This window comes from uncultured Thermomonas sp. (genome assembly GCF_937872235.1).
In the GTDB taxonomy this organism is placed as follows: domain Bacteria; phylum Pseudomonadota; class Gammaproteobacteria; order Xanthomonadales; family Xanthomonadaceae; genus Thermomonas; species Thermomonas beijingensis.
Genome location: NZ_CALMPC010000041.1, coordinates 1 through 45667, shown reverse-complemented (window position 1 = coordinate 45667; position 45667 = coordinate 1). Strand labels below are relative to the sequence as shown.

46 protein-coding genes are annotated in these 45667 nt (G+C 60.7%); 26 read left to right on the top strand and 20 right to left on the bottom strand.

Annotated features, from left to right (window positions below; genetic code table 11):
* Positions 1 to 1983 (bottom strand): Rne/Rng family ribonuclease (locus tag QWB57_RS03585; RefSeq protein ID WP_288968352.1); only part of this gene is annotated, 1983 nt, incomplete at its 3' end.
* A gap of 463 nt (positions 1984 to 2446) precedes the next feature.
* On the opposite strand from QWB57_RS03585, the gene QWB57_RS03580 reads away from it, so the two are divergent.
* The gene (locus tag QWB57_RS03580) at positions 2447 to 3409 is read left to right on the top strand and encodes an RluA family pseudouridine synthase (protein ID WP_288968351.1); all 963 of its coding nucleotides are present in this window, start codon (positions 2447 to 2449) and stop codon (positions 3407 to 3409) included.
* Between the two features lie 30 nt (positions 3410 to 3439).
* On the opposite strand, the gene QWB57_RS03575 is transcribed toward QWB57_RS03580, so the two are convergent.
* Positions 3440 to 3781 carry a 4a-hydroxytetrahydrobiopterin dehydratase gene (locus QWB57_RS03575; protein WP_223627333.1) on the bottom strand — a complete coding sequence of 114 codons (342 nt, stop codon included), beginning with the start codon at positions 3779 to 3781 and terminating at the stop codon, positions 3440 to 3442.
* Positions 3782 to 3824: 43 nt separating this feature from the next.
* On the opposite strand from QWB57_RS03575, the gene QWB57_RS03570 reads away from it, so the two are divergent.
* Both QWB57_RS03570 and QWB57_RS03565 read left to right on the top strand, forming a co-directional pair.
* Positions 3825 to 4415, top strand: coding sequence for an NfuA family Fe-S biogenesis protein (locus QWB57_RS03570; protein WP_223627335.1), 591 nt, complete (start codon positions 3825 to 3827; stop codon positions 4413 to 4415).
* A gap of 15 nt (positions 4416 to 4430) precedes the next feature.
* A complete protein-coding gene (locus QWB57_RS03565) occupies positions 4431 to 6206 on the top strand; it encodes a hypothetical protein (protein WP_223627338.1) in 1776 nt (591 codons plus the stop codon).
* Positions 6207 to 6281: 75 nt separating this feature from the next.
* Here QWB57_RS03565 and QWB57_RS03560 read toward each other — a convergent pair whose 3' ends face one another.
* From QWB57_RS03560 to asnS, 3 genes are read right to left on the bottom strand one after another with little or no spacing between them, the layout of a single operon-like run.
* A complete protein-coding gene (locus QWB57_RS03560; RefSeq protein ID WP_223627340.1) occupies positions 6282 to 6590 on the bottom strand; it encodes a hypothetical protein in 309 nt (102 codons plus the stop codon).
* On the bottom strand, positions 6587 to 6892 hold the full coding sequence (locus QWB57_RS03555) for a hypothetical protein (protein WP_223627744.1): 306 nt from the start codon (positions 6890 to 6892) through the stop codon (positions 6587 to 6589). Before QWB57_RS03555 ends, QWB57_RS03560 begins: the two co-directional genes overlap by 4 nt.
* Before the next feature lie 15 nt (positions 6893 to 6907).
* Entirely contained in the window at positions 6908 to 8308 is a 1401-nt protein-coding gene (gene asnS, locus QWB57_RS03550) for an asparagine--tRNA ligase (protein ID WP_223627342.1), read from the bottom strand.
* A 62-nt stretch (positions 8309 to 8370) separates the two neighbouring features.
* On the opposite strand from asnS, the gene QWB57_RS03545 reads away from it, so the two are divergent.
* The 3 genes from QWB57_RS03545 to lysS all read left to right on the top strand — a co-directional run bounded on the left by QWB57_RS03545 (position 8371) and on the right by lysS (position 11526).
* Positions 8371 to 8712, top strand: coding sequence for an iron-sulfur cluster assembly accessory protein (locus QWB57_RS03545; protein ID WP_223627344.1), 342 nt, complete (start codon positions 8371 to 8373; stop codon positions 8710 to 8712).
* Positions 8713 to 8790: 78 nt separating this feature from the next.
* Positions 8791 to 9919, top strand: a protein-coding gene (gene prfB, locus QWB57_RS03540; RefSeq protein ID WP_223627346.1) for a peptide chain release factor 2 whose coding sequence is annotated in 2 segments (ribosomal slippage) — positions 8791 to 8865 and positions 8867 to 9919 — 1128 coding nt in all. Because the reading frame shifts where the segments join, the coding sequence is not laid out codon by codon here.
* A 95-nt stretch (positions 9920 to 10014) separates the two neighbouring features.
* Positions 10015 to 11526 (top strand): lysine--tRNA ligase, encoded by a 1512-nt coding sequence (gene lysS / locus QWB57_RS03535; protein WP_223627348.1) that lies wholly within the window; start codon positions 10015 to 10017, stop codon positions 11524 to 11526.
* 60 nt (positions 11527 to 11586) lie between these two features.
* On the opposite strand, the gene QWB57_RS03530 is transcribed toward lysS, so the two are convergent.
* Positions 11587 to 12804, bottom strand: a complete 1218-nt coding sequence (locus QWB57_RS03530) for a TraB/GumN family protein (RefSeq protein WP_288968348.1) — start codon at positions 12802 to 12804, stop codon at positions 11587 to 11589.
* Positions 12797 to 13681: a carbon-nitrogen hydrolase gene (locus QWB57_RS03525; protein ID WP_223627352.1), complete on the bottom strand. Its 885-nt coding sequence runs from the start codon at positions 13679 to 13681 to the stop codon at positions 12797 to 12799. Before QWB57_RS03525 ends, QWB57_RS03530 begins: the two co-directional genes overlap by 8 nt.
* 108 nt (positions 13682 to 13789) lie before the next feature.
* On the opposite strand from QWB57_RS03525, the gene aqpZ reads away from it, so the two are divergent.
* Positions 13790 to 14524: an aquaporin Z gene (gene aqpZ / locus QWB57_RS03520; RefSeq protein WP_223627354.1), complete on the top strand. Its 735-nt coding sequence runs from the start codon at positions 13790 to 13792 to the stop codon at positions 14522 to 14524.
* Positions 14525 to 14594: 70 nt separating this feature from the next.
* On the opposite strand, the gene QWB57_RS03515 is transcribed toward aqpZ, so the two are convergent.
* The 3 genes from QWB57_RS03515 to ykgO all read right to left on the bottom strand — a co-directional run bounded on the left by QWB57_RS03515 (position 14595) and on the right by ykgO (position 16216).
* Positions 14595 to 15626: an agmatine deiminase family protein gene (locus tag QWB57_RS03515; protein WP_288968346.1), complete on the bottom strand. Its 1032-nt coding sequence runs from the start codon at positions 15624 to 15626 to the stop codon at positions 14595 to 14597.
* A 34-nt stretch (positions 15627 to 15660) separates the two neighbouring features.
* Positions 15661 to 15990, bottom strand: coding sequence for a hypothetical protein (locus tag QWB57_RS03510; protein WP_223627359.1), 330 nt, complete (start codon positions 15988 to 15990; stop codon positions 15661 to 15663).
* 100 nt (positions 15991 to 16090) lie between these two features.
* On the bottom strand, positions 16091 to 16216 hold the full coding sequence (gene ykgO / locus QWB57_RS03505; protein WP_010342887.1) for a type B 50S ribosomal protein L36: 126 nt from the start codon (positions 16214 to 16216) through the stop codon (positions 16091 to 16093).
* Positions 16217 to 16342: 126 nt separating this feature from the next.
* On the opposite strand from ykgO, the gene cmk reads away from it, so the two are divergent.
* From cmk to galU, 7 genes are all read left to right on the top strand, one after another.
* On the top strand, positions 16343 to 17023 hold the full coding sequence (gene cmk, locus QWB57_RS03500; protein WP_223627361.1) for a (d)CMP kinase: 681 nt from the start codon (positions 16343 to 16345) through the stop codon (positions 17021 to 17023).
* A 167-nt stretch (positions 17024 to 17190) separates the two neighbouring features.
* Positions 17191 to 18891 carry a 30S ribosomal protein S1 gene (gene rpsA / locus QWB57_RS03495; RefSeq protein ID WP_223627363.1) on the top strand — a complete coding sequence of 567 codons (1701 nt, stop codon included), beginning with the start codon at positions 17191 to 17193 and terminating at the stop codon, positions 18889 to 18891.
* Positions 18892 to 18967: 76 nt separating this feature from the next.
* Positions 18968 to 19270, top strand: a complete 303-nt coding sequence (locus tag QWB57_RS03490; protein ID WP_223627365.1) for an integration host factor subunit beta — start codon at positions 18968 to 18970, stop codon at positions 19268 to 19270.
* 132 nt (positions 19271 to 19402) lie between these two features.
* Positions 19403 to 20581: a lipopolysaccharide assembly protein LapB gene (lapB, locus tag QWB57_RS03485; RefSeq protein ID WP_223627368.1), complete on the top strand. Its 1179-nt coding sequence runs from the start codon at positions 19403 to 19405 to the stop codon at positions 20579 to 20581.
* Entirely contained in the window at positions 20568 to 21563 is a 996-nt protein-coding gene (locus QWB57_RS03480; RefSeq protein WP_288968343.1) for a glycosyltransferase family 4 protein, read from the top strand. The genes lapB and QWB57_RS03480 overlap by 14 nt, the downstream gene beginning before the upstream one ends.
* Positions 21560 to 23464, top strand: a complete 1905-nt coding sequence (locus QWB57_RS03475) for a nucleoside-diphosphate sugar epimerase/dehydratase (RefSeq protein ID WP_223627372.1) — start codon at positions 21560 to 21562, stop codon at positions 23462 to 23464. Before QWB57_RS03480 ends, QWB57_RS03475 begins: the two co-directional genes overlap by 4 nt.
* A 35-nt stretch (positions 23465 to 23499) precedes the next feature.
* Positions 23500 to 24411 carry a UTP--glucose-1-phosphate uridylyltransferase GalU gene (gene galU, locus QWB57_RS03470; RefSeq protein WP_223627374.1) on the top strand — a complete coding sequence of 304 codons (912 nt, stop codon included), beginning with the start codon at positions 23500 to 23502 and terminating at the stop codon, positions 24409 to 24411.
* A gap of 208 nt (positions 24412 to 24619) precedes the next feature.
* On the opposite strand, the gene infA is transcribed toward galU, so the two are convergent.
* The 3 genes from infA to trxB all read right to left on the bottom strand — a co-directional run bounded on the left by infA (position 24620) and on the right by trxB (position 26697).
* Positions 24620 to 24838, bottom strand: coding sequence for a translation initiation factor IF-1 (gene infA / locus QWB57_RS03465; protein WP_143878402.1), 219 nt, complete (start codon positions 24836 to 24838; stop codon positions 24620 to 24622).
* A 108-nt stretch (positions 24839 to 24946) separates the two neighbouring features.
* Positions 24947 to 25699 carry a leucyl/phenylalanyl-tRNA--protein transferase gene (gene aat, locus QWB57_RS03460; protein WP_223627376.1) on the bottom strand — a complete coding sequence of 251 codons (753 nt, stop codon included), beginning with the start codon at positions 25697 to 25699 and terminating at the stop codon, positions 24947 to 24949.
* Between the two features lie 47 nt (positions 25700 to 25746).
* Positions 25747 to 26697 carry a thioredoxin-disulfide reductase gene (gene trxB, locus QWB57_RS03455; RefSeq protein ID WP_223627378.1) on the bottom strand — a complete coding sequence of 317 codons (951 nt, stop codon included), beginning with the start codon at positions 26695 to 26697 and terminating at the stop codon, positions 25747 to 25749.
* Positions 26698 to 26896: 199 nt separating this feature from the next.
* On the opposite strand from trxB, the gene QWB57_RS03450 reads away from it, so the two are divergent.
* From QWB57_RS03450 to QWB57_RS03430, 5 genes are all read left to right on the top strand, one after another.
* Entirely contained in the window at positions 26897 to 29251 is a 2355-nt protein-coding gene (locus tag QWB57_RS03450) for a DNA translocase FtsK (RefSeq protein WP_223627746.1), read from the top strand.
* 73 nt (positions 29252 to 29324) lie between these two features.
* Positions 29325 to 29942, top strand: a complete 618-nt coding sequence (gene lolA / locus QWB57_RS03445; protein ID WP_223627380.1) for an outer membrane lipoprotein chaperone LolA — start codon at positions 29325 to 29327, stop codon at positions 29940 to 29942.
* Positions 29943 to 30088: 146 nt separating this feature from the next.
* Positions 30089 to 31384, top strand: coding sequence for a replication-associated recombination protein A (locus QWB57_RS03440; RefSeq protein ID WP_223627749.1), 1296 nt, complete (start codon positions 30089 to 30091; stop codon positions 31382 to 31384).
* A complete protein-coding gene (gene crcB / locus QWB57_RS03435; protein ID WP_223627382.1) occupies positions 31381 to 31779 on the top strand; it encodes a fluoride efflux transporter CrcB in 399 nt (132 codons plus the stop codon). Before QWB57_RS03440 ends, crcB begins: the two co-directional genes overlap by 4 nt.
* Positions 31780 to 31941: 162 nt before the next feature.
* Positions 31942 to 33069: an MraY family glycosyltransferase gene (locus QWB57_RS03430; RefSeq protein ID WP_288968339.1), complete on the top strand. Its 1128-nt coding sequence runs from the start codon at positions 31942 to 31944 to the stop codon at positions 33067 to 33069.
* A gap of 22 nt (positions 33070 to 33091) precedes the next feature.
* On the opposite strand, the gene QWB57_RS03425 is transcribed toward QWB57_RS03430, so the two are convergent.
* A complete protein-coding gene (locus tag QWB57_RS03425; protein WP_288968338.1) occupies positions 33092 to 33955 on the bottom strand; it encodes a hypothetical protein in 864 nt (287 codons plus the stop codon).
* A gap of 182 nt (positions 33956 to 34137) precedes the next feature.
* Between QWB57_RS03425 and QWB57_RS03420 the strand changes: the two genes are divergently transcribed.
* Positions 34138 to 34272: a hypothetical protein gene (locus QWB57_RS03420; protein WP_288968336.1), complete on the top strand. Its 135-nt coding sequence runs from the start codon at positions 34138 to 34140 to the stop codon at positions 34270 to 34272.
* Between the two features lie 122 nt (positions 34273 to 34394).
* Here QWB57_RS03420 and QWB57_RS03415 read toward each other — a convergent pair whose 3' ends face one another.
* Complete coding sequence (locus QWB57_RS03415) at positions 34395 to 35021, bottom strand: TetR/AcrR family transcriptional regulator (RefSeq protein ID WP_223627389.1); 627 nt, start codon at positions 35019 to 35021, stop codon at positions 34395 to 34397.
* A 13-nt stretch (positions 35022 to 35034) separates the two neighbouring features.
* A complete protein-coding gene (locus tag QWB57_RS03410) occupies positions 35035 to 35292 on the bottom strand; it encodes an acyl-CoA-binding protein (protein ID WP_223627391.1) in 258 nt (85 codons plus the stop codon).
* A 161-nt stretch (positions 35293 to 35453) separates the two neighbouring features.
* On the opposite strand from QWB57_RS03410, the gene QWB57_RS03405 reads away from it, so the two are divergent.
* Positions 35454 to 37442 (top strand): SDR family oxidoreductase, encoded by a 1989-nt coding sequence (locus QWB57_RS03405; protein WP_288968335.1) that lies wholly within the window; start codon positions 35454 to 35456, stop codon positions 37440 to 37442.
* Between the two features lie 79 nt (positions 37443 to 37521).
* Here the strand turns inward: QWB57_RS03405 and QWB57_RS03400 are convergent, their stop codons facing one another.
* The 3 genes from QWB57_RS03400 to QWB57_RS03390 form a co-directional block, all read right to left on the bottom strand.
* Complete coding sequence (locus tag QWB57_RS03400; protein WP_288968334.1) at positions 37522 to 38511, bottom strand: restriction endonuclease; 990 nt, start codon at positions 38509 to 38511, stop codon at positions 37522 to 37524.
* A 171-nt stretch (positions 38512 to 38682) separates the two neighbouring features.
* Positions 38683 to 39363, bottom strand: a complete 681-nt coding sequence (locus QWB57_RS03395; protein WP_223627397.1) for a phasin family protein — start codon at positions 39361 to 39363, stop codon at positions 38683 to 38685.
* A gap of 75 nt (positions 39364 to 39438) precedes the next feature.
* The gene (locus QWB57_RS03390; RefSeq protein WP_288968333.1) at positions 39439 to 40704 is read right to left on the bottom strand and encodes a patatin-like phospholipase family protein; all 1266 of its coding nucleotides are present in this window, start codon (positions 40702 to 40704) and stop codon (positions 39439 to 39441) included.
* A gap of 90 nt (positions 40705 to 40794) precedes the next feature.
* On the opposite strand from QWB57_RS03390, the gene QWB57_RS03385 reads away from it, so the two are divergent.
* On the top strand, positions 40795 to 41508 hold the full coding sequence (locus QWB57_RS03385; RefSeq protein WP_223627401.1) for a hypothetical protein: 714 nt from the start codon (positions 40795 to 40797) through the stop codon (positions 41506 to 41508).
* A 24-nt stretch (positions 41509 to 41532) separates the two neighbouring features.
* Here QWB57_RS03385 and QWB57_RS03380 read toward each other — a convergent pair whose 3' ends face one another.
* Positions 41533 to 42321, bottom strand: coding sequence for an FHA domain-containing protein (locus QWB57_RS03380; RefSeq protein WP_223627404.1), 789 nt, complete (start codon positions 42319 to 42321; stop codon positions 41533 to 41535).
* A gap of 122 nt (positions 42322 to 42443) precedes the next feature.
* Here QWB57_RS03380 and QWB57_RS03375 point away from each other — a divergent pair, with 122 nt between their 5' ends.
* The 4 genes from QWB57_RS03375 to QWB57_RS03360 all read left to right on the top strand — a co-directional run.
* Positions 42444 to 42716: a polyhydroxyalkanoic acid system family protein gene (locus QWB57_RS03375; protein WP_223627406.1), complete on the top strand. Its 273-nt coding sequence runs from the start codon at positions 42444 to 42446 to the stop codon at positions 42714 to 42716.
* A gap of 116 nt (positions 42717 to 42832) precedes the next feature.
* A complete protein-coding gene (gene serC / locus QWB57_RS03370; protein ID WP_223627408.1) occupies positions 42833 to 43918 on the top strand; it encodes a 3-phosphoserine/phosphohydroxythreonine transaminase in 1086 nt (361 codons plus the stop codon).
* On the top strand, positions 43911 to 45047 hold the full coding sequence (gene pheA, locus QWB57_RS03365; RefSeq protein WP_288968330.1) for a prephenate dehydratase: 1137 nt from the start codon (positions 43911 to 43913) through the stop codon (positions 45045 to 45047). The genes serC and pheA overlap by 8 nt, the downstream gene beginning before the upstream one ends.
* On the top strand, positions 45044 to 45667 hold a 624-nt coding region (locus tag QWB57_RS03360), incomplete at its 3' end, for an aminotransferase class I/II-fold pyridoxal phosphate-dependent enzyme (RefSeq protein WP_288968329.1). The genes pheA and QWB57_RS03360, both read left to right, overlap by 4 nt.

The window sequence follows — 45667 nt, the reverse complement described above, 5'->3', positions numbered from 1 at the left end:
CTGCTGTTGCTGCTGTTGTTGCAGTGGCTTTTGTTTCTGTGCTTGCTGACCCTGTGAATTTTTTTGCTGCTGCTCGTTGCGGGCGTCGCGTGGCTTGTTGTCGTCACGACGCTGTTCGTTTTTGTTGCGGCTCTCTTGACGATTGTCGTTGTTGCGACCGTCACGGCGAGCGCCACGTTCATCACGACGCGGGGGATTGCTGTTGCGCCCGGTTGCTGCAGGAGCTGGCGCGCTCGGCGCGGCGGCAGGTGCAGCGAACAAACCACGCAGCCAGCCGATCACGCCGCTTGTGGCGGGCGGGGTGTTGCTTGCGACGGGCGCGGCTGGCGTCACGAGTTGTGCTTCAGGGTCCTGCGGCATCGGCTTGGGATCGCGCAGGGGCGCCGGTTGAACCGGATTGACCCTGGTGACTGCCGGTGGCGGGATGTTCAGTTGTGCCTTGGTCAGCGCGATGGTGTTGAACTTGCGCGGAGTGCCACGTTGGTAGCTGGGCTTGCTGGTCTCCTCACTCATCTCGTTGCTACGAATGCGCGTGACTTCGTAGTGTGGCGAGTGCAGCTGTTCATCGGCGACGATCACAATCGGAGCGTCGTGACGTTGTTCGATCTCGCGTAGCGCACTGCGCTTCTCGTTGAGCAGGAAGTTGGCAATCTCCACCGGCGCTTGCACCAGGACTTGCCCGGTGTTGTCCTTCATCGCGTGTTCTTCAGCGACACGAATGATCGACAACGACAGCGATTCGATACTGCGCATGCGTCCGTGACCCTCGCAGGTCGGGCAGACGATCTGACTGGCTTCACCCAGGCTATTGCGCAAGCGCTGGCGGCTCATTTCCATCAGGCCAAAGCGGCTGATACGGCCCAGCTGCACGCGCGCACGGTCATATTTCAGTGCGTTTTGCAGTTTGTTCTCGACATCGCGCTGGTGTTTGTTGCTGGTCATGTCGATGAAGTCGATCACCACCAGCCCGCCAAGGTCACGCAGGCGCAGCTGGCGGGCCACTTCTTCGGCTGCTTCCAGATTGGTATTGAACGCGGTTTCTTCGATATCACCGCCCTTGGTGGCGCGTGCGGAGTTGACGTCGATGGCGGTCAGCGCCTCGGTCTGGTCGATCACCAGAGCACCGCCGGAGGGCAGCCGCACGGTGCGCTCATACGCACTCTCTATCTGCGATTCGATTTGGAAGCGGTTGAACAGGGGGGTGTCGTCGGTGTAATGCTTGAGCTTGCGCTTGTTGTGCGGCATCACCTGTTCGACGAACTCCAGCGCCTCGGCGTACATCTCCGGGGTGTCCACCAAAATCTCGCCGATGTCGCTGCGCATGTAGTCGCGCAGGGCACGTACGATCAGGCGGCTTTCCTGATAAATCAGGAACGGGGCTGGCTTGCTCAGTGCCGACTCGGCGATCGCACGCCAGATGCTGAGCAGATAGTCCAAGTCCCACTGCAGTTCTTCCGCGTCACGGCCAACGCCTGCGGTACGGATGATCACACCCATATCGTCCGGGATGTTGAGTGCATCCATCGCCTTCTTCAGCTCGGCGCGGTCATCGCCTTCGATCCGACGCGAGACACCGCCGGCGGTGGGCGAGTTCGGCATCAGCACCATGTAGCGGCCGGCCAACGAGATGAACGTGGTCAGGGCTGCACCCTTGTTGCCGCGTTCTTCCTTGTCGACTTGCACCACCACTTCCTGGCCTTCGCGCAGGAGTTCCTTGATCCCAGCCTTGTGGTGATCGACGCCCGCTTGGTAGTAGTCGCGGGAAATTTCCTTCAGCGGCAAAAAGCCGTGACGATCAGCACCATATTCGACGAAGGCCGCTTCCAGCGACGGCTCCAGCCGAGTAATGCGGCCCTTGTAGATATTGGATTTCTTGTTATCGCGGGACGGCTGTTCGATGTCGATGTCGTACAGATTCTGGCCTTCGACAATGGCCACCCGCAGTTCTTCCGCCTGCGTGGCGTTGATAAGCATTCGCTTCATTGTGCATTCCTCGTGCGCTTGCCTGCCCACTCCGATGAGGGAGGGGCACTGCACGGAACGCCTGGGGCGTTTCGCCTCTGGATACCGCAAGCGCGCGGCAGCGTCTTGCGCATGCCGTGCCGCTGTTGAGTTTTCCAGCGCTGCAACACCACGGCGTACCGCGGGAGCGCTTGTTCCTATTCAAATATGTTGCAGGGCCGGCGACTTTCGCCCAACTTCCGAAGGAGGAGGGCGCGTCGCGCGGGGCGTTGTTTAACGGGCGGAGTCACGGCACAAGGCCGGCGATGGGCAGGTTTGCCGCGCAGCCGTTAACATGTCCACCCCAAGGGTGGTGGCAACGTCACTGCGGCGGGGCTTGCCGGGAAGGCCGGCTTTCGGCCGGTTGGGCGGTAAACAGCCGCCCGGTACTTCCTGCAAAATCAAACCCTTGCATCGCCCCCCGAGTGTATCAGATCAGCCCCCAATGACACAGCCCGATTCCCCTTCTGGTGGCGCCCGCACCGTTCGCATCCCCGATGACCGCGCAGGTCAGCGGTTGGATAACTTCCTGCTCGGGCAGTTGAAAGGTGCGCCGCGCTCACTGGTCTACAAGCTGGTGCGTAGCGGGCAGGTGCGCATCAATGGCGGCCGGGCCAAGGCGGAACGCAAGCTGGAAGTTGGCGATGAGGTCAGAATCCCGCCTGTTCGCATCGAATCGACGCAAGATGCCGGCCGTTCGCCGCCAAAAACTATGCTGGCGGCAATGGAGGCGTCCATCGTGTTTGAAGATGCGCGCCTGCTGGCCATCAACAAACCATCGGGTGTGGCCAGCCACGGCGGCAGCGGGATTTCATTTGGCGCCATCGAAACCATGCGGGTGCTGCGGCCGCGCGACAACCTGGAGCTGGTGCACCGGCTGGATCGGGATACTTCCGGCTTGCTGGTGCTCGCCAAAAAGCGCTCAGCCTTGACAGAACTTCAGCGATTATTGCGTGAAGATCATGGGTCAGGCATCGAAAAACGCTATTTGGCGCTCTTGGTTGGGCGTATGCCCGATGGTGTGATGAGCGTGGATGTGCCGCTGCATGTGGGGTTGCGCCAAGGTGGCGAGCGGCATGTGCAGGTCAATGCCATCGGCAAGCCGTCAATCAGCCATTTTCGTGCCTTGGAACGCCGTGACGGGCAAAGTTATTGCGAAATCCGCATCGAAACCGGCCGTACCCACCAGATTCGCGTACATGCCCAGCACATTGGCCATCCGGTGGCCGGTGACGACAAATATGGCGATGCAGCCGCCAACAAGCGGCTGCGTGAACAAGTGGGCTTGAAGCGCTTGTTCTTGCATGCCGCCACCTTGGAATTTGCGCTGGATGGCGGCAAAGCTCCCTATCGGCTCAATGCGCCGCTGGTGCCGGAGTTGATTGACGTGCTGGATCGGCTGGGGTGAGTTTCGGCGACCAAGACCAGTGGCGATGTCTCAGCCCGCCAACAACTCCGCCTTCGCCGCACAAATAAAGTCGTTCTCGCTTAACCCGCCCACGTCATGGGTGGAAAAACGCACCAAGCAGCGGTCGTAATGCACGGAGAGGTCGGGGTGGTGGTCTTCGGCATTGGCGACGTGCGCCAGCGCATTCACAAATGACATGGTGCGGTAGTAATCCGCGAAGGTGAAGGTCTTGCTTAGCGCGTGGCCGTTTTCGACCAAGGCCCAGCCTGGCAGCTGCGGCAGGAGTTCGCGAATGCTGGCTTCGCTCAGACGGTGTTCATGGCCGCGGCGCGGAGCGCAATGGGCGTGGGCAAGCGGAATCATGTCATTCATATGGGTTTCGCGCAGTGACGTTGCAGCCCGTTAGAATAGCGGCATGATCCAGATTTCAGAAACCGCACAAACCCACTTTCGCAAATTGATCGAGCGTGAGGACATTCCTGGCTTGGGCGTGCGGCTGTCCGCACAAAACCCCGGCACGCAGCGCGCCGACGTGCGCTTGGAGTTTGCCGAGCCCAGCGAGTTGGCGGGCGATGAATGGGCGATTGACTGCGCCGGCTTCACCTTGTGGCTGGATGCCCCCAGTGTGCCGTTTCTGGATGGCGCGGAGATTGATTACGAGATCAAGGCTACCGGTGGTCAATTGCAGATCCGTGCCCCCAAAATCAAGGGTGTGGTGCCGGGTGAGTCCGCCTCGTTGGTGGAACGCGTGCGCTGGGTGATCGACAATGACATCAATCCGCAATTGGCGATGCACAAAGGCCATGTCACACTGACCGAAATCACTGGCGAAGGCATCGTGGTGTTGAATTTTGGCGGTGGCTGCCACGGTTGCAGCATGGTGGATATCACCTTGAAGCAGGGGGTCGAAAAAACCCTGCTGGAGAAGGTGCCGGGGGTTACCGGCGTGCGTGATTCCACCGATCACGCCACTGGTGATGCGCCATACATGGCGCGTGAGGCCTGACGGACGCATGCGCGCGTGACGACAGCCAATGACGTCATTGCCGCGCTGAATCAGCGGCGCCTGCTCAAGACTGGTCACGAACCGTCACCATCACAGCTGCCTGCTGGCTGGCAAGGCTGGCTGGATGCAATGGTGCAAACCGCGGCCCCCATTCGCCATGCACCACCACAGGATTGGGTCGATAGCTTGGTGCAGCGGCCTGCGCCGACAGTCAGCAACAGTGGTGGCCTGGGTCTGCCATTTTTCCAGCTGCTGCGCTTGGGGCGACCACCGGATCCGCGTGAAGACCGCAAGTTGCGGATCGGCGTGGGGGCGGCGGATGTGTTGTTGCATCTGGTATTGGTGGGATTGCTGCTTTGGCTGATGTACCTGCGGTTTCTAGCGCTGGCACAGCAACAGGAAGACGAGCAGGGCGAAGCCGTGCAAGTGGAGTTCATCGGACGCGGTAATGTGGCCACTGGCGGTGGTGCCTTGGCCAATGCGGGTGTCGAGTCTGCGCCGGCAGCCGCATCGGCGGCACGGCGAGCCTCGCCAACAGCGCCAACCACTCCGGGGCAGGCGGCTGCCCATGCCGCCGATGCCAACCAACCCGTCGCGCTGGAACAAGTTGCGGCATCGCCGCCGCAGACCCTGGCCGCCGATCAAACCGCACCCATACTGACGCAGCCCAAGCCGGTACCCAGCGATGCCACGGCGGCCCAGCAGTTGCAAGTCAGCAATGTCGCGCAGCCGCAGCCGGAAAGCTTTCAACTGTCACCGCCGCGTGAGCGCACGGTCGTGATGCCGGAAATCAAATTGCGTGATGTGCAGCCACAGCAGCAGGTGGAAGCCATTGCCACGCTGAAAGCGCAACCCGTGCAAACCTTGCAAGTCAAGCCACGGGATGTGCAATTGCGCGCCCCTGAATTGAAGACGCAGGTGCAGGCATTGGACGTGTTCATCCCTGACGCGAACCTGCTCACCCGCGAGCGAACGCCGTCGACGAAATCTGCTCAGGCCACCACCGCAAGTGTGCAGGTACCGCAGCTGCACGGCCAGGTGCGCGAGCTTCCTTTGCAGCCAGGCGAGGGTGGCGTGGTGGCGGCCACACCGGGCAATGGGCATGCCAGCGACGGTCAGGCCAGTGCCGCAGGTGCTGGTGGCAACACCGCAAGCGCGGCGGGAACGGGACAAGCCCAAGCCGGTCAAGGCGCAGGCACGCAAGCGGCACAGACGGGAGGACGTGGCGTCAGTACAGTCGGCACCGGCGCTGGGCCAGGGCTGAAAGCGGCACCGGGCGGTTGGCCGGGGGCGGCGAAGAGTGATGATTGGGGGGCATCCAATCGCAATGTGGCGGGCACCGGTGCCGGTAGTGGGAATGACAAAGGCAATGGCCGCAATGGCGACGGCAAAGCCGGATTGTTCAATGCCGATGGCAGTGCGCGCTTGCCCGATGCCTGGTCAAAAAACAGCGGCGTGGATCTGGACCGCGCGGGGACGTGGCTGAAGCGGCCAGGCTTGGAATACCGCGGCACCCGCTTCGATAAATACTGGATCCCCGAAGGCAACCTGCTGCAGGAATGGGTGCGCAAGGGCATCAAGGAATTGTCGATCCCGATTCCTGGCACCAAATTGAAGCTCAAATGCGTGGTCTCGCTCCTGCAATTTGGCGGCGGTTGCATGCCGGAAAACCCGGATGCCAACGAGCAGAATTCGACCGGACGCAAGGCCCCTGAAATCCCGTTTAAGCCAGAATTGCAGGAAGATAACGGCAGTGTGCGACCGGCCGCCCAATCTGTCGATAAGCCATAGGAGCGCACCGCAGGGGCGCGATCGCCCTTGCCGGGAGGCCGAGGTCATGCCAGAAGCATCGCGCTTTTGAGAGGGCTACCCGCGTGCGCCCAACGTTTGCACCATCAATGCGCGCAAGCTGGCATCATCGCGTGCTTGCGGCGGTGTCACTTCGGCCAGTGAAAACCCGCGCTCCAGCGCATCGCTTTCGTCCAAACCTTCAAACTCCACAAACTCAGCATCCATCAATGCGGCGCGGGCGGTGTCCACACTGTCAAACGGGAGCGTGGCACCATCGGAGTCAAAGACTTCGGCGGTGCCTGCGTCCAGTTCACGCAAGCGCGCCCAGATCAGTGTGCGCCCCAGTGTGGCCAGCCACCAACGGTCGTGTGCGGAGTTGTTCATGCCATTGCCTTGCCGATGACCCACAAAATACCGCCCATCACAATGCCACCTAGAATCACCAGTAGTGAAATGCGGGCCGGTGTGGCCAGCCCCGACAGCGAGCGGTCCGGCGTACTGCGATAACCACCGCGCAGCAGCCACCACAACGCGATGGGTTTGAGGAATGCACCTTCACCCAATTGCGTGGTGATCTGCGGGTGACGATCGCGGATATGCACCAAGGTCAATGGCCAGAAAATCACGAATGCAGTTGCACCAGCGATCGACGTGGCGAATGAGGTCAGCGCAAAAAACAACACCAGATCGGCATCCACGACTTAGAACTCCGCACTGCCCGGCGCACGCGGGTAGGCAATCGCGTCGCGGATATTGGCAAGGCCGCACACGTACACCACCAGCCGCTCGAAACCCAGGCCAAACCCGGCATGCGGCACGCTGCCATAACGGCGGAAGTCGCGGTACCAGCCGTAGTGCGCCGGGTCGATGCCGAACTGCGCCATGCGCGCATCCAGGACATCAAGCCGTTCTTCGCGCTGGCTGCCGCCAATGATTTCACCGATGCCGGGGGCCAGCACATCCATCGCGGCCACGGTTTTGCCGTCGTCGTTCATGCGCATGTAGAACGCCTTGATCTGCTCGGGATAGTTCATCACCACCACCGGACGGCCCACGTGTTCTTCGGTCAGCCAACGCTCGTGTTCGGTCTGCAAATCCAAACCCCATTCGACCGGGAAGTCGAATTTTTTGCCGGACTTTTGCAGCAGGCCAATCGCATCGGTGTAGTCGATGCGTTCAAATGGCGCATTGATGAAGCCGTCCAGCCGGGTGATGGCATCTTTCTGCACGCGTTCGGCGATAAACGCCATGTCATCGCCGCGTTCATTGAGTACGGCTTTGAACAGGTATTTCAGGAATTCTTCGGCCAGGTGGGCATCGTCATTCAAATCCGCGAATGCGATTTCCGGCTCGATCATCCAGAACTCGGCCAGATGCCGTGTGGTGTTCGAATTCTCGGCGCGGAAGGTGGGGCCGAAGGTGTACACCTTGCTCAGGCTCAGGCAGTAGGCCTCGACATTGAGCTGACCGGACACGGTGAGGAAGGTTTCCTTGCCGAAGAAGTCGCGGCTGAAATCCACGTTGCCCTTACCGTCGCGCGGCAGGTTGGCCATGTCCAGCGTGGAGACGCGGAACATCTGGCCGGCGCCTTCGGCATCGGAGGTGGTGATGATGGGCGTGCTGATCCAATAGAACTGGCGTTCGTGGAAGAAGCGGTGCACGGCCTGCGCAAGGCAGTGGCGAATCCGCGTGACGGCGCCGAACAAATTGGTGCGCGGGCGCAGGTGCGCGAACTCGCGCAGGTATTCCAGCGAATGCTGCTTGGGCTGCATCGGGTAGGTCAGTGGATCGTCCACCCAGCCGGCCACCTCGATGGCGGAGGCCTGCACCTCGAAACTCTGGCCCTGGCCCTGCGACTTCACCAGCGTGCCGGTGCAGATCACCGAACAGCCGGTGGTCAGGTGCTTGACCTCGGTTTCGTAATTGCCCAGCGCATCGGTGGCCACCACCTGGATCGGGGCAAAGCAGGAGCCGTCGCTGACATTGACAAACGACAGGCCGGCCTTGGAGTCGCGGCGGGTGCGCACCCAGCCGCGCACGGTCACTTGCCCACCTTCCGGCACATGCCCGGCCAATGCCTGGGCGATGGTAATCGTCGTCATCTTGAAATCCTGCGTTGCAAACACGAAATAGTCTGCAAGTTTACCGGAGCTACAATGCCCACATGAGCATTTCATTGACTGAATCCGCCCGCAGGCGTGTGCTGGGGTATCTGGAGCTGGATCCCACCGCGTTGGGCCTGCGTTTTGGGGTGTCCCGCAGCGGTTGTTCCGGCTGGGGCTACAAGGTGGAAGTGGCGCGCAACGTGCTGGACTCGGATGTGGTGTTCGACGATGCCGGCGTGCGCATCTATGTGGACGCCACCAGCTTGTCGCAAGTGGACGGCACCCGCATTGACTATGTGCAGCAGGGCCTGAACGCGCAGTTCGTGTTCGACAACCCCAACGTCACCGGCGGCTGCGGCTGCGGGTCCAGTTTCACGACCGAGGCGGACAAGGCGGGCTGACAGCGGTGTGGCGAAATTCGCGAGGACAGGGTGGCAAGGCCGTATAATGGCAGGTCATTTCCCCTGCAATTACCCCACATGATCGAGCTGAATCCCATCCGAGCCCGCATCGCCGACCTGACCGGTCGGCTGGATGCGCTCCGGGGGTATCTTTGACTACGACGCCAAGCGTGAACGTTTGGAAGAAGTCGAGCGCGAGTTGGAAAACCCTGACATCTGGAACGACCCCGCGTGTGCGCAGGCATTGGGGCGTGAGCGATCGTTGTTGGACAAGACCGTCAATGGCATTCGCAACTTGAAAGACGGGTTGGCCGGCGCCGAAGAGTTGCTGGAATTGGCCGAGATGGAAGACGACGAGGACACCGCGCTGGCGGTGGTGGCCGATGTTGATCGTTTCGAAAAAGGCGTGGAAGCCATCGAATTCCAGCGCATGTTCGCGGGGCAGATGGACAGCTGCAATGCGTTCGTCGATATCCAGGCCGGCGCCGGTGGTACCGAGGCCCAGGATTGGGCGGAAATTCTGCTGCGCATGTACCTGCGCTGGGCCGAATCCCGCGGCTGGAAAGCCGAGCTGATGGAAGTTTCCGGCGGCGATGTGGCGGGCATCAAATCCGCCACCTTCCGCATCGAGGGTGACTACGCCTATGGCTGGCTGAAGACCGAGATTGGCGTGCATCGCCTGGTGCGCAAGTCGCCGTTCGACTCGGACAACCGTCGCCACACCAGTTTCACCAGCGTGTTCGTGTCGCCCGAAGTGGACGACGACATCGACATCGAGATCAACCCCGCCGACCTGAAGACCGACGTGTATCGCTCCTCGGGCGCGGGTGGCCAGCATGTCAACAAGACCGAATCCGCGGTGCGCATTACCCACGTGCCCACCAATACCGTGGTGGCGTGTCAAACCGAACGCAGCCAGCACGCCAACCGTGACCGTGCGATGAAGATGCTGAAGGCGAAGCTGTACGAACTGGAGGTGCAAAAGCGCAACGCCGAGAAGGATGCGCTGGAAGCCACCAAGTCGGATATTGGTTGGGGCAGCCAGATCCGCAACTACGTGCTGGATCAAAGCCGGATCAAGGATCTGCGCACGGGCATCGAGCGTAGTGATACGCAAAAAGTGCTGGACGGCGATCTGGATGAATTTGTGGAGGCCAGCCTGAAATCCGGGCTGGAAGCGGGCGCCAAACGTTCCGACGCGGCTTGATTTTTGCTCAACCGCAGGCGCGGCCGATGGCCGCAACCCTATCCAACCGGAGCGCTCGCGGCCATGGGTCGCTCCTAAAAAAACACGGTCATGACATGACAGACACCTCTCCCATCATCGACGAAAACAAGCTCATCGCGGAGCGTCGCGGCAAGCTGCATGCGCTGCGCGACAGCGGTGTGGCATTCCCCAATGACTTTCATCGCGCCGATCTCGCTGGTGACCTGCAAGCCGATTATGCGGATGCTGAGCGCTGGACGAGCGAAGCGCTGGAGGCGAGTGGCCGCACCGTTGCGATTGCCGGGCGCATGCTGGCCAAGCGAGTGATGGGCAAGGCCGCGTTTGCCACCGTGCAGGATATGAGCGGGCGGGTGCAGTTGTTCTTGCAAAGCACAGCGTTGGGTGACACTTACGACGCATTCAAGGGTTGGGACATCGGCGATATCGTGGCCGTCGAAGGCAGCTTGATGCGCACCAAGACCGGTGAGTTGTCGGTCAAGGCCAGCTCACTGCGGCTGCTGGTTAAAGCGTTGCGACCATTGCCAGACAAGTTTCATGGCCTGAGTGACGTGGAGCAGCGCTATCGCCAGCGCTATGTGGATTTGATCGTGAATCCGGAGGCGCGCGATGTGTTTATCGCCCGCTCGCGCATCGTCCGTGCGATGCGCAGTTGGTTGGACGCCAGGCGCTTTCTGGAGGTCGAAACACCGATGATGCATTACATCGCAGGTGGTGCCACGGCGCGTCCCTTCACTACCCATCACAACGCGCTTGATCTCGATCTTTACCTGCGCGTCGCGCCGGAGCTCTACCTCAAACGCTTGACCGTAGGCGGGTTGGAGCGAGTGTACGAAATCAACCGCAACTTCCGTAACGAAGGTGTGTCCACCCGGCACAACCCCGAGTTCACCATGCTCGAGTTGTACGAAGCCTATGCCACCTACATCGAAGTAATGGATTTGACCGAAGCCATGATGCGCGACGTGGCGCGCGAAGCGATGGGGACCACCGCATTCGAGTGGGATGGCCAGGCGATTGATCTTGGTCCTGCGTTCCGTCGTTGGAAATTGGAGGAGGCAGTGCGTGAATTGAACCCGGAAATTTCGGTGGCCGATTGCCGCGATCGCGACGCACTGGCCGCGCATTGCGCGCGTTTGGGTGTGCACGTGAAGCCTGGTTACGGCTGGGGCAAATTGCTGTTGGAAATCTTCGAAAAGACTGTGGAAGGTGGCTTGATCCAGCCGACCTTCATCACCCACTATCCGGTGGAGGTCAGCCCACTGGCGCGTGAGTCCGACAGTGAGCCGGGCATCACCGATCGCTTCGAGCTGTTTGTCGGTGGCAAGGAGTTGGCCAATGGGTTCTCGGAATTGAACGATCCGGAAGACCAGGCCGCGCGCTTTCGTGCGCAAGTCGAGGCGAAGGACAGTGGCGACGATGAAGCCATGCATTTCGATGCCGACTACATCCGGGCGCTGGAAGTGGGGCTGCCGCCTACCGGTGGCCTTGGCGTGGGCATTGATCGCTTTGTGATGCTGTTGACCGGCAGCAACTCGATTCGCGATGTCCTGCTATTCCCATACATGCGCCCACAGGCAGTGGAATAAGCCGCAACTTGCGGTGTGTGATGCCGGCTATCGGTCGGCATCGCAACGCCATCCCAGGACTTAGTGCAGCAATTTGCCGAGGATGCGCGCGCCCGCCATCCATTCGCCGGCAATCGTGCCCAAGTTGGTCAGCATGAACACCAGCACCACGCGCGTCACCTTGTTGCGATACCACCCGCGCAAGGTCTGGGTGTCATCGCGCAGCGCCAGGAAATCCGGATAGGCGGGTTTGCGCAGGCGCACTTCGGCCAATGCACTGAACATGCCCGAAGGCAGGCCGGGGCGGAACGGCTTGAACGGCGCGGCAACGGCACCGGCCAGCAAGCTCAACGGGTTGGCACCGGCCAACAGCGCGCCGATGGCGGTCAGCCCGCAGGTCCACGCCACCCATTGCAGCAGCAAATCACGCCCCAGGTCGCGGCCGCCGTGGTAATAGCCCCACGCAATGCCACCGATGATCAGCGTCATCAAGGTCAGGGTGATCCACGGGATATTGCGTTTTTGTTTGATCTGCACAAGCGCGTCGACGACCGCTTGCGGTGTGCGCTGGTCGTCGGCCAAATAGTGGGACATGCCTTTCAGATGGCCCGCGCCCACCACCGCCAACACCTGTTTTGCACCATCGCTGCGCTCGCGCAATTTTGCCGCCATGTACTGGTCGCGTTCGTCGATCAGGCTGGCAAACAGCGTGGGGGTATCGCGTGCAAAGTCACCAAAACTCGACTCCAGCATGTCGCCTTCTTTCAGGCGCTCGATGTCTGCTTCGGACACTTCATCGCGGGCAAACAAACCGCCGCCCACGCTGCCGATCAATTTGGCGCGGTCCCAGAAGCCCAGCCCTTGCAGGATACGGCGAAAGGTGATGCCCACATCACGGTCGATCAATTGCAACGACAGCCCGCGCGCGCTGGCTTCCGTGGCGGCGGCTTTGAGTTCCGCACCGGGTTCGATCCCCAATTGTTCTGCCAGCCGGCGCTGATAGGCGGCCAGTGCCAGATTGGCGGCAAACGGGGCCACTTTCTTGTCGCGGATGACCTTGACCAGATCCAGTTGCGCCAGCGCATCCGGGTGGGTCAGTGCTTTGTGGCGTTGTTCGTCCAGCTCCACCGCCACTGCATCAAACCGGCCGCTGTCGATGGCCGCATTGACCGCATCAATGCTGGCTTTGGACACATGTGCGGTACCCAGCAGGGTGTAGTGGACGCCATCACGCTGCACCTCGATGACAGGTTGGTTGGCGTATTCGACGGCGCTGGCCGGCAGGGAGGAGTCAGTCACGGTAACGCTTCGTCAAATCGGAATAGGCGTCGATACGGCGGTCGCGCAGGAACGGCCAGATGCGGCGCACATGTTCGCTGCGCTGCAGGTCAACCTTGGCCAGCAAAAGCGATGCGTCGGTGCCGGCTTCGGCGATGACTTCGCCTTGCGGCCCCAACACGATCGAGTTACCCCAGAAATCAATGCCGGAAGCGCCCAGCGGTGACGCCTCGTGGCCCACACGGTTGCAGCTCAATACCGGCAAGCCATTGGCCACCGCGTGGCCACGATGCGACAGCACCCACGCATCGCGCTGGCGGGTTTTTTCATCTTGTGCATCGCTGGGGTCCCAGCCAATCGCGGTGGGATACAGCAACAGCTCGGCACCGGCCAGCGCCATCATGCGCGCCGCTTCCGGGTACCACTGGTCCCAGCACACCAATACGCCGAGTTTGCCCACCGAGGTTTGAATGGGGGTAAAACCCAGATCACCGGGGGTGAAATAGAATTTTTCGTAGAAGCCCGGATCGTCCGGGATGTGCATCTTGCGGTACTTGCCGGCCAGCGAGCCGTCGGCGTCAAACACCACGGCGGTGTTGTGGTACAGCCCCGCCGCGCGCTTTTCGAACAAGGAAGAGACCAGCACCACGCCATGCTGCTTGGCCAGCGCCGACAGGCGCGCGGTGCTGGGGCCGGGGATGGGCTCGGCCAGATCGAACTCGTCTACCGATTCGTGCTGGCAAAAATACGCACCGTTGTGCAGCTCTTGCAGCAGTACGAGCTTCGCGCCGGCGCGGGCGGCTTCGGCCACGCGGGTTTCGATGATGGCCAGGTTGGCGGCGGCATCGCCGTGGTTGCGCTCCTGGATCAGCGCAACGGAGAGAAGTTTGGTTGTCATCCGCCCATTGTAGGCGAGCGCCGCCTCGCTTCATCGCCAATGTCGTGCTTTCGGCTATGCTGACGTTGCGCGCGACCGGCGTGCATTCATTCGCCAGGGGATTTCACGATGTTGAAGCGACTCGGGGCCGAATTTATCGGTACGTTCTGGCTGGTCTTGGGCGGCTGCGGTAGCGCCGTGCTGGCCGCCAAGTTTGGCGGCGATGGCAATCCGTTGGGGATCGGATTGCTGGGGGTGGCGCTGGCATTCGGTTTGACCGTGCTGACCGGCGCGTATGCGTTTGGCCACATCTCCGGCGGCCATTTCAACCCGGCGGTGAGCGTTGGCCTGTGGGCAGGGGGGCGGTTTCCGGCGAAGGATTTGTTGCCCTACGGCGTGGCGCAGGTACTCGGTGCGGTGTTTGCCGGCTGGATTCTGTTCCAGATCGCCAGTGGTACGGCCGGGTTTGCCATCGACTCGAACGCGGCGGGCGCATTCGCCACCAATGGCTTTGGCGAGCATTCTCCCGGTGGCTACGCCATTGCTGCGGCATTCCTGTGCGAAGTAGTGATGACCGCGATGTTCCTGATCATCATCATGGGCGCCACCCACAGCCGTGCACCCGCGGGCTTTGCGCCCATTGCGATTGGCTTGGGTCTGACCTTGATCCACCTCATCAGCATCCCGGTCACCAACACCTCGGTAAACCCGGCGCGCTCCACCGGCGTGGCCTTGATCGTGGGGGGTGCGCCGCTGTCGCAGCTGTGGTTGTTTTGGTTGGCGCCGATCCTGGGCGGCCTGCTGGGTGGTGTGATCTACAAGTGGCTGGGGCCGGAGCGGCCGGCAATTACTGGCGACTTGTAAATTTGTATCACCCCAATAAGGCCGCAGGAATGCGGCCTTATTGGGGCAACTGGAATGGCGAGTCAGCCAACTACAGCAACCCTTGCGGCAATTGCATGGTGATGCAGTGCAGGCTGCCGTTTTGCCAGATCAGGGCACGGCAGGGGACTGGCACGACCTCGCGGCCCGGGTAGGCCTGTGCCAGCACCGCAGCGGCGCTGGCATCGTTCGCATCGCCATAGGCCGGCATCAGTACCGCGCCATTGATGATCAAGTAATTGGCATAGCTGGCTGCAAGCCTGCGGCCTGCGTCCCAAACAGGCTTGGCCCACGGCAACGGAAACAGGCGATACGGCTGGCCGTCCTTGCTGCGCAACGCGGCGATATCGTCGGCCATTGCTTTGAGATCGGCATAGTGCGAATCGGCTGCATCGTCGCAGGCCTGGAACACGATGGTATTGCCGGGGGCGAAGCGGGCGAGGGTGTCGATATGCGCATCGGTGTCGTCGCCTTCCAGCGCACCGTGGTCCAGCCAGAGCACGCGGTCTTGCTGCAGCCAGTCGGCCAGTTTGGCGCTCAATTCCGCACGATCAAGGCCAGGGTGGCGCTCGTGCAGGCATTGCCACGTGGTCAGCAGGGTGCCATCGCCATCGGTTTCGATGGCCCCCCCTTCCAAGGCAAATTCGATGCGCTGGCGTGGCGTGTTGCCGAATACGCCTTGCGTGCTGAGAGCCTCCACCAGCCGATCGTCCTGGCCGGCCTCGAACTTGCCGCCCCAGGCGGTGAAGCAGAAGTCGAGCAAGCGGAAATGGTTGCCAGCGCGCAAGGTGATCGGGCCAGAGTCGCGCAGCCACGTATCATCATAGGCAACGGTGACAAAACGCACATGGGTCATATCCACCCGGTTGGAGCGCAGGCGAATCTCGGCGTAGGTTTCAACATCGTCATCTGCCACGCAGATCAGCACCGGCTGAAATCGAGTGATTGCGGCGACCAGTGCAATATAGGTCTCCTCCACCTCTCCCAGGCGTTCGGCCCAGTCGGTGGCGGCATGTGGCCAGGCAATCAGGATCGCCGCCTGAGGCTCCCACTCGGCGGGGAAGCGCAACTTGGTATCGGTCATGGCTGTCTTCGTGGCGGGCGTTCAAGTGCCCGAGTTATTTCATGGGTTGCTTGGGGCCAATTTCGTCCGCAGAGGCTTGGTTGACGACTACGTCAATGACTCGGTCGTGGGCGAAATACACGGTGTAGCTGGGATAGACCCAGCGCGTGATGGTGGGCCATGCACGCTTTTGGCCACCACGCGGCTCCAGTTTGGAGGCGGGCGCGCCGAATTTGGATTGCACTTGCGCGATGGACATGCCGTGCGTGGGTGCATTGGCAGGCACGTCTTTGCTGCGCTCAATCAGTAGGGTATCGCCAGCGCTGGCCATGCCGGACAGGCTGGCAAGGACGACCAACAACAGACTGCGGGATAAGCAATGCATGGCGGTGCTCCTACATGTGGTGGACGAAACCCAAGATTCTATGCTGATACGCAAAAGGCCGCCCGAAGGCGGCCTTGCGGTCGTCCAGACAGCTGATGAATCAGCGCTGGCGAGCTTTGAAGCGCGGGTTGGACTTGCAGATCACGAAGACCTTGCCACGACGGCGAACCACCTTGCAGTCGCGGTGACGGGCCTTCGCCGACTTCAGGGAGGACAGGACCTTCATGATGAAACCTCGGCAAATGGATGGGAATGAAGCGAAGCCGCGCATTCTAACGGGTATTTGGTTGGAAGATCAACGGGTTGTATTGAATCTGTGGAATTGGGCTGGTGTGGCGGCATAATCTTCGTCATGACTGCATCCACACCCGTCCTCACCATTGATGGCCCGTCCGGTTCCGGCAAGGGCACCATCAGTCGCATCGTCGCCCAGCGTTTGGGTTGGCATTATCTGGATTCTGGCGCGCTTTACCGTGCGGTAGGGATTGCGGCGGGATGGTCGGATATCGATCTCTCGGACGCGTCGGCACTGGTGCGCTGCACCTTCGATACGGTGGTGAGGTTTCGTGATGATGCCGGCGGCGAGCCACGGGTGATTGTCAATGATGTGGATGCCACCGATGAGTTGCGTACAGAAACCGCCGGCGCGGCGGCCTCTGCAATTGCTGCCATTCCGGAGGTGCGGGCGGCACTGAAGGATCGCCAGCGTGCGTTTCGGCAGCTGCCGGGGCTGGTGGCCGACGGCCGCGATATGGGCACGGTGATCTTCCCCGATGCCGCACATAAGGTGTTTTTGACTGCCAGCGCCGAAGAACGCGCGGAGAGGCGCTATAAGCAGTTGAAAGACAAAGGGGTTTCCGTCACAATGGATGGTCTGCTACGCGAGATTCTCGCGCGTGACGCCCGCGATGCCAGTCGCACGGTGGCGCCGTTGCGGCCGGCCGATGACGCCGTCCACATCGATACCACCGGGTTGCCCATTGAAGTGGTGGTCGCCCGAGTGCTGGATATTGTGGTTGGTCCCGCACCGTAACCGGTCGCGTTTGTCTCAGTCGTTGCAGATCCGTTCCGTGGGTGCATGCGTGCCTGCGGTTTTTCCTTCATTCACACATGGCCAAGCGCGTTCTGCGCCCATGCCAACCCACCTAGGTGGGCCGCCCCGGTGCTGTGGGTTGCCCGTGTATCCACCCGAGATTTTTCATGAATTCCGTAGCTACCGAATCTTTCGCAGAACTGTTTGAAGCCAGCCAGGCCAATTTGGCCAAGCTCAAGCCCGGCTCCATCGTCAAGGGTATTGTGGTTGCCGTCACCAACGACGTGGTGGTGATCAATGCCGGCCTGAAGTCCGAAGGCATCGTGCCGATCGAACAGTTCCGCAATGACGCCGGCGAAATCGACGTTGGTGTGGGTGACGAGGTCAAGGTTGCCCTCGACTCGCTGGAAAATGGTTTCGGCGAAACCGTGCTGTCCCGCGAAAAGGCCAAGAAGGCCATGGTGTGGGACGAGCTGGAAGAAGCGCTGGAGGCCAATGCCACCATCGTTGGCCGCATCGACGGCAAGGTCAAGGGCGGTTTCACCGTCAACATCAAGGACGTCCGCGCGTTCCTGCCCGGTTCGTTGGTGGACGTGCGTCCGGTGCGTGATCCGGTGTATCTGGAAGGCAAGGAGCTGGAATTCAAGCTCATCAAGCTGGATCGCAAGCGCAACAATGTGGTGGTCTCCCGCCGTGCCGTGGTCGAGACCGAGCATTCGGAAGAGCGCGAGCAGCTGATGGAGAAGCTGGTTGAGGGCGCGATCCTGAAGGGTGTGGTCAAGAACCTCACCGACTACGGCGCGTTCGTGGACTTGGGCGGCATCGACGGCCTGCTGCACATCACCGACATGGCATGGAAGCGCGTGCGCCATCCGTCCGAAGTGGTGGAAGTAGGTCAGGAAATGGACGTGCGCGTGCTCAAGTACGACAAAGAGCGCAACCGCGTCAGCTTGGGCCTCAAGCAGATGGGCGAAGATCCGTGGGACAACATTGCCCGCCGTTATCCGTCCAACTGCCGCGTGTTCGGCAAGGTCTCCAACGTCACCGATTACGGCGCATTTGTCGAAATCGAGCCGGGTGTGGAAGGTCTGGTGCACGTCTCCGAAATGGATTGGACCAACAAGAACGTCAACCCGGCCAAGGTGGTGCAGGTGGGGGACGAAGTCGAAGTCATGGTGCTGGACGTGGATGAAGAGCGCCGCCGCATTTCGCTGGGCATCAAGCAAGTCACCAGCAATCCGTGGGAAACCTTCGCGGCGATCCACAAGAAGAACGACAAGGTGTCGGGCCAGATCAAGTCGATCACCGATTTCGGCATCTTCATCGGTCTGGACGGCGGCATCGATGGCTTGATCCACCTGTCCGATATCAGCTGGAACTCCACCGGCGAAGACATTGCCCGCAACTACAAGAAGGGCGACACCCTGGAAGCCGTGGTGTTGGCCGTGGATCCGGAGCGTGAGCGCATTTCGTTGGGCGTCAAGCAGATGGAACAAGACCCGTTGGGTCAGTTCATGGCGGCGCATCCGAAGGGCGGCAAGGTCACCGGTACGGTCAAGGAAGTGGACGCCAAGGGTGCCACCATTGATCTGGGCGACGGCGTGGAAGGCTACGTCTCCGCACGTGACATCAGCAACGACCGCGTGGACGATGCCAGCCTGGTGCTGAAGGTCGGTCAAGAGGTTGAAGCCAAGCTGGTGGGCACCGATCGCAAGGGGCGCAGCCTGCAACTGTCGATCAAGGACAAGGATGCTGCAGAAACCGCGGAAGCGCTGGCCGAGTACAACAAGGCCAATGCAGATGCTGCCAGCGGCACCACCAAGCTGGGCGCGCTGCTGCGTGAGCAGCTGAACAGCAAGGCGGATTGATTTAGTCCGTTCGAGTTGAGCGACGGCCCGGTTTTGGCCGGGCCGTCGTCGTTTTATTGCACATAGTCCAAGAGACATGACCAAGTCCGAACTCATCGAGCTGCTTGCACGCCGTCAGCCGCATTTGAAGGCCGACGATGTTGATATGGCAGTAAAGTCCCTGCTGCAGATGATGAGTGGTGCACTCGCCAGTGGTGAACGCATCGAGATTCGCGGCTTCGGCAGCTTTTCCCTGAATTATCGTCCGCCGCGCACCGGTCGTAACCCGAAAACCGGGGATGCGGTGGCGTTGTCCGGCAAATATGTGCCGCACTTCAAGCCCGGTAAAGAACTGCGCGAGCGAGTGACTGGCGTGATGCCGCTGCCTAACCAGGACTGATCCTCAGTGACATTGGGAGCCGCTCGGCGCATCCAGTGAATGCAACGCGGCCAAGTCCGTTAAGCTTGCAGCTCGGACATTGTTAACTGCCGTGGGTATCTGCACGTACAGCCCTTTGACTGGAACCTTTGCATGGCCTGGCTTGACCAATGGATGTGGTTTGTCATTTTCGTGGCGCTCGCCGGATTGGCGGGTTGGGTGATTGGGCGCCGTGGTGGCGAGCAGCACAGTGGATCTCAAGTCAGCAAGCTCTCTACCACCTATTTCCGAGGCCTCAACTATCTGCTGAATGAGCAGCCGGATAAGGCGATTGAGTTGTTCTTGCACGTGGCCGAACTGGACAAGGACACCTTCGAAACCCAAGTGGCCTTGGGCCATCTGTTTCGCCGGCGCGGGGAAGTAGATCGCGCAATCCGCCTGCACCAGGGTTTGGCGCAGCGCGCAGACTTGACGGACATCCAGAAAATCCAGGCACTGGCGGCACTTGGCGAGGATTACATGCGCGCCGGCCTGTTGGACCGCGCCGAAACGGTATTCAATGATCTGTCTGTGCTGGATCAGCGTGCACCGCAGGCACTCAAGCATTTGATCGGAATTTATCAATCCGAACGTGATTGGGAAAAAGCAATTGCAAATGCCGTGCGCTATGAAGAGGTGACTGGCGAATCAATGGGCAAGCTGGTGGCGCAGTTTGAATGCGAGTTGGCCGATCGGCAGCGTGCCAATGGTGATAGTGCCGCTGCGCGTACGGCGATTGTGCGCGCGTATGCTGCCGATCCCCATTCGGTGCGCGCCGGTATCCTCGAAGGCCGTTTGGAGAGTGAGGCTGGCAATCCACAAGCGGCCATTCGCGCCTACGAGCGCGCTGCTCGGCATGATCCGGATTTCTTGCCAGTGATTCTGCCCGCCTTACTCGAATGTTATGCCTTGGTCGGTGAGCGCACTGGCGCACGCGCCTTCCTTGCCGAGATGTGTGAGCACTACCGGGGTATTGCGCCGGTATTGGCGCTGACGCGGATGATTGAGGCAGATGAAAGTGTAACTGCGGCCCGTCACTATCTGGCGCAGCAGCTAAAGGATCGACCCTCGGTACGCGGTGAGGCGGCCTTGATCGACCTCAGTCTTGCGGATGGCAGCGATGCGCAGGCCACGTTGCACGACCTGAAAGGCATCACCGACCAATTGCTGGTGCGCAATCCCAGCTACCGCTGTAATCGCTGTGGCTTTGGTGCGCGTAGTCACCATTGGCAGTGCCCCAGTTGCAAGGAGTGGGGAACGGTCAAACCATTACTGAACTATGCCGTGGTCTGAGTGGCCGCAATGGTTGTGGCCCTGCTGCATCGCATTTGCGGTGTCGGTGTTGGGTACGCGCTGGGCGATCCGTTACGCACATCGACAAGACTTGCTGGATCACCCCGGCGAGCGCCGCAGCCACCACTCCCCGACGCCACGCGGTGGCGGAATTGGCATTGTGCTGGCGACATTGGGCTGCTGCGTTTGGTTGAGCCGGATGGACGCGTTCATTTGGGGTTGGGCTGCAACAGGGCTTGCGCTAATCGCCATTGCGGGGTGGTGGGATGACCACCGCAACCTGCCGGTCTGGCCACGGCTCGCCATGCATGTCCTGGCAGGGGGGCTGCTGGCGATCGCGCTGTATGCGCACAGTGGGAGCTGGCAAATATCCGCGTTGGCTATTGTACTGGTGCCGGTGTTAGTCAACGTCTGGAACTTCATGGACGGGATCGACGGGCTGGCGGCCAGTCAGGCCGCACTATGCGGATTGGCACTCGCTGGTGCGACATCAGGCAGTGCACAAGGGTTCGCGCTGGTGGTGGCAGCCACATGTTTGGGGTTTCTTCCTTTCAATCTGCCGCAGGCCAATATTTTTTTGGGGGATGTTGGCAGTGGCGCGCTGGGTTATCTGATGGCGTTGCTGGTGCTTGCCTGCCTGCCCGCATACCCGGTTACGCTGTGGCCGTTGCTGCTCATGCCTCTCGGCGCGATGCTGGTGGATGCAGGGATGACCTTGGGTTGCCGCATGTGGCGCGGCGAGCGCTGGTGGCAGCCCCATGTGCAGCATCTGTACCAGCGTTTTGCGCGCCGCGCCGGGCACGGCTGGGTGACTGCCGCATATGCGGGGTGGACGGCGCTGGCAATCGGGATCATGCTAGTCGCGTTGCGGCTGGGGGGAGCCGAGGGCCTAAGTGCTGGCGGGGTGTTTGCTGTCACCTCACTGGGGCTCTGGGTTGTGCTGTATCGGAAGGCTGGCGGGAGCGAAGGAATCAGCTCATGACAACACGGATGGAACGTCTGAAGTACCGTTTGCCGCGGCTTGCGGTGATCGTGCATGACCTCGTGATGGTTTGGCTCTGCTGGCAAGGGCTGCATTATCTGCGTTATGCCATGCAGCCCACGCAACTCGATTTGGTACCGGTTTCCAGTACGGTGCTGATCGTGATGGTGGCGCAGGGGTTGGTGTTTTGGCAGGTAGGCCTGTACCGTGGTTTGTGGCGGTTTGCCAGCGTTCCTGACTTGCTCAACATCTTCAAAGCCAGCGTGCTGGGCTTGTTGGCGGCGGTGGTCGGGCTGTTCTTTTACAGCCGGCTGGATTTGGTGTCGCGTTCGGCGTTATCGCTGTACCCGTTTGCGCTGACCATATTGCTGAGCACGCCACGGTTGCTGTTTCGGGCGTGGAAAGACCACCGCTTGCTGCAGACATCGGTGGGTGCCGAACGCGTCCTGATTCTGGGTGCAGGACAGTCGGGTGAAGCACTGGTGCGTGATTTGCGACGCACCGGGCGCTATGACCCCATCGGCTTTCTGGATGATGCCGCAACCCTGCGCGGTGCGCGTATGCAGGGGTTGCCGGTACTGGGCAAGATTGCCGATGTGGCGCGAATTGGGCGTGAAACCGGTGCGCAGTTGCTGGTGATCGCAATGCCGTCGATCGACGCCTCCGACCGTCGTCGCATTATTGGCCTGTGCGAAGACAGTGGTCTCCCGTTCCGCATGGTGCCCAAACTGGCCGATATCCTGGAAGGCCGATCGCTGCCCGGCGAGTTGAAGGAAGTCGCAATTGAGGATTTGCTGGGGCGCGAGCCACATGCACCGGATTGGAAAGCCATTCGTGGTTGGCTGGGTGCACGTTCGGTGTTGGTGACTGGGGCGGGTGGCTCGATCGGGTCGGAGTTGTGCCGGCAGTGCGCCAAGCATGGTGCGCATCGAATTGCATTGGTGGAAATCAATGAGCTGGCCTTGCTCACCACCGAGACCGAGTTGCGCCGGGATTTTCCCGATATCACCTGCATTCCAGTACTCGGTGATTGCGGTGACCCGGCGGTGATTCGTCATGCCTTGAGGCTGGCCGAACCAGAGGCTGTGTTCCATGCGGCTGCATACAAGCAAGTGCCGCTGTTGCAGCAGCAATTGCGCGAAGCAGTGCGCAACAATGTATTGGCGACCGATGTGGTAGCGCGGGCCTGCCGGGATGCCAACATCGGCACCTTCGTGTTGATTTCCACCGATAAGGCAGTGGATCCAGTCAACGTGTTGGGTGCCAGCAAGCGCTTGGCTGAGATGGCCTGTCAGGCGCTGGTGGACGCGCGCACCACCCGCATGATCACCGTGCGGTTCGGCAATGTGCTGGATTCTGCCGGCAGCGTGGTGCCGTTATTTCGCGAACAAATTCGGCGCGGTGGCCCGGTCACCGTGACCGACCCGGAAGTCACCCGTTATTTCATGACGATTCCGGAGGCCTGCTTGTTGATCTTGCAGGCAGCCTCGATCGGCGCACAGCAGGCGGTGTACACATTGGATATGGGCGACCCGGTGTCGATCCGGATGCTGGCCGACCAGATGATTCGCTTGGCAGGCAAGCAGCCGGGCAAAGACATCGGCATCGAATATATCGGCTTGCGCTCAGGCGAGCGCCTGCATGAAACGCTGTTTCATGCCGATGAACGTTACAGCCAAACCCAGTATCCCGATATTCTGCAGGCCACGCCGCGGGCAGTGCAGCCAGAGCGTATGGACCTGGCGCTCAAGCAATTGCGTGAAGCCACCCAAGCCTATGACTTGGGTGCGCTGGAGCTTGCCCTGCGTGACGCGGTGCCGGAATTCAATCCAGTGGAATCCGCACCGGATCATAAAGCCGTTGTGGTGGTGTTTCCGGGGCGGCGTGCGCATCAGGGCTAAGTGCCAAAATGACATTGCGTGGTTAGAATTGCCGGATGACATCTTCCAGCCCATCACGTCGCGTGCGTACAGCTGTATTTCCGGTTGCCGGCCTCGGTACTCGATTCCTGCCCGCCACCAAGACGGTCCCCAAGGAAATGCTGCCGATCGTGGATCGCCCGTTGATCCAGTACGCGGTGGATGAGGCGATTGCCGCGGGTTGCGACACCTTGGTCTTTGTCACCAATCGCTACAAGCACGCGGTGGCTGATTATTTCGACAAGGCCTATGAGTTGGAGCAAAAGCTGGAGAAATCCGGCAAGCACGAACAGCTGGAGCTGATCCGCAATGTGTTGCCGGAAGGTGTGCGTGCGGTGTTCGTGACGCAAGCCGAAGCTTTGGGGTTGGGGCATGCGGTGTTGTGCGCAAAACCGGTGGTCGGAGATGCACCGTTCGCGGTATTGCTGCCCGACGATCTGATCTGGAGCCGCGGAGATGGCGCGCTTAAGCAGATGGTGGATTATGTGCATGCCAATGGTGGCAGTGCGGTGGCGGTGCAGGATGTTCCGCATGCACAGACTGGCAGCTATGGCATCGTGGCGACGGATGCATTTGATGGGCCGGCTGGGAAGATCCATGCCATCGTGGAAAAGCCGCATCCGGATGTGGCCCCAAGCAACTTGGCGGTGGTGGGGCGCTATGTGCTGGATCCGGCGATCTTTGATTTACTGGAAACCACACCGAAGGGCGCAGGCGGGGAAATCCAGCTGACTGACGCCATCGCTGCATTGTTGGCCAGTCAACGGGTGGATGCATTTCGTTTTCACGGTACGCGCTTTGACTGTGGCACCCATCTGGGCTTGATCGAAGCCACCATTCGTTACGCGCTGGACAACGAAAAACTCAGCGACGCCGCGCGTGAGCTGATGCGCAATGCGCTGTCAGAAATGGGCGTCAAAGAAAGTTGATCGCAGTGTTGCCAGGCACGCGGGTAGCCTGCAATTGCAGCAATGCTGGATCGCAGGAGCGACCGCTGGCCACGACCTGATGGTGGCATGGTGACGCCAGCGCAGCCCCGCCAGCGGTTGCCCCTGCACGCAGCTTCTTGCTGGTGCAGGCAATAAAAAACGCCCCATGCGGAGCGTTTTTTTCAGCCAGCAGCAAAAATGCAAGCACTCAGCGGTGGCGGTAAGTGATCCGGCCCTTGGTCAAATCGTAGGGCGTCATTTCAACCTTGACCTTGTCGCCGGTCAGGATGCGGATGTAGTTCTTGCGCATCCGGCCGGAGATATGGGCGATGATCTCGTGGCCATTCTCCAGCTTGACCCGGAACATGGTGTTCGGGAGGGTTTCGGAGATAGTGCCTTCGAATTCGATGACGTCGTCTTTCGCCATGTGGGTGCCGGAGCAATTCCTGAAGTCTGGTACAAGGGTGAGCCGCGACAAGTCAGGCTCGAAAGTCCAACATCATGACACGTTGCGGTGTTTTTTGCAAAAAACCCGTTAAGCAGAGGGGTGGCTTGGGCTTGGCAGAACATCGGTCGCGTTCCACTCACCGAAACGCTCACGCCAGAGGCCGGGTTGGTCCGGGTGTTCGCGCAAGTTGGCTAATGCTGCCAAATACGTGGCGCGTGACCAGATTTCAACACCCAAGTGGCGGGTATGCGCATTGGGTACTTGGGCATCGATCAGCGGCCAACCCCATGCGTGCAAACGCCACGCCAAGCCTGTCAGGGCCAGCGAAGATGCCCCGGATTCGGCAGAATACATGCTGTCACCACAAAACACATGGCCGAAGGCAAGGCCAAATAAGCCACCGACCAAGCGCTCACCTGCGAATACTTCAATGCTATGCGCGATGCCGAGTTGGTGCAGTTGTGCATAAGCGCGTTGCATGTCTGCGGTAATCCAGGTGCCGCCTTGCTCTTTGCGGGGTGCCGCACAGCCGGCCACCACTTGCATAAACGCGGTGTCCGCACGCAGTGTCCAGCCACTATTGCGCAACCGTCGGCGTAGCTTGCCGGACAGCAATACGCCGTCGGTGCGGAACACGGCACGTTGTGAAGGGCTCCACCACAAGATCGGCTCGCCGTCGGAAAACCACGGAAAAATGCCACTGCGATACGCGTTGAGAAAGCGCGTGGGGGATAGGTCACCACCGACGGCGAGCAGACCATCGGGCTCGACCAATGCCCGTTCCGGCCCGGGAAACGGCGCATCGGGGGCGGTGTCGAGCAAACAAGGCAGACGGTGCATGCAAGTGGGTCAATCGCCCTCCCGTGGATGCGGGAGGGTGATCCGTATCAATGCCCAGCGTCGAGGAATTTCTCGGCATCCAGTGCCGCCATGCAGCCAAAGCCGGCTGAAGTAATGGCTTGGCGATACACCTGATCGGCCACATCACCCGCCGCAAAGACGCCGGGGATACTGGTTTGAGTGGCATTGCCGTCCAGCCCGGTCTGGATTTTCAGGTAGCCGTTTTTCATCTCCAGTTGACCTTCGAACAGTGCGGTGTTGGGCGAATGGCCAATGGCGACGAAGAAGCCGTGCACCGGAATCTCGCGGGTACTGCCGTCCTGCATCGACTTCAGCCGCATGCCGGTGACACCGGCATCATTGCCCAGCACTTCATCCACGGTGTGATGCCAGATCGTTTCGATCTTGCCGGCGGCTACTTTCGCAAACAATTTGTCCTGCATGATCTTTTCGGCGCGCAGGGTGTCGCGGCGATGCACCAGATAGACCTTGCGGGCGATGTTGGACAGGTACAGGGCTTCTTCCACGGCAGTATTGCCGCCGCCGATCACGGCCACATCCTGATCCTTGTAGAAAAACCCGTCACAGGTGGCGCAGGCAGACACGCCACGGCCTTTGAAGGTGTCTTCCGAAGGAATGCCCAGATATTTGGCGGTAGCGCCGGTAGCGATGATGAGTGCATCGCAGGTGTATTCGCCGGAGTCGCCCACCAGCCGGAACGGGCGCTGCGACAAGTCGGCGGTATGGATATGGTCAAACACGGTTTCGGTATCGAAACGCTCGGCGTGCGCTTGCAAGCGTGTCATCAAATCCGGGCCCATCAGGCCGTGCGCATCACCCGGCCAGTTGTCCACTTCGGTGGTGGTCATCAACTGACCACCCATCTGCATGCCAGTGATCACCACGGGCTTGAGATTGGCGCGCGCGGCATACACTGCCGCGGTCCAGCCGGCGGGACCGGAGCCGAGGATGAGCAGGGTGCTGTGTTGTGTAGTCATGGAGGTGGGCAATCCAGTAGGACGAGAATGTACCCGCTAGCTTGGCGGCGGGAATGCGGCAAGGCAAGGCACGATGATTGCAACGCTGTGGCTTGAAATCTGCACATGTTTCGTCGCCAACTGTGACAAATGTCGTAATATCAAGCTGATAGGGGAATTTTATGAGGCAAGGTCACAAGTGGCAAAAGCGGTCACCGATCTGAGCAGGACCAGCCGCAAAGCGGCAGTCAACACAGGCAGTGCCGGTGCAGGTGGGAACCCGCGCCAGCAACGCCTGTGGCGTGACCTTGCGTTGATTGTCATTGCACCGGTGCTGTTGTATTTGCTGGCCTGCCTGTTCACCTATTCACCCGCGGATCCGGGTTGGGATCGGGAATCCAGTCTATTGGCCCCGGTACACAATATCGGCGGGCTGGCGGGTGCGTGGCTGGCAAGTTTCCTGTTGTTTCTGACTGGCTATACCGCATTTCTGCTGCCAATCATTTTGGGCGCGATTGCGTGGATTGCATTGTTCGGCATGGATACCGATGGCGATGGCCACGCGGATTTGGGTCCGGCTTTGCGTTTGGTGGGTATTGTCGGGTTCCTGGTGGCTACCTGCGGCTTGCTGGCGATGCGGGTAGAGGGCAGCAATGCATTTTCAGCGGGTAGTGGTGGGGTGTTGGGACGATTGGCCGCCAATTCGCTGCACACCTTGTTCGGGCCACTCGGCGCGAATTTATTTCTACTCAGTTTGTTCCTGGTCTCGGTCACCTTGGCTACCGGCTTGTCGTGGCTGGCGGTGATGGATCGCTTGGGTGCTTGGGTGCTGGCATTGCCGGGGCTACTGAATCGCGGTGCGCGCCAAGGCGTGAAGCAGGCCAGCGAGTGGAGTGATGCGCGTGCGTTGCGTGAAGAACGTGAGGAAGCACGCAAGACCGATTCGGAAATTCGCCTGCGCCGCGAGAAGGTCAAGATCGAGCCGCCGGCGACGCCGGTGGTGGAAAAAAGCGAGCGCGCCAAGCGCGAACAGCAAATCCCGTTGTTCCATGTCAATGATGGCTCGGGTGTGCCCCCTCTGGCGCTATTGGATGACCCCAAGCCGCAACCCAAGGGCTACGACGCGCAGACGCTGGAAACGCTGTCGCGCCAGATCGAATTCAAGCTCAAGGATTTCCGCATCGACGCCGAAGTGGTGGGCGCTTATCCCGGCCCGGTGATTACCCGCTTCGAAGTACAGCCGGCGGCGGGGGTCAAGGTCAGCCAGATTTCATCGCTGGACAAAGACATCGCGCGTGGCTTGTCGGTTAAATCAGTGCGCGTGGTGGATGTGATCCCGGGCAAGTCGGTGATTGGTCTGGAAACGCCCAACACCAGCCGCGAGATGATTTATCTGTCGGAACTGCTGCGCTCGAAAGAATACGACAAATCCGCCAGCCCGCTGACCTTGGCGCTGGGCAAGGACATCGCCGGCAAACCCATCGTGGCCGATCTGGCGCGCATGCCGCATTTGCTGGTCGCCGGCACCACCGGGTCGGGCAAGTCGGTGGCGGTCAATGCGATGGTGCTTTCATTGCTGTACAAGGCCTCAGCCAAAGACGTGCGGATGTTGATGATCGACCCGAAGATGTTGGAACTGTCGGTGTATCAGGGCATCCCACACCTGCTGGCGCCGGTCGTGACAGACATGAAGGAAGCCGCCAACGGCCTGCGTTGGTGCGTGGCGGAAATGGAGCGCCGCTACAAGCTGATGAGTGCGGTGGGCGTGCGCAATCTGGCTGGCTTCAACAAGAAAGTGAAGGATGCCATCGACGCCGGCCAGCCGATGGTGGACCCGCTGTTCAAGGCCAATCCAGATCTCAACGAAGCGCCGCCCACATTGGAGCCGCTGCCGTTTATCGTGGTGTTCATCGACGAATTTGCCGACATGATGATGATCGTCGGCAAGAAGGTGGAAGAGCTCATCGCCCGGTTGGCGCAAAAAGCACGTGCGGCCGGCGTGCACTTGATCCTGGCCACCCAGCGCCCGTCGGTGGACGTGATCACCGGCCTGATCAAGGCCAATATCCCCACCCGCATCGCGTTCCAGGTCAGCAGCAAGATTGATTCGCGCACCATCCTGGATCAAAGCGGCGCAGAGACCTTGCTGGGGCATGGTGACATGTTGTATCTGCCGCCCGGCACTGCCATGCCCGAGCGCGTGCATGGTGCCTTTGTGTCCGATGAAGAAGTGCATCGCGTCGTGCATTTCCTGCAGCAGTCGGGTGGGCCGGACTACATCGAGGGCGTGCTGGAAGAGGCGCAAACCCTGTACGACGGCAGCAGCGTGGGGGCCAACGGCTTGCCGGAAGCGGCCGGCAGCGATGACCCGGAAGCCGACCCGTTGTACGACCAGGCCGTACAAATCGTCACCGAAACCCGGCGCGCCTCGATCTCCGGCGTGCAGCGGCGTTTGAAAATTGGCTATAACCGCGCGGCGCGTTTGGTCGAGGCGATGGAAGCCGCCGGCGTGGTCAGCACGCCCGAGCACAATGGCGACCGCACTGTATTGGCGCCACCACCGCCACGCGGCTGATGGTGTCTTGTCGCAAACGACGGGTTCAGCTTGCTTGCGACACACTGCCGCGCAAGCCCTGCAGGAATTTCCGATGAAAATTGTGTCACCCCTCATCGCCGCCGCTTTGTTGCTGGTGGCCAATGGTGCCAATGCCGGTGCGCGTGATGCGCTTGATGCCTTCAGCAAAGGCTTGAAGGGACTGGATGGCCAATTCAGCCAACAAGTCTTTGACGTCCGCGGGAAGCAGAAGGAAAGCAGCAGCGGGCGGGTTGCGTTGTCTGCACCCAACCAATTGCGCTGGGAATACATCAAACCCTATGCGCAACTGGTGGTGGCCGATGGCAACACAGTCTGGGTGTACGAACCCGATCTGAACCAAGCCACCAAACGTGCGCAGGGTGTGGAAGAAGCCAACAGCCCGCTGGCATTGTTGTTGACGCCGGCACGGCTGGTACATGACTTCATGGTCAAGGAAAGCCCGGTGCAAGCCGGGGTGGAGTGGCTGGACATCACCCCGCGCAATGCCGATGCAGGTTTCAAATCCGCACGCCTGGGGTTTGCGCAGGGTCAACTGGTGCACATGGAGTACACCGATGCACTGGGTCAGCGCACGACCATTGCCTTCACCAGCTGGAAGCGCAACCCGGTATTTGCCAAGGGCACGTTTACCTATGTGCCTGCCAAGGGCGTGGATGTGATTGGCGGGTGATGTGGCACACGGCGGATTGACGCGGCGCGGCGCGCAGCATCGTCGCTTAGAATCTACCCATGTCTGCGCCGCACACACCCTCCCACACTGCTGACCTGCTTGGCGCTGCAGGTGCCGTTGAGGCGCTGCGCCCATTGGCCGAGCGCATGCGCCCGCGCACGCTGGCGCAGATGGTAGGCCAGCGCCGTTTGCTGGCCGAGGGTTCGGCACTGCGCCGTGCGATTGAAGCCGGGCATGTGCATTCGATGATCTTGTGGGGGCCACCTGGTTGCGGCAAGACCACGTTGGCGCTGTTGTTGGCACAGCATGCGCAGGCCGAATTCGTGGCGATCTCGGCGGTACTCTCGGGCCTGCCGCAAGTGCGCGAGGTGTTGGCAGCAGCGCAGGCGCGGTTTGACGCGGGCCAGCGCACCTTGTTGTTTGTCGATGAGGTACACCGCTTCAACAAGGTGCAGCAGGATGCGTTTTTGCCGCATATCGAACGCGGCACGATCGTGTTCGTGGGGGCGACCACCGAGAACCCGTCGTTCGAATTGAACTCGGCCTTGCTCTCTCGCTGCCGCGTGCATGTGCTGGAGGCAGTGTCGGCCGAAGACATCGCCATCGCCCTGCGGCACGCGCTTGGCGATGACACGCAGGGGCTGGGTGGACGCGGATTGGTGATCACCGACGCCGCGCTTGCAGATATTGCCAGCGCCGCCGATGGCGATGTGCGGCGTGCGCTGACCTTGCTGGAAATCGCTGCCGATATCGCACAGGGCGAGCACGGCCAGATTACCGAAGCCAGCCTGCACCAAGTGCTGGCCGACCGTAGCCGTCGTTTCGACAAAGGTGGCGAGCAGTTTTATGACCAGATTTCTGCCCTGCACAAGACCGTGCGCAGCTCCAACCCCGATGCCGCCGTGTATTGGTTGGCGCGGATGCTGGATGGCGGCTGCGACCCGGCTTATCTGGCGCGACGGCTGACACGGATGGCGGTGGAAGACATCGGCCTGGCCGACCCCCGCGCCTTGCAAATGGCGATTGATGCATGGGAGACCTTTGACCGGCTGGGTGCGCCCGAAGGCGAGCTGGCGCTGGCGCAATTGACCATTTATCTGGCCAGTACCGCCAAATCCAATGCGGCGTATAAAGCGTGGAATGCAGCGCGCAAGGATGTGCGCGAGTACGGTACGCAAGAGGTGCCGCTGCATATTCGCAATGCACCCACCAAGCTGATGAAGTCGCTGGATTACGGCAAAGGCTACCAGTACGACCACGATGTGGCCGGCGGTGTGGCGTTGGAGCAAACCGGGTTTCCCGATGCCATGGGCGAGCGCGTGTACTACCAACCGGTGCCACGTGGGTTGGAAATCAAGCTGAAAGAAAAACTGGATACCTTGCGTGCAGCGCGTACGCAAGCACGCAGTGGCCAGCAGGCCGGCAAGAAGGGGCAGGCATGAGTCTTTGGTGGCAGCAATTGGCACTGGTGATGTGTGGGGGTGCATTGGGCGCGGGTGGCCGCTATTGGCTGGGCGGCGTACTGTTGCGGCGGCTGGGCGAGGGCATTCCGTGGGGCACGCTGGCGGCCAACTTGATTGGCTCGTTCGCAATCGGTTTTCTGGCGGTGTGGTTGGAAGGCCGTGGCCCGCAGGCACTGTATTGGCGCGCCTTCCTGATTGTGGGCGTGCTGGGTGGGCTCACCACGTATTCGTCGCTGATGTTGGAAGTGCTTTTGTTGTCGCGTGGGCCGCGCAGCCCCGTGGCGTTGGCGTACCTGGGGACCACGCTGGTGCTGGGGCTGTTGTTGGTGTGGCTGGGTACCCGTGTTGCGGCAGGGATTCGTGCACCGCTTTGAAGCCACAGCGCACAGCGTCCGTGTTGGGGATGTAGGGCACCAGTATTGGTGCGGCAATTCGAACGATGCTCCGCAAGCTGAATGCCAACGAGAAGTGGTAACGCTGCTTGCCAGTTGCACCGAGTTTCTGCATCGTGTCGGCTGACCTTGGGTGGGGTGTGCATGATTTGGTTGGGGCTAGACTTTCGGGCAGGGGTGTTGGCACTGGTGATTACTTCACTGGTGTTGTATCTGTTGCAGCCATTCGCTGCCAAATTGAACCTGCTGGACCACCCCAAAGGGCGCAAGGATCATGCCAACCCAACCCCGGTCACCGGTGGGCTGGCTATCCTGATTGGTTGCGCGATTGCTTTTGTATTTATCCAAAGGAGCGGCACATCGCTGCAAGCGTTTCTTGCGGCGGCAGGATTGTTGGTGGCGATGGGGGTGTATGACGACCTGTATGACATGCGCTGGTACACGCGCATACTGATCCAAGCCCTGGCAACCTTGCTGATCATTTTTTGGGGTGGGGTGCGGGTGGAGCAATTGGGGCCAGCGTTTGGGCTGGATTCGCTGGCCTTGGGTTGGCTCTCCGTGCCGTTCACCATTGTGGCGACCATCGGCATCATCAATGCGATGAACATGATTGATGGTGCGGACGGTTTGGCTGGATTGTTGGGGTTGGCGGCGCTGACGATGCTGGCGGCGGCGGCGGTGTATGCCGGCAACGATGTGCTGGCATCGCGCTTATCGGTGCTGTGCGGGGCACTGGCAGGATTTTTGGCTTGGAACATACGGCTGCCATGGCGGCCACGCGCCAAAGTGTTTTTGGGGAATGCGGGAAGTGCACTGTTGGGGCTGGTCATTGCCTGGATCAGCTTTCGCCTGACCCAGAACCCGGGACATCCAGTCAATCCGGTATTGGCCCTGTGGTTGTTGCCCATCCCGGTCATGGATTGTCTGGTGGTGAGCGTGCGCAGATTACGGCAGGGGCGCTCGCCCTTCGCGGCCGGGCGCGACCATATTCACCACATCCTGTTGGATGCCGGGTTCGGGCCGACGCGGGCGGCGGTGTACTTGGCAATGTTCAGCCTTGCGTGTGGATTGGGGGTCGCGTTGTTGATCCGCACCCATTGGCTGCCCTACCCGGTGTTGCTTGCAGGGTTTGTCGCGATGTGTCTGGGCTGGTATGCGTTGACTGCCAACCGCGCGCGCGCGGTGGCGCTGTTTCGAGGTTTCCGCCGGCAGCCACCACCAAGCACAGAATCCAAGACAGCTGGCTTGGACGGCGAGCAACGCAACACTTGATTGCAGATTGTGGCACTGCGGGCTATTCCAGCTGACTTGCCGCCCAAGCGGCATCCAGGGCCTCCATTGCATCCAGCGGCTTGCACTTGCTGGCTTTTTCATAGGCATTGGCGGCGGCGTCTTCGTTGCGAGTCTCATCCAGCAGTAACAGCACATTGCCGTGTTCGATATGGGCAATCGGCGAAGCGGGGGTCAATTTGAGCGCTTCTTTGATGTGTTTGTCTGCTGCCCCAGCTTTGGCGCCATAGGTCAGGCCGCCGATCATCGCGCCGATTTTGTTGATGATTTCGGCGTGATACACCGCCAGCGCGGTATGCGCTTCGGCGTGCTTGGGGGCAAGTTCCAAGGTGGTGTCCAGCGCCGTGCGCACTTTACTGGCGATACCCATTTTCAGTGCTTTGGTGATCGAAAGGCCTTGGCTGTAGCGGCCTAGTGCAAATGCGTAGCGGTAGTGGCTGTTGACTTCGTTGGGTAGGGCTTTGATGGCGGCTTCGGCAAGGCTGGCGGCGTGTTCGTAGCGCTTGAGTTTTTCGTCTTCGTCATCGACCAGATAAGTGGCATGGATGCCCAAGGCTTTGACTGCAACCGACGCACCCACCGGCCCCAACGCTACGCCGGTATCAAAGGCGGTTTTGAAGTCACCGTGATGGAAGGCCCGCCAGGCTTCTTGCAAGGCTTCGGCAAGTGCATCGGCATCAAGCTTGGGGGCAGCCTTGCCCGCTGACTTCAGTAACGTGGCTGCGTGCTTGCTGTCGGGATAGGGTTCGCAGTCACCGGCATGCAGCTTCGGCCAAGCTTTCTTCAGCGCCTCACTGGCGTAGGCGAATGCCTTGGCATCGTGCGGAAAGCCGGCCCATCCGGATGCGGAGTTCTTTTTGCTGGCCATATGGACTGCCTCGATGATGGTGTGTGAGTGGGTAGTAAAGCAGCTGCGTGCAAGGACGATGCAAGGTGCCAGCATCCGTTGCGGCATGGATTCTGGCAAGAGGGGGGGCTCGTGTGCGCGCTAGTGTGATTGCTCAAGCCTAGGCCAGCACACTGGCAATTAAGTATCTCTGAGGTCGTGTAATGACCAAGTCCGGCAAAAAAGCGATCAAGCCTTCATCCAAACTGGCGTTGGATGTCACTGCACGCCATGTCTGGCTGGCTTGCTTGGGCGTTCTGGCGCGGGTGCGGCGCAAGTTGGGTCGCAAACGCGATTGACCCTTGCGGTTTTTCCACACGGCTTCTGGCCGCGACGCAATGGTGACAAGTCGTGCGCAGGGCGCACTCTTTCGCGGCCGCTCCACGGGGGGGCTGCCACCGCAGCCGTGGTACCCGCTGGTTCAGGTGATGTAGGCGCGGGTGAGGGTGTTCAGATGCACGCGTTCGGCGTCGCGCAGGAACGGGGCCACCAACATCATCACTTGTACGATCCCGTCGCGGATCGAGGTGCGTTCGTCCTTGTCGCCGCGGGCTGCTGCGTAGTTCATCCAGAACGTGGCGATCACCAGGATATTGGTGGCGGCGGCGTTCACTTCATCGGCGGAGGCCCGCATCACGCCGGCCTGCACCAAGCCACGCATCACTGTGTGTGCCTGCTCATCGGCGCGTTTGAGGATGCGCGCAAAACGCAGGCGCAGGCGGCGGTTGCGGCTGAGAATGTCGACGAGGTCGCGATACAGGAAGCGGTAGTCCCAGATGCATTCAAACACCAAATGCAATTGCAGCCAGATGTCTTCCAGCCCGGGCAGACGGCCTTCCGGTGCGGCCAACGCGGTATCCATCCGCGCTTCGTAGCCGGCGAACAGCTGCTCGATGATGTCGTCTTTATTGCGGAAGTGGTAATACAGATTGCCCGGGCTGATTTCCAGCTCATCGGCAATATGGTTGGTGGTGACGTTGGGTTCACCCTGCGCGTTGAACATCGCAAGCGATGCGTCGAGGATGCGCTGGCGGGTTTGTCGGGCCATCGTCTTGGTTCGCTCAGGCACCGAGTTTCTTGACCAAATCCACGTATTTCTGCTTGGCTGCTTCTTGCGAGGTGCCCTTGAGTTTGGCCCAAGCTTCGTATTTTGCGGTGCCGACAAAGTCAAAGAACCCCGGTTTGGTCCCGCTGACATCACCTTCGGCACCTTGCTTGTACAGCGCGTACAGGCGCAGCAAGGTGTCGTTATCCGGGCGCTCGGTCAGTGCATGCACATCCTTGGCGGCTTGTTCGAACAGGGCTTGCAGATCGGCCATGTGGGTTCCCCTTGCACGGAAATTTGTGTGGATGCGGTCATCTGAACATGCACATCTGCATGGGTCAATACGCCGGGGAATTGTGGAGTGTGCAAAGCTCTGGCAACGTAGGCGGCAACGGCACGCACGCGGCCGACTTTTGCCTGACAGGGAGACGCGCAATGAGTTATTTCGTCACGGGTGGTACCGGGTTCATTGGCCAGTACCTGATCGACAATTTGCTCAAGCGCAAGGGCACGGTGCATGTGCTGGTGCGTAAGGCGTCGATGAAGAAGTTTGATGCGGTCGTGAAACAGCGCGGCTGGGATCCCAAGCGGGTGGTCGCGGTGGCGGGTGACATGACCACCGCCAACTGCGGGGTCAGTGCAGTACAACTGCGCGCCTTGGCCGGCAAGATTCAGCACTTCTTCCATCTGGCTGCTATTTACGATGTCACTGCGTCTGCAGAGAGCCAGCAAGCAGCCAATGTGGATGGCACCCAACATGCGCTGGACTTGGGCGTTGCACTGAAGGTGAAATGCTTCCATCACACCAGTTCAATTGCAGCCGCAGGTTTGTACCCGGGCGTGTTTCGCGAAGACATGTTCGACGAAGCCGAGGGCCTGGATGACCCCTATCTGCGCACCAAGCATGCGTCAGAAGGCTTGGTGCGCGCCGAAAAGCGTATCAAGTGGCGGATCTATCGCCCGGGCATGGTGGTAGGCCATTCCAAGACCGGCTACATCGACAAGATTGACGGCCCGTATTACTTCTTCACCTTCCTCAAGAAATTGCGCGAGATGCTGCCGCCGTGGATGCCTACGCTGGGCATCGAGGGGGGGCGCATCAATATCGTGCCGGTGGACTATGTGGCTGACGCGATGGATCACATTGCGCACAAGCCCAAGCTCGATGGTCATTGCTTCCATCTCACTGACCCCGACCCGATGCGGGTGGGTGAGGTGCTCAATACCTTTGCGCGTGCCGGTCATGCCCCGGAAATGACCATGCGCATTGATGCGCGGATGTTTGCTTTCCTGCCCGGCAGTGTGCGCATGGCGGTGGGTGGGTTGCCGCCGGTGCGCCGGTTCATTGGCATGCTGCTGCGTGATTTCAGGATTCCCAAGGAAACCCTGAAGTTCATTACCTATCCCACTCGTTTTGACAATCGCGAAACCGAGCGCGCACTGAAGGGTAGCGGGATTGTGGTGCCGCGCCTGGACGATTACGCATGGCGATTGTGGGACTATTGGGAGCGCCATCTGGATCCCGACCTGTTCATCGACCGCAGCCTGAAGGGCAAGATCAAGGGCAAGGTGGTGGTGATTACCGGTGGATCTTCGGGTATTGGCCTGTCCACCGCGCAGCGGGTGGCCGAGGCGGGTGCGATCACGATTATCGTGGCGCGCGGCGAAGAAGAGCTATTCAAGGCCCGCGACGCGATGAAGAAAGCGGGTGGCAAAGTCTTCGCCTACACCGCCGATCTTGCCGACATGGCCGGTTGCGACCGCTTGGTGGCCACCATCCTGCAAGAACACGGGCACGTGGATGTGCTGATCAACAATGCCGGCCGTTCCATCCGACGTTCGATTGAAGCCAGCTACGATCGCTTCCATGATTTCGAGCGCACCATGCAACTCAATTACTTTGGCAGCATCCGCCTGATCATGGGGTTCATGCCAACGATGGTGGAACGGCGGCGCGGCCACGTCATCAACATCAGCTCGATTGGCGTGCTGGCCAATTCGCCGCGTTTCTCCGCCTATGTAGCCTCGAAGGCGGCGCTGGATGCGTTCAGTCGCTGCGCGCAGGGCGAACTATCAGGCAAGGGCATCAGCTTCACCACCATCAATATGCCGCTGGTAAAAACGCCGATGATTGCGCCGACCAAGATGTATGACAGCGTGCCCACCTTGTCGCCGGATGAAGCCGCCGATTTGGTGGTGAAGGGGATCATTGAGCGGCCCAGCCGTATTGCTACCCGGCTGGGTATTTTCAGCGCGCTGATCAATGCGGTGGCTCCAAAAGCCTATGAAGTGGTGATGAATACCGCATTCGAGTTATTCCCGGATTCGGCAGCGGCCAAGGGTGACAAGAAGGCCTTGCGTGAGGAAGCGCCCAGTCACGAACAGATCGCTTTTGCGGCATTGATGCGCGGCGTGCATTGGTGATTGGCCGAGAAGCCACAAGTCAACCCGCTGGGGTTGGCTTGTGGCCGGGTCTGCTGTGGAGAGGGGTTCTGGCAGGGTGTTAGTAGGTTCGACACTGCTTGAAGCGAACCGCCTTGGTACTGCCCTGCGGCGGCTGCAACTGCACGCGCGATGATGCCAGCTCCGGGTAGCGTTCCAGCAGGGGGCACAGCTCATTCACCGGGTCGGATTGCTCGGAGCTGAGATAGACCATCAAGGTGGACTGCGTTGACCACAGGGCACGATCAACACCGAACAGTGTGGAGATGGCATTGGCAGTTTCGCGACGATGCTGTTCGATCACCGCCGGGTCGGAGGGGAAGGTGGCCGCAGGGGGGGCGACTGGCTTGGTGGTAGCCGGTGTGGCAGCAGCGGGCGGCACGGATGCCGGTGGGGCTGCGGTAATTGCAGGCGGTGCCAGTGCAGGGCTGGTGGCTTCGGAATCCGGTTGCAGGCCCTGCACAATGAACCAGACCAGGATGCCTGCAACTGCTGCGCCGCCCCATGCCATCAGGGGGATATTGGATGCGGCGGTGGGGGGCACCGGAGTGGGTTCTTGCGGGCGTGCCACATACGGCCTGACTTCGGGCCACAATTCGCTACCGTCAATCAGCTCGATGTGTTGTGGAACAGCGATCCGCTCGGCTTCGTCATCGAACTTGCCGGGAGTGACGACGATGACGCTTTCGGCCCCGCGCAGACTGGCCGATTTGGAAAGCCCCAGTAGTGATTGCGCGCTCACGATGGAGCCGGTGCCGTATTTGCAAGAGAGCAAGGCGCGTTCGCCACCGCGTTCCAGCAAGATGTCACTGCCATCGGTGGGAATGCCATCCGCGGGCATGCCGTCTTCGATGACCGGACGGTAGCCGCGGCCTTGCATGGCTTGCAAGACCAGCTTGGCGAAATCACGCCAGCGCAACTGGGACAATTGCTCGGCACCGCGTGTCGCGGCTTCTCCGGGCTGCGAGGAATCCTGTTTCTGGCGCAGCCAGAATGACAGTCCGAACCCGGACAGGGCAAACACACACAATGCAATGAGGGCTGCGATCATGGGGACAGTTAGCGCCGAAAAAGCGAAGGTGGCAACTATACCGGCTGCAACGCATAAAGCGGTGAATACCCGGACACCTAGGAAAGTGTCTTGATAATGGCCGTCATGCACAGCCGAATAGCGGTGCATGACGAGCAAAAGCAGGGTTCTTCGGAGGCTCCCTAGCTACGATCAGCTAGCGTCTACGGCGGTTGCTGGCGCGTTGTTATCAGCAGCCGCCTTGGCGGCGGTTTTGCGCGGTGCTTTGACCGCTTTGGTCGGCTTCGCAGGCGCGGGCTTGGCAGCCTTGTCGGGTTTGGCAGGTTTTACCGGCCTCGCCTTGGGGGCTGCCTTTGCAGGTTTGGCTGCTTTGGCCGGTGCCTTGGTGGTCGCAGGCTTGCCGGCGGGGGCTTTACGCAACTCGGCGGTAAGGCGCTCCACGCGCTGGGTCAGGGCATTGAGGTCATCGCGGCCGGGCACGCCCAGCCTGATCAGGGCGCGTTGCACGCGTTCTTCAAAGACTTTTTCCAGTTTGTCCCAGGTGTCGGAAGCACGTTCACGGGCTTGGTCAACGCGGCCTTCCACGGCATCCCGCACCACGCCAGCACGACTGCCGGCAAACTTGCGTGCCGTTTGTTCCAGCGACAGGCCGTCACGCACCAAGGTTTCGAACAATTTGCTGCCCTCCGACTGGGCGCGGTTGAAGGCCCCCATGCCGGCCAGCCAAATGTGCTGTGCCGATTCGGTGATCGACTTCGGGCTAAGCGGTGACTGCGATTTGGCAGTACCGGTCTTGCGGCTGGAGGCCTTGCCGGCGGGTTTGCTGGCAGGTTTGGCAGCGGACTTGCGGGCGGACTTTTTCAATTTGGCCATGGCCGGTACTCTCTCCGCGTCAATCGGACGCATCGTGGTGGTTGTGCGCAAGAATCGTGCGCTTGTCTAGAGCATTCACACCATGCGCTGACGTTGCAGACGATGTTCGATTTCATCGAGTGCTCGGCCCAGGCGTGCGGTGGTGTCTGTCAAGCGCGGTGCAGGTGGAAGGTGCGCGATGATCGAACGAGGACGATCGGCGATCACCTCTTCGCGCAAACGGATGCCATGCTTGGCCAGTACCGGTTCAAATTCACTCCGCCGCTGGCGCAAATCGGTCAGCGTATTGCGATAGGCCAGCTGCGAAATGCGCCGCCGTGCCGAGAAACTGAACACGTTGGTGTAGAACAACTCGCGGTCGGCAGCATTGGGTTCAAACACCGCTTGGTCGATATTGGGATATTGCTGCGGATAGCGCGCCAAGCCAACCTGCATGCGCGATTGCAGCATGGTGCGCAAGGTTTGCGAGAGCACGCCGGGCAAGCCGCCTTCGGCAATCCGGCGATCGCTGCAGCGGTGCTGCTTCGCATCTTCGGGGCTGTCATCGCCAGGGTTGAAGGGCACCAATGGGTTGATGCCCAACAACAGATCGACATCGCGATCCAGCACCACCGAGGCGTGCATGGTGCGGCGCAGTGCGCCATCGACGATGTGCCGAACGCGCCCGCTCTTATCCTGCATTTCCACTGGCGGGTACAGGCCGGGCAGGGCGGCACTGGCTTGCACCGCGCGTGAAATCGGGATGCCATCCCAGCCTGCATCCCCGAAACGCACCGCTTCTCCGCTGTCCAAATCCACGCCGATGACGTACAGCGGCCTGTCCAGCTTGCGGAAGTCGTTGCTGCGGCCCTGCCGGGTAAATACATCGCGCAGGAAGCGTTCCACTTCGCGATTGTCGAACAAGCCGGTGGGTACCAAACTGCCGAACCGGTTAAGCAGATCCGACCAGCGCGAATCACTGCGACCGCTCCACAAGTCGCGTAGCAAGCGGGTAGTCAGACGCGGGATTGATGCGGCCCGGCTCAAGTATTCGCCAAATGCCGGGCTTAGGAACGTTTCAGGTTGGAATTGCACATCCTCGCTATCGCCGGTGATGAAGATTCTGCACAGTTCGGCGGTGTCCATGCGGTTGGCAAGACCTGCAGCAAAGAATGCACCGGAGCTGACCCCGACATAGCAATCCATTCGGGTGAGATCCAGTCCATCGCAAGCTTCATCCAGTGCACGCAGTGCACCCAATTCGTACATCGCGCCGACCGGGCCGCCGCCGGCGATAGCCAGCCCGATGCGCGACTGGCGTGCACGTGGTTTGGGTGCGTGAGCGGCATGCAGTGACAGCATATGTAACTCGCAAAAGCGGGGCTAACCGGAGTGTAACGGAGTGGATTGGAGTATTGCGTCCACGCGCCTGCTGCGCCGACACTATCGACCATGAGCATGCGGCCTGACCTGCAAGCACGCCTTGCGCGGCAACTTCAGATCCACCAGCGGTTGTTTGATCCGATCCATGAGCCACGCAATCGGCTGCATTGGCTGAAGCCGTTGCAGCAATGGCAGGCGCAACGTTTGCAACGCAGTTTCGCTAGGTTTTTACATGATCCCAAGCGCCATGCGGCGGCTAATTTCTTCCTGACCGATGTGTACGGTGAGCGTGATTTCAGTCAGCGTGATGCCGATATCGCCAAAGTGATTCCAAAAATGCAGCGCCTGTTGCCGATCGAATTGCTGGTCACCATTGCCGATGGTATTGAGCTTGCGGCCTTGAGTCATGCATTGGATCTGCATATGGCGGCTGCATTGCAGGGAATCGCCACAGTCGGTGCTCCGCTGGATACCAACGACTATTCGCAGGCCTACCGCGCAGTGGGTCATCGACGGCTGCGCGCCCATCAGATTGCGTTGATCAGTGGCGTTGGCCAAGGATTGGCTGCTGCACTGGCCACGCCTGGCGTGGGAATGCTGCTGCGTGTATCAAGCCTGCCTGCGCGTGCGGCGGGATTGGGTGAATTGCAATCGTTTTTGGAGCGCGGGTTTGCTGCATTTGCAGCGCTCGGCGATGCGCGGGCGTTTCTGATGGACATCCAGTACAGTGAAACGCGGGTGATGCAGCAGCTTTTTGCAGGGGCAGGCGATCCCTTCGCGTGAACTTGGTGAAGGCCTGAAGCTGGTTCAGCGGGCACCAAAGACTAGGAGTGCCGACAGGGCTGCGGCCATCAGCAATGCCGCTACCAATAGCCAGGGGACACGTGTTGTCCAGCCACGGTCGTTGGGTGGAGCAGGTGGGGCATCGGCTTGCTGTCGTTGTGACTGCTGCGCGCAGGCAATATCGGTGGCCAGTGTGGTGGAGCCTTCCAGCACGAACCGATGCTGTAGCCCGAACCACAATTGATCGCCAGGCTTCAACACGGCGTGTTGAACCGGCAGGCCGTTGAGCCGCACGCCGGTGGCAGCATCGCGCAGGACGGGTTTGCCATCGGCCATTTCAATGCGGGCAAGATCGGTGCGAATGCCATGACCTTCAATGCGCAGGTCGGTACTGGCCGCGCTGCCAATCCGGCGTGGACGCTCCAAGCTCAGGCTACGGCCATGGTGCGGGCCGCCAACACCGCGCAGCACCAGTCGCAACGTGCCGTTGTCATCGCGGCTAGCGGCGGTAGCAGGTAGCGGTGCGGGGGTTGCGGTGACTAGTTGCAGCTCTTGGCCATCGATATGGACACTGTCACCCGCCCGCAGCATGGCCAGTTGCAACACCGGGCGGCCGTTGACGTGGACTCCGCGCAAGCCTTCGGCCACGGTTAGCCAAATGCCGCGGCGGTCATTGCACAGTTGCAGCAGCCACGGGCCATCCGCTGCCATCGGTGCCAGCCCTGTTGGGCCGCGGCCTAATGCCAGCACGCCGGTATCCAGCGGCAGGTCGGGGCGGGAGGTATCGCAAAAATGCAGGCACAGGTCATTCATCGCCGTGCAATCTAGCATGCGAGGCAAGCTTTTCCGGCAGGATTTTCGGCCGTGCAGCGGCGGCTGTTCGGGGCGGCTGGTACGCGGCAGAATGGCGGCTTGTCCGTCACCTTGCCGCCACCATGTCAAAAATCGATATCCGTCATGCCCATTCCCTACCCATGCCGCAAGCCCGCAAGGCGATCGAGGAGGTGGCCAGGAAGCTGCAAGACCGCTTCCAGGTTGATTATGGCTGGGAAGGGGACACCCTGAACTTCACCCGTTCCGGCATTGATGGACATATCGAATTGCAAGCGCAAGCACTGCATGTGCACGCCAAGCTGGGGTTTCTGGCGGCGATGTTCAAAGACCCGATCGAGTCTGAAATCAAGCGGGTGCTGCAAGAGAAATTCTGATCGCAATACACGTTCTGGCGGAATGCCAAAGCGTCATGGACGGTTTCGCCGGAAACCGCACGCGCAAGCGTGCTGCACTGCGGCATACTTGGGGTTTCCCGCCCTGAGAGCTTCCAATGCCACGCGCCTACAACTTCGCCCCGGGCCCGGCCATGCTGCCCGAATCCGTGTTGCGCCAAGCGCAGGCGGAGCTGCTGGAGTTTGGCACTACCGGCGCGTCGATTCTGGAAATCAGCCATCGCGGCGCGGATTTTATGGCCGTTGCACAGAAGGCCGAGGCCGACCTGCGCACGTTGCTGGCCATCCCCGATGACTATGCGGTGATTTTTACCGCCGGTGGTGCCACCACCGTGCAAGCCTTGTTACCACTGAATTTTGCCGCGCCCGGCCAAGCTGCCGACTACGTGGTCAGCGGCCACTGGGGCAAGACCGCGATCAAGCAGGCCGCGCATTGCATCGATGCACGCACTGCGGCCAGTAGCGAGGCGGGCGGGTTTCGGGATGTGCCGGCGCGTAGCACCTGGCAGCTATCCAAGGATGCCGCGTATGTGCACGTCACCGCCAACGAAACCATCCACGGGGTGGAGTGGCGCGAAATCCCCGAGGTGGATAACGCGCCGCTGGTGGCCGATTTCAGTTCGTCGATTGCCTCTGAACCGCTGGATATTTCGCGCTTTGGCATCGTGTATGCCGGCGCGCAGAAGAATCTGGGGCCGGTGGGCATCACGGTTGTCATCGTGCGACGTGATTTGTTGGCGCGTGCCGGCCAGCCGCGAGCGCCAATTTTCGACTACGCCGCGCAGGCCAAGGCAGAGTCGATGCTCAACACCCCGCCCAGTTGGAATTGGTATGTGCTGGGCCTGACGGTGCAGTGGATGTTGGACGAAGGTGGCGTGGCCGAATTTGCCCGCCGCAATACCCGCAAGGCGGCGCTGCTGTATGCCGCGATTGATGGCTCTGGCGGCTTTTATCGCAATGAAGTGGCCACCGCTGCGCGTTCGCGCATGAATGTGCCGTTTTTTTTGCACGATGCCGCGCTGGACAAGGTGTTTCTCGAGCATGCCAGGCAAGCCGGCTTGGTGGCATTGAAGGGCCACCGTGTACTCGGCGGGATGCGTGCATCACTGTACAACGCCATGCCCGAAGCCGGTGTGCAGGCATTGGTCAATTTCATGCAGGAGTTCCAGAGCGCTCATGGCTAAGAAATCTTCAAGCAAGCCCGGCACCCCCAAGGCGTCCCCCGTGGTCGAGGCCAAGCCTGATTTGTCACAGGTGCGCGCCCAGATCGACGGCATCGACCAGCAGATTCAAGCGCTGATTGCCGAGCGCGCCAATTGGGCGCACCAAGTGGGCAAGGCCAAGGGCAAGCTGGCCGCTGCGGTGGATTACTACCGTCCCGAGCGCGAGGCACAGGTATTGCGACGGGTGGTGGACCGCAATGACGGCCCGCTGTCGGACGATGTGCTGGTGCGCTTGTTCCGCGAAGTGATGTCGGCCTGCCTGGCCCAGCAAGAGCCGCTGAAGATTGGCTATCTGGGGCCGGAAGGCACCTTCAGCCAGCAGGCGGTGTACAAGCATTTTGGTCACTCGGCGCATGGCTTGCCGCTGGGCAGCATTGAAGAAGTGTTCCAGGAAGTGGCCGCCGGCAATGCCGATTTTGGCGTGGTGCCGGTGGAGAACTCCGGGCAGGGCACCATCCAGGTGACGTTGGATTTGTTCCTCACCTCGCCGCTGCGCATTTGTGGTGAAGTGGAACTGCGCGTGCACCAATACTTGCTGTCACGCAGTGGCCGCATGGAGGATGTCGAGCGCATTTTTGGTCACCCGCAAGCGTTGGCACAGACGGGCGGCTGGACGCGTACACATCTGCCAGGGGTCGAAAAAATCCCGGTGTCCAGCAATGCCGAAGGCGCGCGCCGCGCACGCAGTGCCGACGATGCCGCCGCCATTGCCGGCGAAACCGCCGCGATTGTGTATGGCCTGAAAAAAATCGCTGGCCCGATTGAAGACCGCAGTGATAACACCACGCGATTCCTCGTCATCGGCCGGCAGGCGTTCCCGCCATCGGGCAATGACCGCACTTCTCTGCTGGTGTTCATCCGCGACCGCCCCGGTGCGTTGTATGGCGTGCTGGAGCCGCTGGCACGGCGCGGCATCAGCATGAACCGGATCGAATCGCGGCCCGAGCACGGGCATAAATGGCAGTACGCATTTTTCATCGATGTCGCCGGCCATTGTGACGAATCGCCACTGAAAGACGCGCTGGATGAAATTGGCCAACACGGCGATGAAGTGCGCGTATTGGGCTCGTACCCGGTGGCAATCACATGATTGATTTCAACGCGCTGGCGCAGGCCGGCATCCGCAGCCTGCGTGCGTATGACCCCGGTCACGATCTGGTGGCACTGCGCCGGCAAGCCGCGCAGCCCTTGCTGGAATTGGGTTCCAATGAAAACCCGTATGGTGCCAGCCGGCTGGCCAAACAGGCGATCATTGCGGCGCTGGATGGCGCGCATGTCTATCCCGATCCACTGGGTGGGGATTTGAAGCGCGCATTGGCGGCCACGCATGGCGTGGCTGCCGCAAATATCGTGCTGGGCAATGGCAGCCACGAATTGCTGATGCAGTTTGCGCAAGTGTTTGCGGGCGCGGGCGACGAAGTGGTGGCCGCGCAGTATGGCTTTGCGGTGTATGCGCTGGCGGCGCAGGCCGCAGGTGCGGCACTGCGGCTTGCACCGGCTTTGCCCAACAATCACGCGATGCCGCGCGGGCATGATCTGGACGCGCTGCTTGCCGCCATCACTGCGCAGACCAAGCTGGTGTATCTGGCCAATCCCAATAACCCTACCGGCACGTGGTATTCGCAGGCGGCATTCGCTGCATTTTTGGCCAAGGTGCCACCCACGGTATTGGTGGTGGTGGATGAGGCCTATGCCGAATTCGTGGATGCC

Coding starts and splice junctions, on each gene's coding strand:
- QWB57_RS03580 (WP_288968351.1), top strand. CDS start 2,447: ATGACACAGCCCGATTCCCCTTCTGGTGGCGCCCGCACCGTTCGCATC.
- QWB57_RS03575 (WP_223627333.1), bottom strand. CDS start 3,781: ATGAATGACATGATTCCGCTTGCCCACGCCCATTGCGCTCCGCGCCGC.
- QWB57_RS03570 (WP_223627335.1), top strand. CDS start 3,825: ATGATCCAGATTTCAGAAACCGCACAAACCCACTTTCGCAAATTGATC.
- QWB57_RS03560 (WP_223627340.1), bottom strand. CDS start 6,590: ATGAACAACTCCGCACACGACCGTTGGTGGCTGGCCACACTGGGGCGC.
- asnS (WP_223627342.1), bottom strand. CDS start 8,308: ATGACGACGATTACCATCGCCCAGGCATTGGCCGGGCATGTGCCGGAA.
- QWB57_RS03545 (WP_223627344.1), top strand. CDS start 8,371: ATGAGCATTTCATTGACTGAATCCGCCCGCAGGCGTGTGCTGGGGTAT.
- lysS (WP_223627348.1), top strand. CDS start 10,015: ATGACAGACACCTCTCCCATCATCGACGAAAACAAGCTCATCGCGGAG.
- QWB57_RS03525 (WP_223627352.1), bottom strand. CDS start 13,681: ATGACAACCAAACTTCTCTCCGTTGCGCTGATCCAGGAGCGCAACCAC.
- aqpZ (WP_223627354.1), top strand. CDS start 13,790: ATGTTGAAGCGACTCGGGGCCGAATTTATCGGTACGTTCTGGCTGGTC.
- QWB57_RS03515 (WP_288968346.1), bottom strand. CDS start 15,626: ATGACCGATACCAAGTTGCGCTTCCCCGCCGAGTGGGAGCCTCAGGCG.
- QWB57_RS03510 (WP_223627359.1), bottom strand. CDS start 15,990: ATGCATTGCTTATCCCGCAGTCTGTTGTTGGTCGTCCTTGCCAGCCTG.
- ykgO (WP_010342887.1), bottom strand. CDS start 16,216: ATGAAGGTCCTGTCCTCCCTGAAGTCGGCGAAGGCCCGTCACCGCGAC.
- cmk (WP_223627361.1), top strand. CDS start 16,343: ATGACTGCATCCACACCCGTCCTCACCATTGATGGCCCGTCCGGTTCC.
- rpsA (WP_223627363.1), top strand. CDS start 17,191: ATGAATTCCGTAGCTACCGAATCTTTCGCAGAACTGTTTGAAGCCAGC.
- QWB57_RS03490 (WP_223627365.1), top strand. CDS start 18,968: ATGACCAAGTCCGAACTCATCGAGCTGCTTGCACGCCGTCAGCCGCAT.
- lapB (WP_223627368.1), top strand. CDS start 19,403: ATGGCCTGGCTTGACCAATGGATGTGGTTTGTCATTTTCGTGGCGCTC.
- QWB57_RS03480 (WP_288968343.1), top strand. CDS start 20,568: ATGCCGTGGTCTGAGTGGCCGCAATGGTTGTGGCCCTGCTGCATCGCA.
- QWB57_RS03475 (WP_223627372.1), top strand. CDS start 21,560: ATGACAACACGGATGGAACGTCTGAAGTACCGTTTGCCGCGGCTTGCG.
- galU (WP_223627374.1), top strand. CDS start 23,500: ATGACATCTTCCAGCCCATCACGTCGCGTGCGTACAGCTGTATTTCCG.
- infA (WP_143878402.1), bottom strand. CDS start 24,838: ATGGCGAAAGACGACGTCATCGAATTCGAAGGCACTATCTCCGAAACC.
- aat (WP_223627376.1), bottom strand. CDS start 25,699: ATGCACCGTCTGCCTTGTTTGCTCGACACCGCCCCCGATGCGCCGTTT.
- trxB (WP_223627378.1), bottom strand. CDS start 26,697: ATGACTACACAACACAGCACCCTGCTCATCCTCGGCTCCGGTCCCGCC.
- lolA (WP_223627380.1), top strand. CDS start 29,325: ATGAAAATTGTGTCACCCCTCATCGCCGCCGCTTTGTTGCTGGTGGCC.
- QWB57_RS03440 (WP_223627749.1), top strand. CDS start 30,089: ATGCGCCCGCGCACGCTGGCGCAGATGGTAGGCCAGCGCCGTTTGCTG.
- crcB (WP_223627382.1), top strand. CDS start 31,381: ATGAGTCTTTGGTGGCAGCAATTGGCACTGGTGATGTGTGGGGGTGCA.
- QWB57_RS03430 (WP_288968339.1), top strand. CDS start 31,942: ATGATTTGGTTGGGGCTAGACTTTCGGGCAGGGGTGTTGGCACTGGTG.
- QWB57_RS03425 (WP_288968338.1), bottom strand. CDS start 33,955: ATGGCCAGCAAAAAGAACTCCGCATCCGGATGGGCCGGCTTTCCGCAC.
- QWB57_RS03420 (WP_288968336.1), top strand. CDS start 34,138: ATGACCAAGTCCGGCAAAAAAGCGATCAAGCCTTCATCCAAACTGGCG.
- QWB57_RS03415 (WP_223627389.1), bottom strand. CDS start 35,021: ATGGCCCGACAAACCCGCCAGCGCATCCTCGACGCATCGCTTGCGATG.
- QWB57_RS03410 (WP_223627391.1), bottom strand. CDS start 35,292: ATGGCCGATCTGCAAGCCCTGTTCGAACAAGCCGCCAAGGATGTGCAT.
- QWB57_RS03405 (WP_288968335.1), top strand. CDS start 35,454: ATGAGTTATTTCGTCACGGGTGGTACCGGGTTCATTGGCCAGTACCTG.
- QWB57_RS03400 (WP_288968334.1), bottom strand. CDS start 38,511: ATGATCGCAGCCCTCATTGCATTGTGTGTGTTTGCCCTGTCCGGGTTC.
- QWB57_RS03395 (WP_223627397.1), bottom strand. CDS start 39,363: ATGGCCAAATTGAAAAAGTCCGCCCGCAAGTCCGCTGCCAAACCTGCC.
- QWB57_RS03390 (WP_288968333.1), bottom strand. CDS start 40,704: ATGCTGTCACTGCATGCCGCTCACGCACCCAAACCACGTGCACGCCAG.
- QWB57_RS03385 (WP_223627401.1), top strand. CDS start 40,795: ATGAGCATGCGGCCTGACCTGCAAGCACGCCTTGCGCGGCAACTTCAG.
- QWB57_RS03380 (WP_223627404.1), bottom strand. CDS start 42,321: ATGAATGACCTGTGCCTGCATTTTTGCGATACCTCCCGCCCCGACCTG.
- QWB57_RS03375 (WP_223627406.1), top strand. CDS start 42,444: ATGTCAAAAATCGATATCCGTCATGCCCATTCCCTACCCATGCCGCAA.
- serC (WP_223627408.1), top strand. CDS start 42,833: ATGCCACGCGCCTACAACTTCGCCCCGGGCCCGGCCATGCTGCCCGAA.
- pheA (WP_288968330.1), top strand. CDS start 43,911: ATGGCTAAGAAATCTTCAAGCAAGCCCGGCACCCCCAAGGCGTCCCCC.